Genomic DNA, 43624 nt, shown 5'->3' on the forward strand with positions numbered 1-43624 from the left:
ACCAAACAACATTCACCCACAAAATCTAAGCTTTTGAAATGAGACCACTATACTTCCATCAAGATGTTTCCAAGCCGGTTAAGCCCGCTGCCGTCCCCGCCGTCGCCCCAGTAGAAGTCCTTGCCGGTATGTTCGACCAATGTGGCGTCGCCGGTGGCAAGGAGTTCCGCCGCGATGTCCGGGTTCTGGCTAAACTTCGCCCATACGGCGTCATACATGATGGAGTCCTTCACCGATTCCCAGTCCGAACGTAGTGGTTTCTTCCGGTCGCGCCCGGCGCGCGCTGCCGCCGATGGCGACTGGCATAGCCGGATCTCACGTTGGATTTTGGGATCGTGGAATTTCATGGCCTGGAAGTAATGTTCCGAGGTAGCCCACCGTAATCCGTCGATGTAGAACTGGTATCTGGCGAAGTTTGAAAGGAAGCCGTAGGGGTCGTTATTGCTGTAAAAGTAGATCGTTGACATTAGTTATCCCAATTTCGTAGCGCGGTTAAAATGATTGGGTCGGGGGAATTGAGCTCGGCAAGCGAGTGGTAAAGCTGGTCCCCGACTTCGATGGCGTAGGTATCCGAGCAGGTGCGCAACACGGTGATGGTGTTGTGGGTGACTCGGTAGTCTTCATCACTGAAGGGTTCTAAGTATAGGTCACGATAGGTGCCGCGAAGGGTGATTTCGCCTGCCCAGAGGTAGGAATTTCCGGTAATCACGCCGGTGCCGGTTATTTCAGAAAAGGCGATGGTGCTGTTTCCGGCGATCGTGATGTCGCCGTTGATGGTGGATTGGGTGACGGTGGCGTCGTCGCAAAGCGTGACGTGCGGGCCAAGCCACGCGCCGTCGGCAAGGCGGGGTCGCCCGGCGCGGGTGTGCGTTCCGGGGACCCAGCCGCCGCGCGCGCCGGTGTCGCTGTGTTGGATTTGGTAGACAACGGTGCCGTCGGGAAGCGTGCGGGTGGTGTCGGTGAGCACGTAATGCTGCTTTTCGACGTCCCCAGGTTGCGGCCGATCATACGATGCCATGTAGAACTGCTCGCGGCTGCGAATGGTGGTGGTTCCGGTTACCAGGCAATAGCTGATGTCGGGCAGCCCTGTAATGGTGGCTTGATCGCGCACTGTGGTCGAGTAAATGTCGGCGAAACCGCCGACTGTGGCGTTGCCGTAGATCGTTGCGGATTCGACGGTGCACTGCTCATGCACGCGCGCGTGCCCCATGACGCCGGAGTAGCCGGTCACCCGAGCGTGACCGGCGATGGTTGCGTGCCCGCTGACCTGCGACTGGCCGTACACCCGGGCTTGTTCCGTCACGTGCGCATTGCCGAATACTTCGGCGGCACCATACACCCTCGCATTGTCTGTGACCTGCGCGGAACCGTAAACACGACAATTGCCATATACCCGGGCGGAACCTGTGATGCGGGCGTTTCCATACACTTCGGCGTCGTCAGCAATCCACGCATTATCTGCGATTCGTGGCTCGCCGGAATCGGTGTGAGTTGAGCTCACCCAGCCCCCGACATCCCCTTTGGAAACAAAGCGGGCGGGAATATCACGAGTGGCACGGATGCGAAACAACTGGACGCCGTGTGCGTTGGTTTTTGTTTCGTCAAACAGCTCAAAGTTCACGCTTTGTAATTTAATATAAACGCATGTACGAAATCTCCAGTTTAGAGCCGTTTTTCACCCCATTCCCCGAAGCCCGCGACGTGTTCGCCGGAAACGATGCAGACATCGCCCGCGCCGCAGAACACCTGTTGCCACTGCTGACCATTGATCTGGAAGCCTACGACCCAGAATTTGCCGGGCTGAAAGTCCACATGCTCAGCCCAATCGAACCTTACGAGGGACTGGTCGGGGAAAACTCCGAGGACTATCACAACTACTATTTGCGGGAAAACTGGTTTGGTTTCCGGCTCACTGAGGACAATAAATACGAATTCCTCGGCGACTGGCGCTACTTCGAAGCCGAAAACCCCGAGTCCGCGCTCATGACCGGCACTATGCGGGATGACTTCATTAAACACCGCGACGAACTACGGGAATCTTATGCAGCCCGGAAACAGTACTTTGAAAAGTACAACCAGCTCGTATGGGTTGACACAATCGCGGATATCGAAAAAGCACACGCGAAGCCCAACGTGCGTAAGTACCTTGAGTCTTGGAAGGAACCAGCAGGTTTTGCGAATTGGACATCGCTTGCCACCATACCGATGAACGAGGAACCCTACGTTGATGAAGATGGGTTCGAAGATACCGCCCACTATCCACTCTCTGAGTCGGGCAACCAGTTCTATCTGATAGCAGAAACCGCTGGCCACAACTATGCTGCCCACGGCGCAGACAGCATCCTGCTGTTCTTCGAACCGAAAGAACGCCTCGTGCTATTCACCTTCGATTGGTCGTAACTGCAGCACGGCGGTTTGGGCTTCGCGGAGAAGGTCGCGGTCGGATTCTGGCATGGATTCTAAAAATTCGGGCTGTGATAGTGCTGCCTGTCCGGTTATGGTCCGATACACCGCCGCCTGATCACCGGAGGAGAAAACAAGCGTGTGATAGTGGTGCGGTTGCCGTATATCAGCGTTGTCCAGGCGCCCGACTACCGTGATTGATGTAGCAATGACGGAATGCCCGGTGATGGTTCCAGCGCCATCGACCGCGCAGCTTTCGATCGTGGTGGTTCCGGCCACCACAACATTCCCCGATACCCGGGACGAGCCGGAGACTGTGGCGTCGTCAGTAATTCGCGCACTGCCGCTAATTCGCGCGGTTCCAGAGACTTCCGCGCAGCAATCCACGACGGCGGTGCCAGCAACTATCGCCGAATCCTGGACGGAGGCCATGTCATAGACTTCGGCTTCGTCCGCGATCCACGCTGTTGGCGCGATGCACTCAGGAAATGCCACGTTCCCGCACCAACCGCCTAATTCGCCCGCAGTTATCCCGTGTTCCGGGATGTCCCGGGCGGCACGAATGCGATACACCCATTCGCAATCCGCTGTGAGTTTCTTCGCGTTAGTTAATTCAACGTGGGAGGTCATGGCCGGTTCAACTTTCGGCGAGATGGAGAAAGAAAAATTCCTCCCCTATAGTGCCATACGCTGCGCAATCACGAACTATCATTGGGTGACGGTGTCGGCAGGTCTTAGTAAGAAGGATGGAAAACAGTGATTGACGTAGCTAATCTGGAACCATTTCTCACCCCTTTTCCTCAGCCAAGCGACGTGTTCGCCGGAACGAAAGACGAAATCGATCGCGCCGCGCGCCTCCTCTTGCCGCTGGTTTCCATTGATTTAGCGGCTTTCGACCCCACGTATTCCGGCACGATCCATGTTGTCTGCCCAGTCGAGCCTTATGAGTGCATCCTTGGGGAAGGCACCGATGAGTTTCATTCCCGCTACGCATGCGATGATTGGATCGGGTTTCAGCTTAACGACGACAACACGTACTCGTTCCTCGGCGATTGGCAGTATTTCCAGGCCGAACACCCCACCCATGCATTGAAAACAACGGAGGAATTCCGCCAGTTTTATGCCGATGCCCATGCCGCTTACCAGTTACGGAAGACATGTTTTGCTGAAACTGGGACTTTGAAATATGTGCGTGAAGAAAGCGACAGCCATGCCGAACCCCCTGCCAGTGGCGAGCCACAGTTTATCTCGCAGTGGGCAGGGCTACCGCCTAACGGGAATTGGGAAGGCAACGATACGTATCCGCTGATTGAGGTAGAGACTGATTCCGAGACGGGTGTTTCTTATTACCCGCTTACCGAGGATGGCCGCATGTTTCAGTTCATCGCTTCGGTGGATTCTTTCAGCTATGTAGATTTTTCGTGGCAGGAAATCCTCACGTTTTTCGATCCAAAAGATCGGATCGTTTTATTTACGTTTGAACGCTCCTAACTTTCACAATTGCTTCGGTTGAACGAACTATGATGGGGAATTACCGCCACATCGTTCGAAGAAAGGAGTTGCCACATGACGATCCGTGTTGCTGTAGCACCGCCTGTTCTCACGTGGGCCATTTCACGAACTGATAAATCTGTCGAAGAATTGAAGGCTATTTCTGAGTTTCGACGCATTGAGCAATGGCTGAGTGGTGGAGTTTCCCCTACTTTTAAACAGGCTGAAAAATTAGCTAGTGAAGCCAGTATTCCGTTTGGGTATCTCCTCCTTGAAGAACCCGTAGACGACATGCCGCAGATCCCCGATTTCCGTACTCTTCAGGGAAGACAAAGGCGGCAATTTAGCACTAATTTGGAAACTACGCTGAATGATTGCATACGTCGCTTAGCATGGTATGTGGAATTCGCCCAAGACAATTCCATCGAACCGCCAGAGTTCGTCGGAAGTTTCACGCTTACATCTGACCCTGTTGCTGCTGCATTGAAGTTTCGGGATTTGTTTTCTTGGCCACCAACTGAACCATTCAAAGGTCGCAAAGCTGTTGCCGTATTGGCCGATATTTTAGAGAACAATGGCATTATCGTGATGCGCAGCTCAGTAGTTCATAACCATAATCAGCGGAAACTAGACGTTGCGGAGTTTCGTGGTTTTTCCTTAATTCAGGATGGTTTTCCATTAATCTTCGTGAACACATCCGATGCAAATTCGGCTCAGCTTTTCAGCCTAGCGCATGAGCTCGGGCATATTCTGCTAGCAAAACCAGGCATATCCAACAACAACGATCACCATGACGTGGAACGTTGGTGTAATAAATTTGCTGCGGAATTACTTGTCCCGACTGAGGAGTTGGTTGCACAACTTGCCAAAACCTCCTCCGTGGAATTAGTGCTCTCCTGGGCTACTGATCGTTACAGGGTCAGTTCTGAAGTGATCCTTTGGCATTTGGTTGATGCAGGCAAGATCACCCGTAACCAGGCTCAACAATATCTTTCAGAACATGCACATTGGGAAAAAGAAGAACGTAAACCAAGTGGTGGAGATTTCTATAAAACGATTCGAACCCAACTTGGAAACCGGTTTGTGGATGCGTTAGGTGAAGCTTTTTCCGACGGTCGCATCACGCAGCGCGATGTTGGGCGTTTTATAGGAACTGAAAAAACACGCGCCCTGACGAGAATCTTCTCTGAAGATTAGCAGGTAACAGACGTGTATCTTGTAGACACCAACATCATCTTCAACGCGTTTAATTACTACCCGCGTTCGGTATTTCCAAGCTATTGGAACGCCTTGGAAGATTTTATTGTTCATGGAAAGTTGCTCTTCCATGAACGCACCAAACAAGAAATTGAAAAAAGATCCGACGATAAATCCGATTGGTTTGCGAAAGTAGTCCCATCAACCTCTATTGTCACGATCAATGAGACTGAAATTGCCAACTATGCGGAGCTGACCAAGTGGGCGAGATTTCAGCGGAGACCTGCATACACAACGGTGGCGGTGCAAGAATTTTTGAATGTTGCAGACTCATGGCTTGTTGCAAGTGCACGAGCCAGAAGTCTCATCATTGTGACAAATGAGACTTCGAAACCTAACGACGTTAATCGAATCAAAATTCCCGACGCAGCCAGTGCACTAGGAATTAACTCGATAACTGGTATCGAGCTCTTCCAGCGAGAAGGTATCCAATTTTAAACATTGCCTCACCCGCTATCCCAGCGGCAACGCATCTAACCGCCTACGTCAGCTCGTCGACAAGCTTGTTATCGAACATGCTTAACGCAGATGCGATCGCCATGTGCATGTCCAGGTACTGGTAGGTGCCGAGGCGGCCGCCGAAGTACACCTTGTTGGTGGCGGTTTCAGCGTCGGCAAGCTCGCGGTATTTCAGCAGCATTTCGCGGTCGGCGGGGGTGTTGATCGGATAGTACGGCTCGTCCCCTTCGTCGGCAAAGCGGGAATACTCCTTCATAATTACCGTCTTATCTTTGGGGTGGCGGTCCTCCCGCTCGGGATGGAAGTGGCGGAACTCGTGGATGCGGGTGTAGGGGAACTCGGCATCGTTGTAGTTCATCACCGGTGTGCCCTGGAAGTCGCCGGTGGGCAGCACCTCAGTTTCGAAGTCGAGGGTGCGCCAACCCAGTTTTCCTTCCGAATAGTTGAAGTAGCGGTCGAGCGGACCGGTGTACACGACGGGGGCGTCGGGGTTTGCGGCGCGGAGTTCGTCGCGGACCTCGAACCAGTCGGTATTAAGGCGTACTTCAATGTTGTCGTGTGCGGCCATGTTCTCCAACCAGGCGGCATAGCCGTCGACAGGCAAGCCCTCGTAGGTGTCGTTGAAGTAGCGGTTGTCGAAGTTGTAGCGCACGGGCAAACGGGTGATGTTGCCTGCGGGCAGTTCCTTGGGGTCCGTCTGCCACTGCTTAGCGGTGTAGTCGCGGATGAATGCCTCGTAGAGGGGGCGGCCGATGAGCGAGATTGCCTTTTCCTCCAGGTTGGTGGCATCTTCGGAATTGATTTCGGAGGCCTGCTCCGCGATCAGTGCGCGTGCCTCGTCGGGGCTGTAGTACTTGCCAAAGAACTGGCAGATCAGCCCCAGCCCCATGGGGAACTGGTAGGCGACGCCGTTATGCATGGCGAAGACGCGGTGCTGGTAGCCGGTGAAGTCAGTGAATTGATTGACGTAGTCCCATACCCGCTTATTAGAGGTATGGAATAGGTGGGCGCCGTACTTGTGAATCTCAATGCCGGTTTCGGGTTCCGCTTCCGAGTAGGCATTGCCACCAAGGTGGTTGCGGCGCTCAACGATGAGCACCTTTTTCCCTAGCTGGGAAGCAGCGCGCTCAGCAACGGTGAGGCCGAAAAGACCGGAGCCAACAACAATCAAGTCAAAGTCACTCATGCTTATCAAGGGTAATGCGCAACCACGAGCAACAGCAATCGCCACACCCGCATAAGTTTTGCTACTTGTGACGAACATCTAGTGGAGTTTTTTAGGGATTCGACACGCCGTTTTAAAAAATATTTTTAACAACAAATATGCAGCTAGGCCCCAGCTTTCACGTAAATCACATTAGTCACACGGCTACCAGATGCTTCATTTGCCCCAGTTGTGGTCTATTGTTATCTCAGATAACTAACCCTAAACTAGAACTTTAAAGTCAGGTTTTCCTTGGTTTAAGGTTCACAGTTCAAGGAACACGATTCACATTAAGGGAGATAAAAGTGAAGCAACGACGTCGCCTCATCGCTGCCCAAAACCGTCGCCCAGTCACCGCATCCATTCTTGCGGCAACACTGGTTGCGAGCGCAGCAGTAGGCATCGGCACATCATCAATCCTGCAAACCCAAAGTGACGGGATTGACCCCATCGACCCAACGATGACCACCGCCAGCCTTGCCGACGGCGAAAACATCGTCGTCGACGACCCCGCCATCGCAGCCCAAGGCGAAGGCGAAGCCGAAGCCGCACGGACCGTCAAGCAGTTCAATCGCGACGAAGAATTCTCACAGTTCGCTATCACCTGGGAAGGCGATAAAGACCTAGCAGCATTCGTTCGCGGCCAGCGCCCAGACGGCACCTGGAGCGAATGGTTCGACACGGAACCGCTTGACTACGGTTCTTCGGACCCGAATGCCCGCCAAGGCACCGACCTGATCTTCGTCGAACCCACCACCGCCGTGCAGGTATCCCTTTCCGGTGTTGACCTGGTAGAAGGCTCCGAAGCTAAAGAACTAGACGTGGTATTCATCGACGGCGGCGAATCCGACGTAGCCGCCAATGGGATCAACTTGACCAGCGATTCCGACGGCCTGCCTAAGGTTATTTCCCGGAAAGGCTGGGGTGCCGACGAGAGCATCCGTTGCTCCAACCCAAGCTTCAGCGATGGCACCGCAGGCATCACCATCCACCACACCGCCGGCTCCAATAACTACACCCGGGAGCAAGCACCAGGCATCATGCGCGGCATTTACAAGTACCACGCACAAAACCTCGGTTGGTGCGACATCGGATACCACGCCCTTGCAGATAAGTTCGGCAACCTTTACGAGGGTCGTTACGGCGGCCTAAATAAGGACATCATCGGTGCTCACGCTGGTGGTTTCAACGAAAACACCTGGGCGATTTCCATGATGGGCAACTATCAAACCGCACAGCCTTCCTCCGAGATGATTCAGGCTGTCGGCGAACTCGCTGGCTGGCGCGCCAAGGTAGCAGGCATTGACCCAACCGGTAAGGGTGCTCACTATTCTGAGGGAACCAAGTACACCCCGTACCCACAGGGAACTCGGGTTGAGCTTCCTAATATCTTCGCTCACCGCGATGTTGGCTTGACCGAATGCCCAGGCGACCACGCCTACGCACAGATGGGAACTATTCGCAATACCGCAAAGGCAAAGTACGATTCTCTTGGCGGAGTAGCTAATTCCAACCCAATTGTCACGCCAGATAGCCCTAATTCAGACTCCACCACGGACAACTCGGGCACTACCGACAATTCCGGAAACACTACCCCATCGCGGCAGAATTCTAACCGGGCTTCCAATGCCGCCACCAATGCGCTTGACCTACTCAAGCAGCTGCAAAATATCGGCAATGCAAACGATCCAAAGGCGAAGGCCACCGCGGCGGTGTCCCTGATCTCGGTCGTGATTGGCATTGCATCCGCATTGGGCATCCTGCCCGGCAGCCTCTCCAAGCTAGGTGATGTCAAGATCATCAACGGCTTGACGCTTTCCTCCATCCCTCCGATGGTGGATAAGGTCGCGGGCTTGTCCTCCGATTCCCCAATTTCGAAGCTGTGGAAGACGCTGTCCCCGATCCTGGGCTCGGCTCGCACCGGTGAAATTCAGTACACCAATGGTTACGGCCAGGACATCACCTACGCGCTGTTCGACAACGGCATCATCATCGGTTCCCCGGAAACCGGCCCCCAGGCGCTGTGGGGTGCGATCGGCGATACCTGGGCTGCACAGGGTCTTGATATGGGACCGCTCGGCCTGCCGCTTAACCAGGAATACCAGGACGGCGACCTGCTCCGCGTGGATTTTGAAGGCGGTTACATCACCTTCGATCCGGCAACCGGTGCCGTCGATGTAAAGACTAACGTCAACGCCGAGGAGGCGCTGGCGGAATAATAAAACTTCCCTGACCGGAAGACCTTGTTATCTCCCTAAAGAACACGAAACCCCGCAGTACTTCTCCCTTATACTGCGGGGTTTCGTTATGCGGTTTTCGCTTTTCGACGTCCCCATGCGTCAAACCAACACACGTTGGCAGTGTTGTTTCGCCTATCACGCACAACCGTGAGCATGCTGTTCCACAATTTTGACGCGCATTTCAGCAAGCTACCCCCACAACAAAAACATTTCGAACAAATGATCCATGTTAGAATTTCATGTTAGACACCTCGTATAGGATGACGGTAGTCATAAACATTGATCTAGGATAAAACCCACGACTCTCCACTCAACCTCAATCCCCGAAAGACATACCACCGTGAAAAACGGTTCTCCACCTCATCGTTTACATTCAATTGAAATCTGCGCAGGAGCTGGCGGACAGGCGCTCGGACTTGAGCGAGCGGGATTCGCACATGCCGCCGTCATCGAAATTGATAGGTGGGCTTCAGAGACTTTACGGTTAAACCGTTCGCATGACGGCCCCCACGGACCGTGGCCAATTTTCGAACTAGACATTCATGATTTCGACAGCACACCCTATCGAAATAAGATTGACTTGTTCGCTGGCGGAGTCCCCTGCCCGCCGTTTTCCATTGCTGGAAAGCAACTAGGTGCAGCTGATGAACGCGATTTATTCCCTCGTGCACTTGAGTTGATTCGAGAGATTAATCCACGAGCAGTGATGCTTGAAAACGTCAAAGGCCTCGCTCAGAAACGTTTTGATGCTTATCGGCAACAGATAATCGATGAACTCAGGTCGCTTGGCTACACGGTTTTTTGGAAACTGTTATTCGCATCTGATTTCGGTGTCCCCCAGCTACGGCCGCGTTTTATCCTTGTGGCATTAAAGAATGAGTATGCTGCATTTTTCCAATGGCCTGAAAAACAAATCGAACCACCAACGGTTGGAGAAGCATTGGAAGATTTAATGTCGGCAAACGGATGGCTAGGAGCGAAGCATTGGGCGACCCAAGCCAATTCCATCGCGCCTACCATTGTCGGCGGGTCAAAGAAGCATGGCGGCGCAGATGTTGGCCCCTCCAGAGCACGTGAGGCCTGGCGTAAGCTCGGAGTAAAAGGAAGCTCAATTGCTGAAGAGGCCCCCGGAAGAGATTTTCCCGTTGGGGATTCTGAAAACTTACCGCGATTGACAGTGCCCATGGGTGGTGTCATTCAGGGTTTTCCACCCGAATGGCAGTGGGCGGGCGGAAAAACCGCTCAATGGCGTCAAGTAGGTAATGCTTTTCCGCCACCAGTGGCGGAAGCCATTGGCCACGCAATCCATAACGCATTAACAAAAACGAGTATCACTATTCCTGATAACATCAATACCCAAATTCCAATATCAATCCCGGTATGAGGAAAATGTGACTTCTGGTTATCCACTCACACCCGACGACGTGAGTATCACCCTCGCGCAGCGTTTGAGAAATTTTGATCCCGCAGGTGAAAAGTGCCGCAACGCGATTCGAAAAGCTTTAGACCACATCTACGATGGTCAGCGTACTGGTCGTTTCAGTATTGATCAGGTTTCTAAAACGGAAGCAACCCACTTGGGAACCATGGTGGAGATTTACCTAAGGCGAGCACTTGACGGGTTTTTGGGCGACGGCGAAACAATGGATTTTTCCGTAGCCGGTATCGATGTGGATTGTAAGTTTTCCAAAAATCGTTTTGGGTGGATGATTCCAACCGAAACGGTGGGCAATTACGCCATGGTTATCCACGCGAATGATTATGAGTGCTACTGGCATCTCGGCTTCGTCTATGTAACCGAAGATATTTTGACCAAAGGTGGAAATCGCGACCGCAAACGCAGCATCGCTAAACAGGGACGCGACGCGATTGCGTGGTGCTGGCAGGAGTATACGCTTCCGGAGAATACCCTGCTCACCTTACCCACAGAAGCTGTCGCACGAATAACATCTCATAAGCATGGAACTCAACGCATCAACGAATTGTTCCGTGTTGCACAGCGACGAATACTCACCCGAAATGTCATCGCAACCGTTGCACAACAGGCTGACTACATGAAGCGAGTCCGCGCGAATGGTGGTGCGCGAACCACGTTGGCCCCCGAGGGCATAATCATCCTCGGGGGCGATTACCTGAACCAACAAAAGATTGCGCAAGCTCTCGGAATCAGCGTCCCAGAGAAAGGTGAAATGATTTCTGTACGGGTTAGCTCCAACTGTGACTCAAGCACTCACAACACAGTTTCGCTTGGTGCAAAACTATGGCGGGTGGCAACCGACACCGACCCCATTGAGCATGCCCCGACTATTCCCACCACCTAATTATTGCGGCATTACCAGCGCATAGAAGAAGCAACTAGCTCGATAGCGACTTTACTTTCACGGTCACCACACATTCGTCGGAGTTTGTGGTGACCGAGGCTGCGGATTGACGAAGAACCTTATGCACGGCTTGTTGAATATCGCTGACAATCTCGGTGACAGGGCGGGAATCATCAATGCCCACCTCGATGGTGACGGCCGAGGAATCGTCGTCAAGCAAAATCCCGTAGCGGCTACTGCCGTCGTCTTCACCGCTAACGCGCGCACCCCACACCCGCAGGGCGCTGGTAATTCCAGGTTCAATACCGCGAACGCCTGGAACGCTAGTGACTACCTTCACCAATTCGGAGGCTAATGCATTAGAAGTCGTCATCGTGAAGATCCTCAATGTGAATATCAACGTCAGGGGCGAAATTAAGGTTATCGCGGCACGCGTCACGCACGGTTTTCCGTACCCGCGCGGCGAGTTCAGCGTAGTTTTTCGCCGTCACGTGGACACTGATCCGGCAGCGAATCCGTGTTGGTTGACCATAGCCGCGGTGGTTTTCCGGCGCTTCGGAATACTCGAAAGATGAACATAACGCACTGACCAGCGGAACGGTTTCCACTGATCGCCGCACAAGTGTGCGTAGCGACAGTTCCGTCATTGTGTAGGGGCCATGCTCGGTGGGCGGCATGTGAACCTCGGCGCCGTGTCGGGCATTGGCGCGTACTGCTTCCATGACGGAGTCGAACACTCGACTGGAGGGACGTACCGATTCATCGTTGTCCGCGTCCATTAAATCCCATTCATCGTGCAGGGATTTGATCAATTGGAGGTACCGGCCGGTGGCTTCGTCGCTCATTTCCACTCCTCCATCCGTTGCATGATGAGTGTTCGGGCGCGGGCTATCCGGCCACGAGCCGTCGACTCGGTGATGTTTAGGGTTTGTGCGATCTCCTTATAGGACATGCTTTCAACCTCTCGGAGCGCCCAGCATGCGCGTAGCTCGGGGCTCACGGTGGATAGGACATCAGCGAGAGCCATGATTTGCGCATTGACTTCGCTGGTGCGGGCGGGATCAGCCTGGTTGCTACCGGCACTTCCGGCGTGCACACTGGTACCTTTCTGGCCAGCCAACTCTTCGAAATTTGTTGGGTCGTGCGGGTCTGTGCCGTGGCTGCTGTGGCGTCGAATAGTGCTGGTTGCTTGGTTCGTGCAGATTTTTAACAACCAGCCTCGAAACGCTGCGGGTTCGCGCAATAGGTGCAGCCGACGCCATGCTTGGATAAGAGTTTCCTGCACGACGTCTTCGGAATCCTGTCGATTGCCCAAAACCATGTATGACGTGCGGAAAAGCCGCCCTTGATAGCGCCCGATCAATTGCTCGAAGGCAGCCACGTCGCCGTCTTGCGCCTTGAGCACCAGGTGTGTGTCATTTTGTTGGCTCACGCTAACGCTTTCCGACGATGGTCAGTAACCCCCGCGACCGCTTCCGAAGCGGTTCCGCTATTAGGTTTGATAATCACATCAACCTGTTGCGGCGCGGCACCCAGCGAAGCGGTGATGTCGTCGGCAAGTCGACGTCGTAACGCAGCGACAGCCCACGAAACTTGAGCTTCCTGGCTAATCTTGGCGCTTGCCTGCAACCAGATGCTTTGCGACGATCCCGCCACCCACACCGAACAACCAGAAACGCCCGGCAGTTCCTCAGCACGCTCCGCCAAGGCCCGTGCCAACACGTTCGGATCGACCGTGGCCATGAGGGTGCCGTCGGTGTCGATCAACCGCAGTGGCGCGGTGCGTGCTTTACGTGGAATTTGGGAGATTAGCATCATAATGCCAACGATGAGCGCTATGAGTGACAACACAATAGCGGCAGGTAGAAGCCACGTACCGGTGCCGCTTAGCAGCGCACCAATCCGGGTGTGCGGATTTGGCAGAATTGGCTGCGCCGTCGGCCATGAAACACCCAGGTTAAGTAAGGTTGCTGCCAACCAGGTCGCCGCCGCGATGGTCAGTAATCCGACGATGGCGAGCACGACCCGGTTTTTGATACCAGAAATGGAACGCATAATCTGTATCCTCCTTTTCTTACGTGCGACTTCTTACGTGCGACGAAGCCGCACCCGGGGCCGAATGCCCGCGGCAGGTTTAAGCTGTAGTAACGCGTCTTCGGCGGCTGCCTGCACTGCGGAATGCAGTGGCTCAGTATTGCCAAGCACGCTGCCAACCCGCAGGTCGGCGCGGCGTCGACTAGCAGTTACTTTTACCGAATCCACGCCGTCTACTTGCTCCACCCGATGTTGGATCAGCGACGCAAGATCCCGGCGGGTCATCACGGTTTCGCCGGGTATTTCGTCGGCGAGCACCGCGACCCGGCGCGGCTGCCCGGGCCACAGGGCGAGGAGGAGTAGAAGAACACCGATGACGGCCAGGACGCACGCGGCGGTTACGACAGCGGCGGAGGCCAGGTGGGTTGACGCTATCGTCGTCATGGTTGCGTGCGCTTGATGCGGCCACTGACCGGTGACCACGTGCGTTCCGAGTAACCACAGCCCTACGCCGCCTAGCACTACCAGGGCTATTGCTAAGACGGTGGCTGGTATGGTTCGGGATGGTCGCCGAGTGAGGCTCCGGGGGTCGTTGTTCATCGCAGTGCTCCTCTTATTGTGCTGCTGGGATCGATCCAGGAAATCTCGATGTCAATGCGCCCTACTTCTAGCCCGGTGAGTTCTTCCACCCGAGCACGCATGCGGTCACGTAGTTCTTGAACGCTGGAATGGAGCGGCAGGGGGAAGACCATGCCAATGTCCATGCGCAGAACAGCGATGTGTCCGTAGAGGTCGCATTCGACGGTGGGGCGGGAGGAAAAGTCCCGGCGCGCACCGACTCCCATTACTCCACCTGCTGCGGAGCCGACGAAGCGCACCTCAGATGCGGCTTGCTCGGCGATGCGGGCGACTACCCGCGCCGGTATGGTTGTGGTTCCGCGTTGTGTTTCGGGTTGGTACAGTTTTTCTGCAGTTTCGTCACTAATGGTCACGGGCGTCATTGCCTCCAGCGGTCTAGGAGTTCGCGGGTGTCGAGTCGGCCCTCAAGGGCCAGACCCGCTGCCCCTCCGAAAAGGCCGCACAGTGCCACCAGGATGAAGTCCGTGAAGGATCCGAAGGCCAGAATGGTGCCGAGAAACAGTCCGATGAGGATAGTTAGGTGTGTGGTCTTCATGCATACTCCTTGGTTGCCGTGCAGGTTTTCAGGGTTACTTCAATTCGGTGGTGGAGTTGTCGGAATCCTCGTCTGGTAGGTGTACGTCGGTGACGTTGACGTTGACTTCGATTACCTCAAGGCCGGTGGTGCCTTCCACCTGTTCGATGATGTTGCGGCGAATGGCGTTGCCTACCTCGACGATGGAGACGCCGTATTCAACAACGACGGTGACGTCCACTGCTGCTTGGGTTTCGCCTTTTTCTACGCTGATGCCGCCTGCGACGTTGGTCTGGGCGTTCGGAATCCGGTCTGTCACGGCGTTGAAGGCGCGGCGTGCGGCGTTGCCCATGTCGTAGACACCGGGCACCTCGCGGGTAGCCATGCCTGCGATCTTTGCAACGACGTTTTCTTCGATGGTGGTTACGCCGTGCTCGGTCTGCAGTGGGCCACGGTTGGTGGTTTCGTTCTTTTCTTCGCGCTCTTTGTTGATCTCGCGCTGCTGACCGGTTTGTGGGATCGAGTTATTGGTCATTGTGTCTCCTTGAATACGAATTGATAGCCGACGACTGTCGTCGACTGGGACACTTATAAGACGCCGCGACTGGCGGAGTTGTCACGCCACATTTATGTGATTTGAATCACCATATAGAATAGCGGTTGTTACCCTAGACGGCCGCAGCAGACTCGCCGCGCGCGCCGCACCCCCACAACGAGAGAAATAAATCGCCATGATCGTCGTCATAAACGGCCCATCTAGCTGCGGAAAGACCTCCGCCGCCGCAGCTTTAACAAACATCGCCCCCGGTGCGTGGTTGCGATTTTCGGTCGATGATTTCATTAGCGCACTACCGCCCAAACTCATTGGCTCACCCGCCGGGCTAATAATTTCCGAAACTGGCACCGTCAGCACAGGCTCGACGTTTCATTTGCTTTTCGACGCCTGGCTCAGCGCCTTAGGACACCTCGCCCGCACCGGCGTTCATGTTGTCTACGACGATGTTCTCCTTGACCCCATCGCCAGCACCCGCACCCTTTCGCGCGCCTTTAGCGGTAGCGACATATTCTGGGTAGCGCTTGAATGCTCCCCCGATGAACTCGCACGACGCGAGGCCACCCGCAATAATCGCCCCACCGGAATGGCCGTCACCCAATTAAACTGCGTGGACGACCGCTACGCAGCGGACATCAGGATCGCCACCGATCGGCTGACACCGGAACAGATAGCCCAGGAAATCCTTGATTGCTTAACCGAATCAGGGCGCCAGCTCTCAAAATGATGGTGACACTGCTGCAATCGTCACCACCGGGAACGGGTGGGCGTCGAAAAGCAAAACTACGCGATAAAACCCCGACCTGTGTCGATTAGTCGGCGCTAAAAACCCGCTCCAACACACGCGCCACCCCGAAATCGTCGTTGGAGGTGGTCACCTCGTCGGCGACCTGTTTCAACGCGTCGATGGCGTTGCCCATCGCAACACCCGTTCCGGCCCACTGAATCATTTCAATGTCATTGGCCATATCCCCAAACGCAATAACATCTTCGGCGGAAACGCCCAGGATATTGCCCAAGTCCTTCAGGCCGGAAGCCTTTGTCACGTTCGGTGCGGACAGCTCCAATAGGCCCTCACCGATGGAAAACGTCACGTGTGCGATGGATTCTGGGACAACACTGCGGACAGCGGCATACATTTCTTTAGCCGAGGCAGTGTGGTTGCGCAGCAACATCTTGATTGCGGGTTGGGAAATAACGGTGTCCACATCGGCTTCGCCGTGTTCCTCAGATTCCCATGCGTGCACAAATCCCTCCGCGACGACAAATAGCTCGTCGCAGCGATCGAAGGCGGACTGCCCGGCGCGTTCCACCGCCACCCCGACGGGCAGGACATCGTCGACGCGAGCGACAATTTCTGCCATGACATGCGGGCTTAGGGTTCGGGTGCGCAATACCCGATCCGCCTCAGAATCATAAAGCACTGCACCATTGGCGCAGACGCATATCGGGCGCAACGGTAGTTGTTCCAGGACGGGAAACAGCCAGCGCGGCGGTCGGCCCGTCGCTAAGGTGAAGTGGGTGCCAGCGGACGTGGCCCGGAGCACGACATCCCGAAGCCTGGGCGTGACACGTTCGCTGGAGGTAATAAACGTTCCATCGACGTCGCTTGCAATTAGCTTCGGAATCATTGTTCTATCTCACTTTTTCTTTTTGGCTTTCGCCGCTTTACGCGCGGCGCGTTGGCGTTTTTCTTCCGCATCCCGCTCGTCAGCTTCGGCGAGGGTGGGCGCCCCACCACCTAAGGATTTCGGCCGCCAGTATTCCCCACCGGGAAACGGCCCGTATTCTTCTTCGTATTCGGTGCGCAGCTGGTTCAACATCGACGCCATGGTTTCCCTAAGCGTCTCGGTGTCTTTTTCCATGTCCCCGCTAAGCTCAATGGGCGCACCGGCGCGAACCCATACCGGGATATGGTTGCGCCCCAACCGGCGCGGGTGATCTTTGGTCCAGACTCGTTGTGAGCCCCACAACACCAGCGGAATAAGCGGGACATTCGCGGCACTAGCGATGCGAACCGCGCCGGTTTTGAACTCTTTCAACTCAAAACTGCGTGAAATGGTGGCTTCGGGGAAAATACCCACCAAGTTGCCATCAGCCAGGCTATCCACTGCGGCGTCCAACGACGACGCCCCAGCCGAACGATCCACCGGAATATGCTTCATCTTCCGCATGAGGGCACCGACAACCGGGACTTCAAAGATTTCCTTCTTCGCCATAAACCGCACCAGACGGCGCCCGTGCAGATTCGCCACCGCCCCGCTGAAAATGAAGTCGTAGTAACCAGTGTGATTAGCAGCAAGCAAAGCCGGGCCGGTCCGTGGAATGTTCTCCGAACCGGAAATTGACAGTTTGACCCCTTGGAACCGCAGCATGGCGATCACGAGCCGAATGATGATGGAGTTATAGACCGTTTCCCGGGATTCGGATGGGTGGGCGGGAACTTTGGTAAAACCAGGGCGAACCCAAAATATCGGTCCGAATTTTCGCCAACCGGCGCGTGCCATGGTGCGGTTTCCTTACTTACGTGTTTAAGGGGTTACTTGATCGGCTCTAAAACGTCTTTACCCACGAACGGCCGTAGCGCCTCCGGAACAACGACAGAACCGTCGGCCTGCTGATTGTTCTCCAGAATCGCAACCAACCACCGGGTAGTAGCCAGGGTGCCGTTCAATGTGGCAGCAACCTGCGCCTTGCCATTATCGTCGCGGTAGCGAGTACGCAACCGGCGGGCTTGGAAGGTGGTGCAGTTGGATGTGGAGGTAAGCTCCCGGTACGTCTGTTGGGTGGGGATCCACGCCTCGGTGTCGAACTTCCGCGCCGCCGAGGAGCCCAAGTCGCCGCCAGCAACATCGATGATGCGATACGGCACTTCGACCGCCTTGAGCATGTCACGTTCCATGTCCAATAACGCCTGGTGCTGGGCTGCTGCGTCTTCCGGCTTGCAGTAAACAAACATCTCAAGTTTGTCGAATTGATGTACCCGCAAAATTCCTCGGGTGTCTTTGCCGTACGATCCCGCTTCTCGACGGAAACACGACGACCAACCGGCATACTTCACCGGCCCTTGCGAAAGGTCAATAATCTCATCTTGGTGATAGCCAGCCAAGGCCACCTCGGAGGTGCCCACCAAATACAGATCATCACGCTCAAGGTAGTAAATCTCATCCGAATGCGCGCCTAAGAAACCGGTGCCGCTCATCACCTCGGGCCGCACTAATACCGGAGGAATCATGAGCGTAAAACCAGCCGCCTTGGCTTTCTGCGCAGCCAAGGTCAACATACCAAGCTGCAGGAAGGCCCCGTCGCCGGTGAGGTAGTAGAACCGGGCGCCACCCACCTTGGCTCCGCGATCCATATCAATGAGCCCCAGCGAAAGCCCAAGATCGAGGTGATCCTTAGGCTCGAAATCGAAGCTAGGTGGCTGACCCACATGTTCTAAGACCACGAAGTCATCTTCGCCGCCAGCAGGAGCGCCCTCCACCACGTTGTCCAGCTGCATCTGCAGGTCATTAACGGCAGCTTCCGCCGCCTTTCGCGCCTCTTCCGCCGCCTTTACTTTGGCCTTAAGCTCGTTGGAACCTTGCAATAACGCTGGCCGTTCCTCAGGTGTTGCTTGACCTATCTTTTTCCCAAACGCATTCTGCTCGCTCTTCAATTCGTCCGCCGTCTTAATGGCGACCCGGCGGGCCTCATCTGCAGCAATGAGCTCATCCACTAAATCTGGGTTAGCGCCGCGAGTGAGTTGGGATTGGCGGACAACGTCGGCATTTTCGCGTAGGAATTTCAGGTCAATCATGCCTATCAGCCTACCGGTAATGTCGGGGTATTACAGAACCCCTAACCCAAAATCCGGTACTGGTTATTACCACTAGGGGTAGAATGATATACATGGCCGACACTCTTATGGAGCTGCCCGCCAGGACCCTGACTGACGGAACAGACACTCCGAAGCACCAACAACTCAGGGAGATCCTTGAAGATTACTGTACCCACCAGTTAAAACCCGGCGACATGTTGCCCGGTGAACGGGTACTGGAAGAAACCTATGGCGTTTCCCGCATCACGGTGCGACGCGCCATCGGCGATCTGGTTGCCAGCGGAAAACTGAGACGCGCCCGCGGCAAAGGAACTTTCGTGGCACATTCCCCCTTGGTCGCCCGAGTCCACCTGGCTAGTTTCTCCGACGAAATGTCCGCACAGAACATTGAATCCACCTCTAAGATTCTGCAATCAGCCTGGTCCGCCGCCCCAGAAGACATCCGAGCCTTCTTCAATTCCCCGCCTAACCAACCCCATACCCATTTACGGCGCCTCCGACTGGGCGATAAAAAACCATTCTGCATTGACGACGGTTGGTACAATTCCGCCCTTGCCCCAGACTTATTGGAAAACGACGTGTATAAATCCGTCTACGCCATTTTGGAACACCATTACGGAATCGCCATCACCGATGCGGAGCAGATAGTCAGCGCAGTCGCGGCAACAATCGAAGAAGCTGAACTGCTAGAAGTAGACAAAGGAACCCCATTACTCAAGGTGGTGCGGCTTTCCCGGGCAAATCACCGACCGGTGGAGTGGTGCACATCGGTCTACCGGACGGACCGTTATGCTTTGCGCACGCTGATTACTAAGGCATGATGGAATAACTATGGATAAGAAATGGCGTTCCGCAGAAGCTTTGAGAATCGCACTCGTAGCAGCCCTTGCTACAGTAGCAGCGATCGGCGGGTACAAACTCGTATCCTCCTCCACCCCGCAACCCGTCGCCCCGGTGCAGTCTGAGGCGTCGCAAAGCGACGATGCCACAAACTCCATTTCGTTCACCTCAGCCGACGTCGGGTCCTGCCTCACCTGGAAACTCGACGGCGGCGCGATTGCCTCCTTCGAACAAACCGACTGCGCTGGCCCGCACCGCTTTGAGGTGGCCTCCCGCGAAGACCTCGCCGTATACCCATCCTCCGAGTTTGGTGCCACCGCCAAACTGCCGAATCAAACACGGCAAGCACAGCTGCGTGAAGAATTGTGCCTGGATGTCACCATGGAATACTTAGGTGGCTCCTTCGACCCGCTCGGCCGGTACTCTGTTGCATCCATCCTGCCGCCGCAGGAGTCCTGGGACGCTGGCGACCGCACCTTGCTCTGCGGCGTTCAGGCAACCGACTCCTCCGGCACCGTCATCACCACAACCGGCAAAGCCGCCCAGCAGGATCAATCCCGCGTTTTTGCCGTCGGCTCCTGTGTCGCTGTGGACAGCGCCAGCGCCACCAAAGCAGTCGACTGTTCCGAACCGCATCAATTGGAAACCACCGCGATCGTCGATCTCAAGACGGTATTCCCGGATGGAACCCCTAGCATCGAAGATCAGGATTCCCACTTACGTAAAGCCTGCACCCAAGCCGCTCGGGAATACCTCGGCGGTGAGGAACAACTCTACCGTTCCACCCTGCAGCCGCTCTGGACCTCGCTGCCCGCAAATTCCTGGAACCGCGGTTCCCACAGCGTCAACTGCTCACTAATGTTTGCCGACGGCGATAACCTCGGTACCCTTGTCGGCTCAGCAAAGGAAACCTTCACCATTAACGGCAATCCTCCAGAAAACCGTCCGGAGCGTTCCCCCATCGTCAACCCCGAAGCATTGGACAAAGTAGAACACTAAACCCCACCCGCCACCAGGAGATGTGCAGTGATTGACATTAGCGACGAGCGGTTCGAAGAACTCGTGGATCAGGCATTAGCCAGCATCCCCGACGACATCATGCAGCACATCTTAAACGTGGTCTTCCTTATTGAGGACTTTAACCCCGATAACCCGTGGACGCTTGGCCTGTACCACGGGGTGGCGTTGCCGAAACGCACCTTCGACCACACCGGCTATCTTCCCGACACCATCACCATTTACCGGCAGGCGCTAAAAAATTTCTGCCACACGGAAGAACAACTAGTGGAACAAACCCGCATCACCGTTATGCACGAAGTCGGCCACTATTTCGGTCTAGATGAAGACGATCTGGATCGACTCGGCTACGCCTAGTAGAAAACGTGATTACTGCGCCCCCTTTCACGCGCCAGGCTCTAACGTGGTGATTCAGCTGTCCATGCATTTCGTAATGGCTTCTCACACGTTCAAAATTTCAAGGCACAAGTTCCGTAATTCGATCGTGCGAGACGAGTTATTGGTGCCAAAGCGCTTTCCAACATCGCAAGTTTTTCAACGCGACTTCAACCTCTATCAGATTTGATGATCGGCGTTTGGAACTAATCCGATACCACGAATGCACTAGTAAAAACCTTTCCGCACATGATTTGTTCATTTCATGACAATTCTGTCGCCTCGGAAGCCGGTAGGTATAGCTGACACTACCCACTGATGCGCAACTAGATTTGTATCATCTTTCTTTTAGCTAAACTTTGTTTGTATCGCCTATAATGATACAAACAAAGTAAATTAGGTGATACAAATGAAGAATATTGAAGTTTTAGAGGCGCTGGAGCTAGCCGCTTCCGAGCAATGGGGGATTATCACTACCGCGCAAGCCCAACGGGAAGGCGTTAGTCGACTTCAGCTGGGGCGCCTGGCCGACAAAGGCGTTGTCATGCGAGTACGTCAAGGAGTGTACCTTTTGCCATCAGCCCAACATGGGCCTTTCACGGACATCCGCGTTGCTTGGGTTGCACTAGGCGGAGATCTGTTCCCTGATGAACGATGGGAATTAGAAGAAAAGCTTGTCGTTTCGCATGAATCTGCTGCGCTTATCCATCGGATTGGGGACTTGATTCCAGCGAAGTTAACGTTTACTTCAACGACAAGGAAACAAACGTCTCGAGACGACATTTATATCTATGTTAATCGTGGAGTCTCCTGGGCAGACGTTGTCAATGTTGATGGCTTACCAGTGACATCAGTAGAACGTACAGTAGCCGATTTGGCAACAAAGAAAATCGAGTTTGGTTACTTAGCCACGATCGTTGTAGAAGCGTTGCAAAAAGAGGGAGTTCGATCGAAAACTCTTTCTACCAAACTTGACGGTGTAGCAGGGGCCTATGGTTTTACTTCTGGTCAGGAACTGGTGCTTGAATGCCAGAAGCAAGCGGAAACGGAAGGGCACCGTCACGAGATTGAGTCCGATCTTCCCCCAGCTATTAGGCAGATCCTGGAGGAATATGCTGTACAGCACTCTTCCCTTATAAGAAGAATCAAGGAAGAACTATATCGACAACTGACAGATAGCGGCTTACCATCCGCAACACTTGCTGAACTCGCCAAGAAGGACGTGCCTGTGAATACGCCACCGCGAAGTTTTTAAGGTTATGCGGCAACTGCCCCACCTTACCGACGTAGCCGCAGCGTTTAACAAGTTTAGGTGGGCTTGGGCTTCACTTGTCGACGTTTTAACGTCACCACTCGCACGCCGCTGAACAGTCACTCTGTTGCATTCATTCTCACTAAGCGAATGGTGACAACGAATAAGCAGGGCTTACGGTGGCAAATCACTCCGTCCGATGGGAAACCCAAATCGTTAGTGTAAACCAGTTATGAGCGCTGGGCCTGAACTAATAGAGCGCTGCCTCATCTAAACCCCGTGTGTTGAATGATTCATTGCCCAAGCCGCAGCGCCCATCGACCCACATGTACTTGCTGGCAGACCGTGAAAACTTCTAGATTCTTATCCGCTGCGATCAGGCTTATTCTTCCGTATCAGACGACCTCGTCCGCCCAGTGTAAACACCGCCAGCTGCCGAAGTCGCCGGTTGGTTCGATAACGGCAAGGGAACCATTGGCGATGTACCGGTCATTGATAACGGAGCGGTCGCATGTGGTTCCGTGCAGCCCGATCAGGCGAATCGCAGCACCGTGCGATACGACAAAAAGGTCTTTGCCTGCCGCCTGTTCGTAGGCCTTATGGAGGGAAGGAACATAGCGGTCCAGGAGTTGCCGTGGGGTTTCGCCACCGGGAAGTCCCACATCAAGGTGTCCAGCCTTCCACCCGGTTAGCGCCTGATTGTAGTGCTGGTGGGCTTCCTCGGAATTGTGGCCTTCGTAATCGCCGCAATAGATTTCGTGTAATCCAGGTAGGACTGCGGTGGGTACGGCGGAAACGCCAACCCCAAGTTCCCCACTGGTTTGTGCACCGTAGCCCAGCATCGCCAGGTGCAGGCTTTGTTGGGCGCGTAGCGCAATGGAGCTGACGGCAAGCCCCAGTTCCGGGGCGATTTCGCGCAGCCGTTGCCCAGCCGCGAGTGCTTGCGAGCGGCCCATTTCGGTGAGTTCCGCTCCAGGGGGTCGGGTATCGAGATAGCGGCGTGCATTGGAAAGCGTTCGGCCGTGCCGCATGAGAATGATTTTTCCGCCCACTTATTCTGCCTCGCTTTCCTGCCCTAATGCTGCGGCTTTCACCCACGCGTCGGCTTCCGCTAATCGTTTCCGGTGTTGATTGAGTTCCAATTCGCGGTCGTTTGCTTGCGCCACTGGCCAGGAGCCTAAAAACCTAATGGAATCGCAATGAGTGTATAACGCGCGCAGCGCTTCGGCCACAAGGGGGTCGGCGATATGCCCGTTGAGGTCAACGTGGAAGCGGTAGGTACCTAACCCGGTTTCGATGGGTCGGGATTCAATCCGGGATAGGTCCACGCCCCGCACCGCGAACTCGGTGAGGGCGGCGACGAGGGAACCGGGTTCGTTGCGCAGCGTAAATACCACTGCGGTGCGGTCAACCCCGGTGGGCTTAGGTGGCAGGCCGCTGGAGCCGACCACGACAAAGCGAGTGCGGGCACCGGCGACATCCGCGATGTTTTCGGCGACGATGTCAAGGCCGAATAAGTCCGCCGAGCGGGTGGGCGCTGCGGCGAGGTCGGCGCCGCCGTCGGCGACGAGTTGCGCGGCGGCCGCGTTGGAGGAGGCCGGGATGAATTCGTGTTCCCCGATGGTTTCCGCCAGCCACGTTTTCACTTGTTGATAGGCAACCGGGTGGGTTGCCACGCGGTGGATCTGCGATAGCTCGGTGCCGGGTTTCAGCATCATCGCAAAGGCGATGGGAAGGTCCAGTTCGGCATAAATATGGACGCCGCTGCCGGCAGCAATGGCGTCGAAAGTGGGGGTGACGGGGCCGTCGACGGAGTTTTCGATGGCGACACAGGCGAAATCCGCGGCACCATCCCGCACGGCATCAATTGCTTCGCGCGGATTGGTTGCCGGAAGTGGCGTGATGTCGGTGGTGCGAAATACCCCGGTTTCGGCGAATTTCCACAGGGCGGCTTCGGTGAATGTTCCTGCGGGGCCGAGGTAGGAAACAGTGGCGCTCATGGCATTACAGCTTATCGGGTATTTGTTAGTGTGCGACAGTTACCGGGTACTCTTGCACCATGGCAGAATCCGTAGAGTCCTTTGCGCAATTATGCGCGGCGGTAGAAAAACTGCGCCCGGAAGAGCATGGTTTTGCGTTTTTTGATCCTTCCGCCACTCCCCCCCATTCGGGAAGACTCAGTGGTTGGATTATCCCGGCGAAGGATTTAGCGGACGTCGCAGGTATGCCCACCACCATGGGTTCGGTGCATCGGAAATATATCGCCGAAGATACGGATGAATTTGTCAATGCTTTTCGACGCCAGGGGGCGCTCGTACCCGGCAAATCTTTAAGCCCGGAGATGGGGTTAACCGCCTATACCGAGCCGGTTGGGTTACCCCACCCCGATAACCCGACACTGCCGGGGCATACGCCCGGCGGCTCCTCCGGCGGGGCGGCCGTCATGGTCGCGCGCGGGCTGGTGCGGGCCGCGCATGCCTCGGATGGCGGCGGTTCCATCCGGGTCCCGGCTGCGTGCACTGGCTTAGTAGGCTTCAAGCCCACGCATTCGGTGGGTTTTGCCAATCCGGTCGCCCAAGGTTTTATCACCGCAACCGTGGCCGACGCCGCGTTTGTGCATGATATCCCCCTGGTTTCCGATCTGCGCCCCTTGCGGGTCGGGGTGTTATTCGAACCGGTTCATGCGGAAGCTGACCTCGCCGACCACTTAGGTGCCGCCGTGGATGCGGCCGCAGCGAGGTTAAGCGCGGCAGGGCATACGGTCATTCCGGTCAGGCGTCCCTATGGTGACGCGCCGTTCGCGGCGTTTAAAGACATCCTGGCGTTGCGGTCAACGAAGATTACTGGCGAGGCCTCCCCTATCGTGTCGTGGCTTCGAGACCTGGGGTTGGGAATCGGACCTCGCCGCCGCGACGCGGCCGTGGCGGAATTCATGTCTGTGCGGTCCCAGTTGCTTCGGGCCTGGGATATTGATGTCCTGCTCAGCCCGATGCTGACTTTCGATCCGCCGCCGATTGGGTATTTTTCGGCCATGAAGCCGGAAGATGATTTCTATGCCCAAACGCAATGGACGCCGTGGGGCACGATGTTTAATATGTCTGGCTTAGCTGCTGTTTCACTTCCGTTCCAGCGGATTCGCACCCCGATTCATGTGGGGGCGTTGCGGGCGTCGCAAAGCGAATTATTAAGCCTCGCAGCATCGTTGGTGCCGGACCCACACCGCCGCGTGGAGGAATAGCCTATGCAGGAAAGCCGGAAGAAACTACTACAGGAGATAGCGATCGTCCTTGTTATCACCTTCGGGATATCAGGACTACGCTCGGCGCTGCGATTGATCAATTCGCTGGCTCAACCTGAGCCATTGAATGAGCAGACAGCCACGATCACCGACCACCAGTCGACGGTCATGTGGATCGACTTGGCCTTGCAATTATGCAGCGCAGCGGTGCTATTCGGCTGGGGCTTTTTGGCGTTGTTTTTGCTGGGGCGCAGACTTAACTCCGATGTGGAACGCTGGCCGACGAATATCGCACACGGCGTGGGGCTAGCCGCCCTCATCGGGGTGCCGGGCCTGGCGTTGTATGTGGCGGCGGTGCACTTTGGCTGGAGCAAACAAGTAGTCCCCTCCGCGCTGGATAACGTCTGGTGGGAAGCGCCAGTCTTGATTATCTGGTCGGCGGCGAACGCCTTTGCCGAAGAAATCATCGTGGTGCTGTGGTTTCTAAGCAGGTTGAAGCAACTGAATGTTTCCCCACTGTGGGCACTTAGTTTATCGGCATTGCTCCGGGGCAGTTACCACCTGTACCAGGGAATTTCCGCCGGTTTCGGCAATATTATTATGGGGTTGATCTTCGGGGCTTATTTCTATAAAACCGCACGAATATGGCCACTGATCGTCGCGCATTTTCTCATCGACATCGTTGCGTTTGTGGGCTATGCCCTGCTGCGCGGTCATTTAGGCTTTTTAGGCTTGTAAGTTTTAGGCTGCGCACCGCTAACCCACCGTCGTTTTCTACTAGTCTTAACCCTATGACTTCGCAGGGTTCCCGCAATGATGACTACCTCCGCAATGCGCAGGGGGAAATAATCAAGGATCGATTTGGCCGCCCCGTCCTCCGGCGCGGCACCCCGACCACGCAGTCGTCGGCAAGCAACCCGACTCATGGAAACGCCCCGGTGCGCAGGCCACGCCGCGACGGCAGCGGCGCGACACGGCCGCAACAACAACCGCCCGCGCCGAGGCAGCAGCCTGCCACCCGCTACGAGGAATTTCCGGCCCAGCAGCAGCGGCAACACCAACCGCAGCAGCAACCGCCCAAACCTAAGCAGTACTTCCCGCCCGCGCAGCAGACTCAGGCCGCCCCCAGCAATTACCACCAACAATCGGCTCCGGCGCGCCCCGCACAACCGGCCCACATTCCGGCCAGCCCGGCGCGCCGCCGCCGTCGGTTCCGGCCTCGCGGTTGTGTGGCTGGGTTTACCTGGCTCATCGCCATCGTCTTAGTTCTAGGTATCGCCGGTACGTTGTGGCTTGATTCCCGGTTAAACCGTACCGACGCTGAACCGGTGCAGCACGTCGCCAATACCGCTGGCACGAACTGGCTTTTGGTTGGCTCGGATTCTCGCACCGGGCTGAGCGAAGAAGATGTGCAGCGGCTTGGCACCGGTGGCGATATCGGTTCCATGCGCACCGACACGATTATGTTGTTGCATATTCCGCGTAGCGGGAAAGCCACCCTCATTTCGTTGCCGCGCGATTCCTATGTCAACATTCCGGGCTATGGGATGAATAAGATCAATGCGGCGTTTACCTTCGGCGGCGCTCCGCTTTTGAGCCAAACGGTGGAGGAAGCCACCGGGCTGCGGATCGACCACTACGCCGAGATCGGCATGGGCGGTCTTGCCAATGTTGTCGATGCAGTCGGTGGTATTGAGGTGTGCCCGGAGTACCCCATCGAGGACCCGCTGGCTAATTTGTACATCGGTGCCGGCTGTCAGACGATTGACGGTCCGACCGCGTTGGGTTACGTGCGTACCCGCGCCACCCCGATGGGGGATTTGGATCGGGTACAGCGACAGCGGGAGTTCTTCACTGCGTTGGTGAAGAAGACGTCGTCGACAGGTACCCTGGCTAATCCGCTGCGGATCATGCCGACGATCAATACCGTCACCGGTAGTTTTACCGTTGGGGAATCCGACCATGTGTGGAATCTCGCGCGGGTCGGGCTTGCCATGCGCGGCGGCCTTGCAACCGAGACTGTTCCGGTTGCTGGTTTCGGCGATTACGATGTCGGCAGCGTCGTGTTGTGGGACGAGGCGGCTGCCGCCCAACTGTTCTCCTCCCTGCAATAGTCTTTGCTTTTCGACGCCCTCGGGTAGTCCGCCCCGCCGGGGTTACTCCGATTACATCGGTGTTCCGGGCGGGGTTTTATGCTGTATGGCGATAATTAACATCTTGCTTATCATCGACTTGGGGAGACCAACCTTGGACTCTATATATGCCGTTATAAGGTAAAAGTGAGTTATGGAAATACAGTGACCTGAGCCAGTGTTGATGTGATCAACTTCCATGAGATTTTCACCATTCCATTTCTAACGCTATGAAATCACCAACGTAAAGCGTAGAATGGCTGACACTTAATATTTGCTTTCATAATTCGTCAGCAAAAGGAGGGAAACATGGCAACTGTGTACAACGTGGGTCAGCTGATTACTGAGCTGGTTCCTAGCATTGACAAAATGCGACTTTATAAGTTGTGCTTTTTCTCTCAAGGCTGGCATCTAGCTTGGACCGGAATGCCTTTGTTCAATGAAGAGCTGCAGGCATGGACCATGGGGCCTGTACCAAAGTCCTTGCGTGATCGTTCGGACAGAATTGCTGACGGATGGATCGTTTCATTCATCCCGAATGGGGATTCAACTACACTTTCGTCGTATGAACGCAGCGTTGTTGAAAATGTAGTTGCTTTCTATAACGCGTATTCTTCAGAAGAGCTTTCAGAAATTAGTCATGGTCGTGCATGGCTTGAGGCTCGGCGAGGGCTTCCGCACGATGCAAAGTCTGAACAGCCACTCAGCATCACCACGATTCGTGAAGAATTCACCGATCGTATCCGTTCAGGTGAACCTGCCCCTACAGCTCCGGCAGAAATATTCAATAATACCGACTTCAATTTTGAAGACATGCTTGAGACTGCAATCGAAATTGAAAAGGAATGGCATCGCACATTTGAACTACTTGCCAAGCGATAGCGTTGTCTCCAAAAAAATCTTCACAGCAGACTGACGAGGAACGTGTTGCAGCTTTCCTCGTCAGTCTCGCGTGTGAGCTTAATAAAAGATGCGGTAAACGAAAAACTAGTGAAGGGGTTCCAGAAGCATACTCCGGATACTCAGTAGAAAAAGATCTTTTGGAATCTGCCGTTTACGCTCCTTTTCAAGTATTTAGCAATCACCGACCTAGATATGCATCACCCTATGACCGCGCAGCCGCATTGATAGTTCACATCGCCAAAGGACACCCTTTCGGCGATGGCAATAAAAGAACAGCGCTACACCTTGGCTTGTCCTATTTACGGTACTTGTCGATACATATAACTGAACCAGATGGCGAAGCTGGATCGAGATTCGTTGAAGAAAATCGTCATCAGTTCGCAACCATATGAGCTGTTGATCCGGCAGGCTAGCCAGATCCTTCAAGACTGGACTGAACCTGATGCCACCGCTAAGTTGCATCGCAGTAAGCCTAATGAATAGGTGCACTCTCTGATATCAGTCACCTTATCCCCCAAGTAGAAAATATGGCAATACTTCTATATAACTTACAGCGACCAGGCGGCAAGTGCTGCGAAGGTAACGCCTGCGATAAGTCCTGCGAGATAATAGCTGGCCACATCGGGCGAGATGGAGAAACCGAAACCCGAATCCATCACCACGAAGTTGGTCACGGTGCGCGGTTTGGATCGAGCAGTTGCTATCCACCCGACGGAAATGGCCGCGCAGATGATGGCGGGTAGTAACCCGTGCGGTTGCCACAGCGTAAGTAGTATTCCGACCGCGAGTAGTGTGTGAATCGCGATGAACAAGCGCCGCACCCGGTGGGCAGCTGCGGTGGTCAGCGTGCCAAATGTGGCAGCCCGCGCTATTCCGGCACCGACGATTCCCCAGCCGAGAAGGAAACCAAAGCAGGAAAGCTGCGGCATACCGGCCGCGAGGGCGATTGTGTAAAGCAGAATATCAAGGGCGATAAGTGGCAGGTAGAAGCGGCGGTAGAGGCGTCGAAAAGCAAGCAAAAGATAGTTCGCGGTGGGTGCTTGCTTACGCCACCACTGTGGGGTTTGAGTAATGACGGTCGCCGCGATGGCGTTAGAAACCAGTTCAGAATCCTGGATATTGATCCCGCCGAGACCAATGTCGCGGGTGCGTCCGGCCGTTAGCAGTTCGGCCAGCGTCCAATTGCGCATGCCGAACAGGATGCGGCTTACTGCGGCGATGGTCGCCAATTGCCACCAAAAGTCGAGTGCGGTACCGATTGCCGCCGCACCGACCGTAACCACCAAGAGCTGAAGAAGTGCATAGTGGTCGATGCCAGACATGGTGCGGGTGAGCTTCGCGTGGTACACCCAACGGTGCCGCGAAAGCGCCCGCAGCGGCAAGAGTTGTTCCGCCAGAACATTGCTCAGAAGAACCGCGGCGATTGCGGCAGCCACCGCCACCGCCTTGGAAACCCGGGTGGTTACCTGCGGCAATTCGGGGAGGAGTGCGGTTCCGACGCTGATGATAAGCCCGGCGCAGATAGCGAAAACCACGGCGATATACACAATGTCGCCGGTGCGCGCGAGGTAGGTTTTCATTAGAGCAGCACCCGCTCGTCGCAGGCCCACAACATATCCTCGCTGTGGGTTGCGATGATAATGGTCACCCCGGTGTCCGCTATGGCGCGTAGTTCCTCGGCAAGAAAAGCCTGCCAGGCTGCGTCGAGATGTCGTTCGGGCTCATCCATAATGAGCACAGTCGCCGGTAGATAAAGCTGGGTTGCCAGGTAGGCGCGCTGCCGCTGGCCGCTGGAGAGATAGCTCGGCGGCAATGCCGCTAATTCGTCGAGCTGCCAGGGTTCCAGTTGCTCGGTGAGGTCGATCTTTGCCTTACGTTCAATCAGAGCGATGTGTTCCCCAAGACTGAGATCGGGCAGAAAAATGGGATCGTCGATGTGGTTAATCCGCCCGGAATTGGTGACATCACCAGGCGAAACACCGTTGAGGCTGACGGTGCCGTCGAAAGGCTCAAGGTGCCCAGCCAGCGTAAGAAGCAAGGTGGTTTTACCGGCGCCATTCACGCCGGTAATGGCGTACATTTTCCCAGGCTCGAAGGTGCGCTCAAGCGTGGTCAGCGGGATCGTCCGCCCAATCGTGGCGTTGATATGTAATCCGTTTTGCTTTTCGACGCCCATCGCTCACCCGAGTCTTAAAAATCAGCCCTGCTCTTTCCGCTCCACCCAGAAATCGGCATTCTTAATGCCCAACTCCTCCGGGTTGAAGTGTGGATCGAGACCAGCTTTCTTTTGCTTCCGGTAATCCCACAGCGCTTTATGCGCCGGAACCTGTAAGAACAATATTGCGATGATATTAAGCCAAGCGGTTAGTCCCACGCCGATATCACCCAACGCCCACGCAGTACCAGGAGTGGTGACCGCGCCCACCACCACTGAGATCACGACCAGCACCCGCAAACCCCAAATGATTCCACGGCGCGCCGACCGGTTCGGAATCCACCGGTTGAAATAAGCAACATTAGTTTCCGCCATGTAGTAGTAGGCAAGCACAGTGGTGAAGGCAAACAACGCCACCGCCAACGCCACAAAGCTAGGACCCAGACCCGCGGCGAACGTATTGAGGCCTTCCTGCACGAAACCAGGACCAACCGGGACATCCGGGTTAATGGAACCTGCGTACACGACAGCACCGTCTTCGCTTTCACCCTGGAACACCCGGTACATGTCGGTGGAGATAATAATGAAAGCCGTCGCCGAGCACACAAACAACGTGTCAATATACACCGCAAACGCCTGCACAAACCCCTGCTTAGCCGGGTGAGAAACCTCAGCAGCCGCCGCCGATTGCGGCCCAGTGCCCTGCCCTGCCTCATTAGAGTAAATACCACGCTTCACACCCCACATGATGGCCACACCAAGCATGCCGGAAAACGCCGCCTCCTTATCAAAAGCGGAACGGAAAATCAGGCTGAACACGTCGTCAATCCGGTCGTAATTGATGATCATCACAACGATAGATGCAATGATGTACAGCACTGCCATGAACGGAACAATCAGAGCCGCGAAACTAGCAATGCGCTTAATTCCGCCAATGATGATGACCGCAAGAGTCACACCCAAAACCGCAGCGGTGATATAGAAATCCACACCCCAAGCGTTCTTCATTGCGGCAGCCACACCGTTCGCCTGGATTCCGGGCAAGAAATAAGAGGTGGCCAAAATCATGGAAACCGCAAAGACAATGGCATACACCAGCATGAACGGCGCCGCAGCGGTGTGCTTGAATGCCTTTTCAATGTAATAAGCAGGCCCACCCCGGTACTCGCCGGTGTCTTTATCCTTTTCCTTGTAAATCTGCGCCAGCGTACATTCCACAAATGACGTCGCCGAACCCAAAAGCGCAACCATCCACATCCAGAAAACCGCGCCGGGCCCACCGAACGCAATAGCGGTGGCCACGCCAGCAATATTGCCCACGCCGACCCGACCCGCCAGCGAGATCATCAGCGATTGAAAGGAAGAAACGCCAGACTCCGATTTCTTACCGCCCACAATTTGGCTGACCATATCGGGTATGCACCGAATCTGGAGAAATCCCGTGGCGAGGGTGAAAAACACCCCGACCGCCAAGCACAAGAACACCAAGGCTGGCGACCAAATGATCCCATTTAATGTTTCAATTACAGTTTCCATAGCATCCACCCAACCGCCATCATTATGTGACTAGAGTCACCGAGCAAGAGTATGGGAACTATTGTGCAATAAAATTCGCCGCAATGTGCTCATTTCGTTCAAAAACACGCCCATCAACGAAAGCATATTTCCCCGCGCACCCTTTGTTCACGGCCAATAGTCACCCCAGCACGTGTGATGCGTTTGGCGGGTGTGTGCGGTAAAAGCAAAGGTAAAACCCCGATCACCACCCGTAAAGGCACGCAAACAGACACCCGACCAGACTTGGTTAACCGTGACTTTACAGCCAGTCGTCCCAACCATTTGTGGGTTGCTGACATTACCTATGTACGGACCAGTAAGGGGTTTGTGTACGCAGCTTTTGTCACCGATGTATTCTCCCGTAAGATTGTCGGCTGGGCGCTATCAGATTCACTACGAACTCATGCATTGCCCCTTCAAGCTCTTAGTCAGGCGATCGCTTCAGCTAAAGAAACTACTGGGCTGATTCACCATGCTGACCACGGCGCACAGTACGTAAGCATTGTGTACAATGAACGGCTTAAAGAGTGCGGAATTGCTGCATCAACCGGCACGGTAGGAGATTCTTACGATAATGCTCTGGCGGAAAATGTCAACGGCTCCTTATAAAAATGAACTCATCAATCCCCGCAGATGGGTCGATGCTGTAGAAGTCGAAATCGCCACGTTTCAATGGGTTACTTGGTGGAATGAAACCAGACTCCACGAAAACCTAGGCTACCGCACACCAGCCGAGGTCGAAACGGAATAGTAGAACACCAACCACCAACAAGAAATAATAGGAAACAAAGCAAACACCTAGGAACAAAACCCACGGCAGTTCAGTTTCGCAAGCTACAGGTTACCGCTACATCCATGAAGCACTGAAGGTTGTTTCCTTAAAAAGCCCTACCCTTCTAGACGCATTACAGCATGCCGAGGGCAACAATAATCTCTTCGTCTGTCTGGACGGAACACTCATCCGGACAGATCGTGTAGCAGTAAAGAACCCGAAAAGTCGTCATGACCTGTGGTATTCCGGCAAACACAAAGCGTTTGGCGGAAACGTACAAGTACTGACTGACGATAGCGGGTACCCACTGTGGGTATCACCGGTATCGCCTGGATCAACTCACGACATCACCGCAGAACGCGAGCATGTCCTTCATGCGATAAACAACGTTGATATTCGCGTTCTTGCCGACAAAGGCTACATCGGTGCAGGTCAAAACGTATATACACCGATCAAAGGGAAAAATCTAACAGATGAAGAATACGAGTACAACCGTCGCCTTAATAGTCTCGGGGCACCAGCAGAACGAGCAAACGCCATATTCAAACAACTCAAAGCTCTACGGCGTGTTACCTCATACCCTTAGAGCATTACAGCTATCGCAAGAACCGCTTTAACCGTCCTACACCTCAACCACAAAAAACTCTGGTGAGAAAACCTCAATATCTACCAACCAACGGCAACCCCACCCCACCTTTTACCCCCGCTTATTGTATTTCGAGTCCATGATGCGTGGGAAATTTAATTTATGTAAGACTCGCAATAATACGAATATACTGCACTTTTGAAGCTTCTAGGCTTCACCTATGTTGCATCTTATCTAAGTGCTGCTCAATGAATTTGTAAAAACCTATTGTCGAGATGGATTGCCTTTGCTAGCCTGAGCGTAATTCAACTTGCCTAGAAAATGGGAAGAACCTGGAGTAAAGTTTCAGTTTTTCCGTTAGCAATATGCTGAAATATAAATGGAATTCAACTTAGGTTGTGCAATGAAATGTAAGGCAAAGTTGAATGTTTGAAATATGAATTAAACGCAGACCGATGGAGATTTGAAATGGCTTTGGCACCACTCGTTTTCTCGCCACAAAAACAGTCATGGAGTTCTGTTAAGTTCTTCTTCAAGGCGCTCTTTTCCGTGCTATCGGCATTTTCTTTGGTTTTTGGCAGCGTTAATCTAGCGCAAGCAGAGGATCGACAAACTTCTATTGAAGATCGAGTGCAATCTGTAAAACTGGCTAATGTGAATGTATCTGACGATGATATCTTAAAGGGGATACTGTTTGGAATTGGCCCCGTTGCGAAACACATAGGATTCCAAGTTCAGATGCCGAAGAATCTCACCTTTGGACAGTATGAAACCGCTGTTAATAAAACTATCAACGATCTTCCAAGTATTTACAGACATGAGCTTCGTTCAGTGCTCATGCAGTTAAGGAGCGGTGATCCAGTTGAAGTTGAACAAGGGATGTCTGACTTATCAAATATTGTTGTCGACTATGCTGCAAAGAAAGCACCCAGTTATAGCATGAAAAGAGTAAGACCTGCTTGCGGAGTTGCGGTCGTCTGTGTTGCATATGCAGCAGCTGCTGTTCATAACACCGTAGTCGTGACAGGTTTAGTGGCAGTTGTGGTAGGTGGAGCGCTCTGGGCGGGTGCCTGGCGGTGGGTTGGGCGACGAAGCCATATTCAGGCTGCTTCACGGGAGGCTTTAGTTGTGGATGTAATGGAAGCCGTTCGTGATGAAAAACGAGAGATCTGACTGTGCTGAAGCTAGGGCTACAGGAGCTTTGCCCATAGCAACCTTTATTCTTGTTTATTGTTTTATTAGTATCCAGATGTGGGCATGGCTCCCTTCGGTTGAATTGTACAGTCAAAATGCAAAGGTAAATGTGGATCGGATTCGCACCTTTACTGTACAAGGGTGGGCTTTTTTTACTAAATCACCTCGAGATGACCGAATTTTAATCTATTCTTTCGACGAGAGAGAAAACAAATGGAAATCGGCAATGCGGGGGCCAAACCTTAAGCCAGAATACGCTTTTGGCCTTGATAGGAGTTCGCGCATTTCAGAGTTTGACTCGGATTTAATAATGAACGCTGTTTCGGAGGAAAACTGGATTGAGTGTGACAATGTCTCAGCTTATGCAGGATGTTTTCAAGGTGTTACTCCATTTAACCTCCCGAACCCTACCCAAAACAATAACTTATGTGGCGAGATATCCATCACAAAAGCTCCACCAGTTCCATGGTCTTACCGAGGTTTGCGTGAAGGCATGCCTGGTAAAGTTCTTTATCTTGATTTGTCTTGTCCTGATTAACTGAATCAAGGAAGCAATGCAGCAAAGTATGAGTTTCAGAAAATTGTGGGATCGTCTTATTGTCGTCGGTTCAACGATGAAGCAATTTACCCCTCATAATCGCCTTTCCGCGATTGCAAGGTCTCTTCTTGGGGCGGGAACATTACTAACTTTTACGTTTACTCCCCGAGAAGTTCTTTTCTTTGCTTCCGATAGCTACCCAAGTGGAGTTATTTGTGATGGGTTAGCTGCGAGATACGGGCTTTATTGTGCTTGGCAGGATAATTTGACAATTAGCTATATACTGACCTTTTTCATTTTAGCTGCGGTAATTTTTGGGATTCTTCCTGGGATAATATCCTGGGCGCACTTTTGGGTTGTTTGGAGCTTCGCTACTCAGTCTCCGCTAATTGATGGGGGTGATCAAATTGCGCAGGCTCTTGCGTTGATATTTTTGGTATTTCATTTTGGTGATTTCAGGTTAACGCATTGGGAGAACCGCTACCCGAGCGCGAAATCTCTCACTTATTTTTTCCCGTTTTGGTGGGCGGCGGTGATTTTATTCATTGCTCAAGGTTTTGTGGTCTATTTTCATGCATCTATTGGTAAAATTTTTGTCCCGGAATGGGCAAATGGAACGGGTATTTGGTATTGGCTTACGGATCCCACTTTTGCACCTCCGGAACATATTTCAACGGTTTTATTATTGGTTTTCGGTACGACGTATTTAGGGCAATTAGTTACATATTCTATTCTCATTATTGAATTTTGCTTGGCCATTGGCTTTTTATTCAAACCAATGGTGCGTAAAATCCTATTCAGTATGGGGATAATGCTTCATGTTGGATTTGCATTAACTTTTGGTCTTTGGTCCTTTTTATTCTCAATGTCGTCTCTATTGATACTCCATCTTTTGCTTTTTGACAGAGTTTTTAAAGTGAAGAATTACATGGTTTCAAATATTAAGATTTAAGTCAAATGAGGGGAGCCGCAGTGTTCTATTTTGTTTCGGCATCATTGGTCATAAGCAGTATTCTAATTGCAGTCCTCGGAAATGAATCTCGGAAAGGTTTAAAAAGGAACTGGTGGGCTGGGTTACGCACTTCCGTTACTTTGTCGAGCGATGAAGCTTTTCGTTTGGCAAACCAAAAGGTTTGGAAACTCTATATTGTAATTGCGCTAATCTTATTTATTGAAGGTGCGGGTGTTGCGATTCTAGCGTATTCTGATGCAACTGATGAGGTGATTGCGATCTTTATACTAACTAGCAGCTTCATCGTGTTAACCTTAGCAGGCATTCAATATATAGTTGGTTCTCGTGCAGCTAAGTCAGTCTCGGATACGTAGGAAGATCAAATACTGAATTTTCGTTGGTTGGCAGGCTGTTTATTTTTGAGGACAATAATTGTCAGACTACTTGTGAATGAGTTCAAGGATGGATTCACAAGTAGTCTGGTATCTATCAAACAATGAAATATCAGCATGGAACGTCGGGAAGAAAAGCGAATCAATAGCCATGTTTATCCTCCGGGGTTAATTTTGACGCAAGTGAAATACATAAAAGCCCACCCGTACCTGCCTTTTTGCCAGATTCGGGTGGGCTAACACCGGGATTGATTGCCCCTAGCGAATGGTCACCTGGCGCGACTGAATGTTCTGCAATTGCCGCCGTTCTTCCGGCGTGAGCTGAGCGTCGTTGTCCAATTCCGCGACGATCTTTTTATCCAATGCCAGCAATTCATCCTGATAGGTGGTGTGTGACCGGGTTGGGTCGAGGTCCCACACCGGTACCGCAACCCCGTGGGTGCGGAAAACACCGGCGAATTTGGTTTCTTCGCCTAGTTTCAATTCGCCTTTCGCCGCAATCCGGGCCAAAGCGCGCAGCACTTTGTCTTCGTCTTCCGGCCGGACCCACCGGATGTAGGCCTTTTCGCCAGCGTCGATCCACCAGACGGCGCCGTGAACGTCGGCATCAATGCGGTGGGATGGCATTACGTTGTCGTTGGCGACTTTGATTGCCTGCGCATGTTCCGGGCTGAGTTCCGTGCCTTCCGGCAGCCACCAGTTGAAATCGTTGAACTGGTTGATGTCGAGCGCCTGGGAAACGTCGAAAAGCTCGACGAGGGCTGGTTCGGTGCCGTCGGCCGCAACGCTAACGAGCTGCTGCCCCGGCGCGGCGTCTTGTAACCACTGCAGCGCGAAAGCTAGGTCGCGGTGCGGGTTGTGCGAACGGGAGCCGATTTGCAGCGCGACGAAAGCATCGCCGCCTTCGGATCCTTCCCGCACGATGGCGGCGGTTCCGCCCGGCAGCACCGTGCATAGGTATACGTCGCGGTCGACGCCTGTGACGTCGATTTTCGCCGTCGCCGAAGGGACAAACTCCTGCAAAGCGATCAAGTCTGCTTCGGATTTCACGTCGCGGAATGGGCGCGGGTCACGTTCGGTGGCAGCGCGTTCGGCGGCGCGGGCTGCGAGTTTCGCTTGACGACGGCTCATCCCCGCTGGGAGTTGTTCTTTTTCTTTCCGTTTCTTCTTAGCCATGAGTTACAACTTACCTGACGGTTTCGCCGCTCACCCAGCCCGACCCAGAACCTCTACCGCAAGATCTGGATAATCTGTCGCCATCACCCCAACGTCGTGGCTATCTGCCCACAGCATGTCGTCGGGTTCATTCACTGTCCACATGTAGGGTGCGTATACTTGCGCATCGCGGTCCAGAATCCAGGTGTCGAGCTTCGCCCGCTTGAGGGAAATACCGAAATTATTCGGGTGGGAAAAATGTAGGTCAGCCGGGTTGACCTTTGCTTCCCATTCCCGCCGCAGGTAAAAGGTTTCGATGGCGGGAACCAGGGCATTTATTCGGCGAACCGCCGCGTGGGAGAACGAAATAAAATGAACCCGATCGCTGCACGCGAGACCATGGTATTTCAGGCACAACGCGACCTGTTCTTCCAGCATGCGCCCCATGCGGGTGGGGTGTTTGGCCTCGATGTAAATGTGTTTGTCGTCGGTGGCGAACACCATCTCAAGTAGTTCATCCAACGTCAGAATCCGTTGGAATGCAGCCGCGCCCACTGCGTATTCGTCGCCAATATTCAGCCGTTTGAGCTGCGCCAAGGTGGAGGTGGATACCACCGCGCGCACCCCCGCTACCCGCAGCATTGTCCGATCATGAGTGCAGACAACGTGGCCGTCTTTTGTCAGCCGCACATCGCATTCCACCCCATGTATCGGCAGTTGAAGGGCCTTTTCGTAGGCGATGGGCGACATCTCCGGGTAGCGCCCGCTGAAACCTCGATGGGCGACGATGTGCATTAAGCCTCTCCCCTTTTTGTGACGTCCTGCGGCAATTGGTTTTAAGCCCTTGACTTACGAGGATACGCTCAAACCCAATCGCCAGGCGTTCCGTGGGTTTTATTGATCCCAGTCCTTCAAGCCCTTCGGGTGCCGGGAGGTATCTAACTCAAACATCGCCTCGTTTCGCTTCTCTGCGACGCCCTTACCTAATTCGATAACCACCAGGTTATCGGATAGTTTGACCGTTTCCCCTCGGGTATCCACGTAGATCCCGGCCACTTTAGTCACCGATTCATCCGGCAGCGTCTCCTCCGCGCTGATGTTTCCGGCCTCTGAATAGGATGTCCTGAAGATCGGCGGCGGGGCGAAGTCAATTTTTGCGAAATTGGTCTTGCCGTTAGGTGCGGTTTGCACCCCTTCCGACGGGGTAAATTCCGACACGTTTACTGGCCATGTCGACTCCGTCCGGTCCTGGCAGGTAACGCCACGCCCCTGGGCGAAGTTGCACAAGATTGTGCTATCACCCATCGGTACTTCAGCGAGGATGTCGTGGTCGATTTCTTTCTCCGCGACCTTCTTTGTGGCATTGCCTTGCGGCAACAATAGGCCCCAGCCCGCTGGCGGGTTCTTGGTGAAATCTAATTCCAGCGAATGCTCCTCTGGTAAGGTCGCTGGGTCGCTCTTTACCGTCTCCCCCGCCAGGGTGTATGTCACTGTGTGTTTCTTGCCTTCCGAAACCCTTGGATAAGCAGGCTCTTCGTAGGTTACGGTGGCTTTGTCGCCTTCCACAGCTACTTCATCTATCTGGTATCCCAGGACGAAATTCATGTCGGTTATCAATTGATCGCCTCGGAAAAACAGCACGGTATCCATCGCGGATTCGCGCGCCAACCATGAGTCTTCCTCCATGCCGACCGTAGCGCCCCGCAACACAACCCAGCTGAGCGTCGCGCAGGGGTCGAATTGATTGTCCACGATGTCGAAAGAGAAATGCACCTTAGGTTGTGGCGTCGGAATTTTCTTCGCGGGTAGCCATAGCCCGAGGGCGGTTTCCGCCAAGTCCAGATCCGGGTCGGTGCAGGTTTCCTGGGTGGTTTCGCTTGTCGACGACTCCGCTACCTCCTTCATCGCCTGATCCGTTCGCTCCTCGCAGCCCACCAACAGGACACTTGACGCCGCCACCAGGGCAATTACCGATACACGTAGTCGGTTCACCAAACCACCATCCCCGATCAAAGCACAATTGCTAAATACATTTTCCAATTGAAAACTTTAATCAGCTGCTGGTCATTCCTCAGCCGTTTTCCGCAAAAACCTTTGCGCCCCACCCGATGGACTCCTAGCCGATGCCCTTGTTCATGCTATGTGGTCAGCCGATTTCTGATTACCCATTGGCCCGGCAGCCACTAGCCCGCGAGTTACTCGCTCTGCACTTGTTCAAGTCGGAGATTGTCTCAACGAGAAGCGTTTCCCCTAGTGTTTTACCGCGTTATTTGCGTTATTTCGGGAAATCTCCGACTTGATAAACGGACGCGCTAGCGCTCTGACCACCCCTAGGCCCTCTACAACCTTTAGCCCCTAGACAAGGTGCCACACACAAAAACCGGCACCGCGATCCTGTCGGTGGCAGTGCCACGGTGCCGGTTGCTGCAAGTTAAGGGATCCGCTTAGACGTTAGGCGGGGAAGAATTCCTCCTGGATTTCCCTGAGAGTTTTGGCGGAATGTTGGAAACGTTCCATCTCGTGATCGGAGATTTCCAATTCGACAACCCGGCGGATGCCGCGCCGGTTGATGATGGCAGGGGTGCCAATGTAGATGTTTTCCTCACCATATTCGCCGTTAAGCAGCGCCGATACTGGTAACGCTACGTCTTGGTTGTGCAAGACGGCGCGGGTGATGCGGGCCAAGCCCATACCGATGCCGTAGGATGTCGAGCCTTTGGCGTCGATAATGGTGTACGCCGCGTCGCGGGTTTCCTCAAAAACCCGCTCAAGTTCGGATTCCAACCCGGGGTTCTTTTCCAATTGTTTCCGCATGGATACACCAGCGATGGTTGCCGAGGACAGAACCGGAAGTTCCGTGTCACCGTGTTCGCCGATGATGTATGCGTGGACGGAGGTGGGGGCCACTTCGTAGCGTTCGCCCAGCATGTAGCGGAATCGTGCGGAGTCCAGGACGGTTCCGGAGCCGATTACGCGGTGCCAGTCCAGGCCGGAGTAGCGCCACACAGCGTAGCTGAGAATGTCCACTGGGTTGGAGGCGACCAAGAAGATTCCGTCGAATCCGTTGGCCATGACCTCATCGACGATGGATTTCATGATCTTCATGTTTTTATCCACCAATTGCAGCCGGGTTTCGCCAGGTTTTTGTGCAGCGCCGGCGCAGATGACGACCATCGCGGCGTCTTCGCAGTCGGCGTAGGTTCCCTTTGTCACCCGAGTGCGCGATGAGGCCCACACAACGCCGTGGTTGAGGTCCATGACGTTGCCTTCAAGCTTCTTTTCATCGATATCAATAATGGCCAGATGGTCGCAGGTTCCTTGGTTGACCAGTGCGTATGCATAGGCTACGCCCACGTCGCCCGCGCCGATGAGTACGACTTTATTGCCCACAATCTGTTTCATATCCCAGCACACCTTCCGGAGTTTTTTGCTTTTCGACGGTTGTTTTTCACGACAGCCACTACCGCCAAGTATGCCCGATTTTTTCTGAATATGCCCGATTGAAAATGGATCTGTGGGCAAAATCGCACACTTTTATCCGAATGTGAAGGAGTAGAGCTGCAAGCCTTCAGATGGAGTGACCGTGATCAATTCCGATTCATTCTTGTCTTTACGGATGATGTCGACGGAACCGTCTTCGGTGATATCGAATTCTTGGGTTTCGCCCGATTCCCGCTTCACGGTGATCTTGCCCGTGCCGCTGAGAACCAACTGCACCCACTTGGCCTGGTAATTCAGTTCGATGTGTGCGTCTTCGGACTTAGGGGTGATGGAGGTTTCCTCAACGTTCCACTTGCCAGCCAGGGAGTAGAAGCCGAGCTCCGGGGTTTCACCGGTACCGAAGTCGTGTTCACCAAGCCGCTCGCCACGGACAGCATTCCACTGGTACTTAGAACGCTCAGCGCCGAGGTAGGTTTCTGGGGAGCGAGGCTCACGAGCTTCCGCTTCTACTCCCTTTTCAATTGGATCCGGCAGGGTGATGCTTGGGTCGCGGTCTTGGAGCAGCTGGCGGATAACCATTTCGGTTTCAGCGTAATCACCTTCACCCTCGTGGATTTGGCGCAGCTTACCGGTGTGGTCAGCCAAGTACCGTGCTGGCCAGTAACGGTTATTGAAGTTCTTCCAGGTAACAAAGTCATTGTCCTGTACTACTGGATAGTTGATTTTTTGTGTTACGACGGCATCCTTGACGTTAGCCAGCTCGCGCTCGAAAGCGTATTCCGGAGCGTGAACGCCGATGACTTCAAAGCCGTAATCCTTGTAGTGATCGTAGAGCTTGGTGATGTGCTCATTCGCGCGCTGGCAGTTAATGCAGGCATATGCCCAGAAATCCACAAGCGAAACTTTGCCGGAGGTGTGTGGATCGACTGGCTTGTCGGTGTTAATCCACTCGCCCAATCCTTCAAACTTAGGCAGGTCGCCGCAATCGTGTGCCTCGGAAACGCCTAGTGTCCGGCACGCTTCCAGGCTACCGCCAGCAGTAGAGCCACCTGCTTGGATTTTTTCACCGAGTGCCTGCTGTGCCGCACCTGTCCAGTCCGGTAATGCCCGCTGAATAGCAGCCGGAGCATCATACGCAAGCGCCACCGCCAAGGCGATAACGACCGCACCCGCACCGCGTCGAAAAGCATTGCCGTGCTTCTGAAACCAGTCCACGCGCTGCCCAATCTGGTTTCCACCGAGCGCAAAGCCCAATAGCGGGATAGCAGCACCGACGGCAAAGGACATGGTCAAAGCGATAATCGTCGCATCAATCTCACCGGTTGCAGCGGCAACGGTGATAGCAGCCAACACTGGGCCAGCACATGGCACGTACACCGCGCCGAGGGCAAGACCCACGGCAAAGCCACCCCGGCCCTGTACCTTCGACTGCAAGAAATTTGCTTTAGGTAACCGATCAAACGGTGCTTGGAGTATCCGCCCGATCGCTGGGACGATCATGCCCAGACCCACGAGAACCAGAAGCCCGATACCAACCCACCGAACTGTATCTTGCGGCAATCCCAGCGCATTAAGCACCACTGAGCCGATCAGGGTGATGATGGCGAAGCTGAGCGCCAAGCCAGCCACCACTAGATAAGGGCGTCGTTTATCACCAGCACTGACAGCCAAAATGAGCGGCAGCACCGGAATAATACATGGCGACAAACTTGTTAAAATACCGCCAATCAAACCTATGAGGATCATTGAAAACATAGCGTTCCTTTCATGAAGCATCCCGCTTATCAAGCGGCTCATAAAGGGTTACGGCGCTGACGCAAAAACGGATTGGAAAAATTTTCTCCCGCCCACATAAACCGGCTTTACCTGCGGAAACAAAAAGTTTTCAAAATTTTTTCTAAAAATCCAATCCAGTTTGCCACCCCACTCCGAAACAGTTTGTGAGTGCCACCGAATGGCACATCATAGATAGGTTTTCCAGACCGACATCTTTAATAGACAGACAGTTTCTGATTCCCTACAAGGAGTACTCTCATGATCAATCGTAAGTTCATCGCCTCGATCTTCGCCCTCGGTGTCGCAGCAACCGGCCTGGTCGCTTGCAACGATTCCGGTTCCTCCGCCCCGGCTTCCGAGTCCGCCATGATGCAAAGCGACAAGATGGAAAAGGACGCCATGGACAATGACGCC

General features: G+C 54.1%; 50 protein-coding genes. 25 read left to right on the forward strand and 25 right to left on the reverse strand.

Annotation, left to right across the window (positions count from 1 at the left end; genetic code table 11):
* Positions 1 to 47: 47 nt before the first annotated feature.
* Together Q4D85_RS11480 and Q4D85_RS11485 are read right to left on the reverse strand one after the other, a co-directional pair.
* Positions 48 to 467 (reverse strand): NADAR family protein, encoded by a 420-nt coding sequence (locus tag Q4D85_RS11480; RefSeq protein ID WP_303200560.1) that lies wholly within the window; start codon positions 465 to 467, stop codon positions 48 to 50.
* Complete coding sequence (locus Q4D85_RS11485; protein ID WP_303200563.1) at positions 467 to 1621, reverse strand: hypothetical protein; 1155 nt, start codon at positions 1619 to 1621, stop codon at positions 467 to 469. Before Q4D85_RS11485 ends, Q4D85_RS11480 begins: the two co-directional genes overlap by 1 nt.
* A 23-nt stretch (positions 1622 to 1644) precedes the next feature.
* Here Q4D85_RS11485 and Q4D85_RS11490 point away from each other — a divergent pair, with 23 nt between their 5' ends.
* A complete protein-coding gene (locus Q4D85_RS11490; RefSeq protein WP_303200566.1) occupies positions 1645 to 2400 on the forward strand; it encodes a hypothetical protein in 756 nt (251 codons plus the stop codon).
* Here Q4D85_RS11490 and Q4D85_RS11495 read toward each other — a convergent pair.
* Positions 2377 to 3033, reverse strand: coding sequence for a hypothetical protein (locus Q4D85_RS11495; protein ID WP_303200568.1), 657 nt, complete (start codon positions 3031 to 3033; stop codon positions 2377 to 2379). The two genes, Q4D85_RS11490 and Q4D85_RS11495, sit on opposite strands and share 24 nt — an antisense overlap.
* 126 nt (positions 3034 to 3159) lie before the next feature.
* Between Q4D85_RS11495 and Q4D85_RS11500 the strand changes: the two genes are divergently transcribed.
* The 3 genes from Q4D85_RS11500 (at position 3160) to Q4D85_RS11510 (ending at position 5589) form a co-directional block, all read left to right on the forward strand.
* Positions 3160 to 3894 (forward strand): hypothetical protein, encoded by a 735-nt coding sequence (locus tag Q4D85_RS11500; RefSeq protein WP_303200569.1) that lies wholly within the window; start codon positions 3160 to 3162, stop codon positions 3892 to 3894.
* A 75-nt stretch (positions 3895 to 3969) separates the two neighbouring features.
* Complete coding sequence (locus Q4D85_RS11505) at positions 3970 to 5091, forward strand: ImmA/IrrE family metallo-endopeptidase (RefSeq protein WP_303200570.1); 1122 nt, start codon at positions 3970 to 3972, stop codon at positions 5089 to 5091.
* A 12-nt stretch (positions 5092 to 5103) separates the two neighbouring features.
* Positions 5104 to 5589: a DUF4411 family protein gene (locus Q4D85_RS11510; RefSeq protein WP_303200572.1), complete on the forward strand. Its 486-nt coding sequence runs from the start codon at positions 5104 to 5106 to the stop codon at positions 5587 to 5589.
* Positions 5590 to 5632: 43 nt separating this feature from the next.
* On the opposite strand, the gene glf is transcribed toward Q4D85_RS11510, so the two are convergent.
* Complete coding sequence (glf, locus tag Q4D85_RS11515; RefSeq protein ID WP_303200575.1) at positions 5633 to 6796, reverse strand: UDP-galactopyranose mutase; 1164 nt, start codon at positions 6794 to 6796, stop codon at positions 5633 to 5635.
* A gap of 323 nt (positions 6797 to 7119) precedes the next feature.
* On the opposite strand from glf, the gene Q4D85_RS11520 reads away from it, so the two are divergent.
* The 3 genes from Q4D85_RS11520 (at position 7120) to Q4D85_RS11530 (ending at position 11375) form a co-directional block, all read left to right on the forward strand.
* Positions 7120 to 9033 carry an N-acetylmuramoyl-L-alanine amidase gene (locus Q4D85_RS11520; RefSeq protein ID WP_303200577.1) on the forward strand — a complete coding sequence of 638 codons (1914 nt, stop codon included), beginning with the start codon at positions 7120 to 7122 and terminating at the stop codon, positions 9031 to 9033.
* A 361-nt stretch (positions 9034 to 9394) separates the two neighbouring features.
* Positions 9395 to 10438 carry a DNA cytosine methyltransferase gene (locus Q4D85_RS11525; RefSeq protein ID WP_303200579.1) on the forward strand — a complete coding sequence of 348 codons (1044 nt, stop codon included), beginning with the start codon at positions 9395 to 9397 and terminating at the stop codon, positions 10436 to 10438.
* 7 nt (positions 10439 to 10445) lie between these two features.
* Positions 10446 to 11375 (forward strand): NaeI family type II restriction endonuclease, encoded by a 930-nt coding sequence (locus Q4D85_RS11530; RefSeq protein WP_303200581.1) that lies wholly within the window; start codon positions 10446 to 10448, stop codon positions 11373 to 11375.
* A gap of 34 nt (positions 11376 to 11409) precedes the next feature.
* Here the strand turns inward: Q4D85_RS11530 and Q4D85_RS11535 are convergent, their stop codons facing one another.
* Genes Q4D85_RS11535 through Q4D85_RS11570 form a run of 8 tightly spaced genes read right to left on the reverse strand, consistent with a single transcriptional unit; the run spans position 11410 to position 15097 of the window.
* Positions 11410 to 11748, reverse strand: a complete 339-nt coding sequence (locus Q4D85_RS11535; protein ID WP_303200583.1) for a transcriptional regulator — start codon at positions 11746 to 11748, stop codon at positions 11410 to 11412.
* Positions 11735 to 12220: an Asp23/Gls24 family envelope stress response protein gene (locus tag Q4D85_RS11540; protein WP_303200585.1), complete on the reverse strand. Its 486-nt coding sequence runs from the start codon at positions 12218 to 12220 to the stop codon at positions 11735 to 11737. The genes Q4D85_RS11535 and Q4D85_RS11540 overlap by 14 nt, the downstream gene beginning before the upstream one ends.
* Positions 12217 to 12807 (reverse strand): RNA polymerase sigma factor, encoded by a 591-nt coding sequence (locus Q4D85_RS11545; protein WP_303200587.1) that lies wholly within the window; start codon positions 12805 to 12807, stop codon positions 12217 to 12219. Before Q4D85_RS11545 ends, Q4D85_RS11540 begins: the two co-directional genes overlap by 4 nt.
* Positions 12804 to 13430, reverse strand: a complete 627-nt coding sequence (locus Q4D85_RS11550) for a hypothetical protein (RefSeq protein WP_303200589.1) — start codon at positions 13428 to 13430, stop codon at positions 12804 to 12806. Before Q4D85_RS11550 ends, Q4D85_RS11545 begins: the two co-directional genes overlap by 4 nt.
* Positions 13431 to 13463: 33 nt before the next feature.
* Positions 13464 to 14009, reverse strand: coding sequence for a DUF6286 domain-containing protein (locus tag Q4D85_RS11555; RefSeq protein WP_303200590.1), 546 nt, complete (start codon positions 14007 to 14009; stop codon positions 13464 to 13466).
* Positions 14006 to 14401, reverse strand: a complete 396-nt coding sequence (locus Q4D85_RS11560; protein WP_303200591.1) for an Asp23/Gls24 family envelope stress response protein — start codon at positions 14399 to 14401, stop codon at positions 14006 to 14008. Before Q4D85_RS11560 ends, Q4D85_RS11555 begins: the two co-directional genes overlap by 4 nt.
* A gap of 5 nt (positions 14402 to 14406) precedes the next feature.
* Positions 14407 to 14583 carry a hypothetical protein gene (locus tag Q4D85_RS11565; protein WP_303200592.1) on the reverse strand — a complete coding sequence of 59 codons (177 nt, stop codon included), beginning with the start codon at positions 14581 to 14583 and terminating at the stop codon, positions 14407 to 14409.
* A 34-nt stretch (positions 14584 to 14617) separates the two neighbouring features.
* Entirely contained in the window at positions 14618 to 15097 is a 480-nt protein-coding gene (locus tag Q4D85_RS11570) for an Asp23/Gls24 family envelope stress response protein (protein WP_303200594.1), read from the reverse strand.
* A gap of 196 nt (positions 15098 to 15293) precedes the next feature.
* Between Q4D85_RS11570 and Q4D85_RS11575 the strand changes: the two genes are divergently transcribed.
* Positions 15294 to 15842: a hypothetical protein gene (locus Q4D85_RS11575; protein WP_303200595.1), complete on the forward strand. Its 549-nt coding sequence runs from the start codon at positions 15294 to 15296 to the stop codon at positions 15840 to 15842.
* Positions 15843 to 15927: 85 nt separating this feature from the next.
* On the opposite strand, the gene Q4D85_RS11580 is transcribed toward Q4D85_RS11575, so the two are convergent.
* From Q4D85_RS11580 to serS, 3 genes are read right to left on the reverse strand one after another with little or no spacing between them, the layout of a single operon-like run.
* The gene (locus Q4D85_RS11580) at positions 15928 to 16746 is read right to left on the reverse strand and encodes an HAD family hydrolase (RefSeq protein WP_303200597.1); all 819 of its coding nucleotides are present in this window, start codon (positions 16744 to 16746) and stop codon (positions 15928 to 15930) included.
* A gap of 9 nt (positions 16747 to 16755) precedes the next feature.
* Positions 16756 to 17622, reverse strand: coding sequence for a 1-acyl-sn-glycerol-3-phosphate acyltransferase (locus Q4D85_RS11585; protein WP_303200599.1), 867 nt, complete (start codon positions 17620 to 17622; stop codon positions 16756 to 16758).
* A 32-nt stretch (positions 17623 to 17654) separates the two neighbouring features.
* On the reverse strand, positions 17655 to 18914 hold the full coding sequence (gene serS, locus Q4D85_RS11590) for a serine--tRNA ligase (RefSeq protein ID WP_303200601.1): 1260 nt from the start codon (positions 18912 to 18914) through the stop codon (positions 17655 to 17657).
* 92 nt (positions 18915 to 19006) lie between these two features.
* On the opposite strand from serS, the gene Q4D85_RS11595 reads away from it, so the two are divergent.
* The 4 genes from Q4D85_RS11595 to Q4D85_RS11610 all read left to right on the forward strand — a co-directional run bounded on the left by Q4D85_RS11595 (position 19007) and on the right by Q4D85_RS11610 (position 22422).
* Complete coding sequence (locus tag Q4D85_RS11595; RefSeq protein ID WP_303200603.1) at positions 19007 to 19756, forward strand: GntR family transcriptional regulator; 750 nt, start codon at positions 19007 to 19009, stop codon at positions 19754 to 19756.
* A gap of 10 nt (positions 19757 to 19766) precedes the next feature.
* A complete protein-coding gene (locus Q4D85_RS11600) occupies positions 19767 to 20774 on the forward strand; it encodes a septum formation family protein (protein ID WP_303200605.1) in 1008 nt (335 codons plus the stop codon).
* 27 nt (positions 20775 to 20801) lie between these two features.
* Positions 20802 to 21149 carry a metallopeptidase family protein gene (locus tag Q4D85_RS11605; protein ID WP_303200606.1) on the forward strand — a complete coding sequence of 116 codons (348 nt, stop codon included), beginning with the start codon at positions 20802 to 20804 and terminating at the stop codon, positions 21147 to 21149.
* 427 nt (positions 21150 to 21576) lie between these two features.
* Positions 21577 to 22422, forward strand: a complete 846-nt coding sequence (locus tag Q4D85_RS11610) for a type IV toxin-antitoxin system AbiEi family antitoxin domain-containing protein (protein WP_303200607.1) — start codon at positions 21577 to 21579, stop codon at positions 22420 to 22422.
* 392 nt (positions 22423 to 22814) lie between these two features.
* On the opposite strand, the gene Q4D85_RS11615 is transcribed toward Q4D85_RS11610, so the two are convergent.
* On the reverse strand, positions 22815 to 23471 hold the full coding sequence (locus Q4D85_RS11615; protein WP_303200608.1) for a histidine phosphatase family protein: 657 nt from the start codon (positions 23469 to 23471) through the stop codon (positions 22815 to 22817).
* Entirely contained in the window at positions 23472 to 24419 is a 948-nt protein-coding gene (pheA, locus tag Q4D85_RS11620; protein ID WP_303200609.1) for a prephenate dehydratase, read from the reverse strand.
* Positions 24420 to 24478: 59 nt separating this feature from the next.
* On the opposite strand from pheA, the gene Q4D85_RS11625 reads away from it, so the two are divergent.
* The 6 genes from Q4D85_RS11625 (at position 24479) to Q4D85_RS11650 (ending at position 29175) form a co-directional block, all read left to right on the forward strand.
* Positions 24479 to 25657 (forward strand): amidase, encoded by a 1179-nt coding sequence (locus Q4D85_RS11625; protein WP_303200611.1) that lies wholly within the window; start codon positions 24479 to 24481, stop codon positions 25655 to 25657.
* 3 nt (positions 25658 to 25660) lie between these two features.
* Complete coding sequence (locus Q4D85_RS11630; RefSeq protein WP_303200613.1) at positions 25661 to 26395, forward strand: CPBP family intramembrane glutamic endopeptidase; 735 nt, start codon at positions 25661 to 25663, stop codon at positions 26393 to 26395.
* A 53-nt stretch (positions 26396 to 26448) separates the two neighbouring features.
* Positions 26449 to 27771 (forward strand): LCP family protein, encoded by a 1323-nt coding sequence (locus Q4D85_RS11635; protein WP_303200614.1) that lies wholly within the window; start codon positions 26449 to 26451, stop codon positions 27769 to 27771.
* Between the two features lie 327 nt (positions 27772 to 28098).
* Entirely contained in the window at positions 28099 to 28671 is a 573-nt protein-coding gene (locus tag Q4D85_RS11640; RefSeq protein WP_047263066.1) for a Panacea domain-containing protein, read from the forward strand.
* Positions 28672 to 28673: 2 nt separating this feature from the next.
* Complete coding sequence (locus Q4D85_RS11645) at positions 28674 to 29084, forward strand: Fic family protein (protein WP_303200616.1); 411 nt, start codon at positions 28674 to 28676, stop codon at positions 29082 to 29084.
* Positions 29026 to 29175, forward strand: coding sequence for a hypothetical protein (locus Q4D85_RS11650; RefSeq protein WP_303200633.1), 150 nt, complete (start codon positions 29026 to 29028; stop codon positions 29173 to 29175). The genes Q4D85_RS11645 and Q4D85_RS11650 overlap by 59 nt, the downstream gene beginning before the upstream one ends.
* A gap of 65 nt (positions 29176 to 29240) precedes the next feature.
* Here Q4D85_RS11650 and Q4D85_RS11655 read toward each other — a convergent pair whose 3' ends face one another.
* The 3 genes from Q4D85_RS11655 to Q4D85_RS11665 are packed head-to-tail and all read right to left on the reverse strand — an operon-like array spanning position 29241 to position 32383.
* Entirely contained in the window at positions 29241 to 30272 is a 1032-nt protein-coding gene (locus Q4D85_RS11655) for a hypothetical protein (RefSeq protein ID WP_303200617.1), read from the reverse strand.
* Positions 30272 to 30868, reverse strand: coding sequence for an ATP-binding cassette domain-containing protein (locus tag Q4D85_RS11660; RefSeq protein WP_303200618.1), 597 nt, complete (start codon positions 30866 to 30868; stop codon positions 30272 to 30274). Before Q4D85_RS11660 ends, Q4D85_RS11655 begins: the two co-directional genes overlap by 1 nt.
* Before the next feature lie 21 nt (positions 30869 to 30889).
* Positions 30890 to 32383, reverse strand: coding sequence for a sodium:alanine symporter family protein (locus Q4D85_RS11665; RefSeq protein WP_303200619.1), 1494 nt, complete (start codon positions 32381 to 32383; stop codon positions 30890 to 30892).
* A 177-nt stretch (positions 32384 to 32560) separates the two neighbouring features.
* On the opposite strand from Q4D85_RS11665, the gene Q4D85_RS11670 reads away from it, so the two are divergent.
* The 7 genes from Q4D85_RS11670 to Q4D85_RS11690 all read left to right on the forward strand — a co-directional run bounded on the left by Q4D85_RS11670 (position 32561) and on the right by Q4D85_RS11690 (position 36820).
* Entirely contained in the window at positions 32561 to 33013 is a 453-nt protein-coding gene (locus tag Q4D85_RS11670; protein ID WP_303200631.1) for a DDE-type integrase/transposase/recombinase, read from the forward strand.
* The gene (locus Q4D85_RS14535; protein WP_368502295.1) at positions 32994 to 33155 is read left to right on the forward strand and encodes an integrase core domain-containing protein; all 162 of its coding nucleotides are present in this window, start codon (positions 32994 to 32996) and stop codon (positions 33153 to 33155) included. Before Q4D85_RS11670 ends, Q4D85_RS14535 begins: the two co-directional genes overlap by 20 nt.
* Before the next feature lie 208 nt (positions 33156 to 33363).
* Positions 33364 to 33762: a transposase family protein gene (locus tag Q4D85_RS14540; protein WP_368502296.1), complete on the forward strand. Its 399-nt coding sequence runs from the start codon at positions 33364 to 33366 to the stop codon at positions 33760 to 33762.
* Between the two features lie 468 nt (positions 33763 to 34230).
* Positions 34231 to 34935 carry a hypothetical protein gene (locus tag Q4D85_RS11675; protein WP_303200620.1) on the forward strand — a complete coding sequence of 235 codons (705 nt, stop codon included), beginning with the start codon at positions 34231 to 34233 and terminating at the stop codon, positions 34933 to 34935.
* The gene (locus Q4D85_RS11680; RefSeq protein ID WP_303200632.1) at positions 34916 to 35494 is read left to right on the forward strand and encodes an SdpA family antimicrobial peptide system protein; all 579 of its coding nucleotides are present in this window, start codon (positions 34916 to 34918) and stop codon (positions 35492 to 35494) included. Before Q4D85_RS11675 ends, Q4D85_RS11680 begins: the two co-directional genes overlap by 20 nt.
* A gap of 16 nt (positions 35495 to 35510) precedes the next feature.
* The gene (locus Q4D85_RS11685; protein WP_303200621.1) at positions 35511 to 36446 is read left to right on the forward strand and encodes a hypothetical protein; all 936 of its coding nucleotides are present in this window, start codon (positions 35511 to 35513) and stop codon (positions 36444 to 36446) included.
* Positions 36447 to 36451: 5 nt separating this feature from the next.
* Positions 36452 to 36820 (forward strand): SdpI family protein, encoded by a 369-nt coding sequence (locus Q4D85_RS11690; protein ID WP_303200622.1) that lies wholly within the window; start codon positions 36452 to 36454, stop codon positions 36818 to 36820.
* Between the two features lie 276 nt (positions 36821 to 37096).
* On the opposite strand, the gene Q4D85_RS11695 is transcribed toward Q4D85_RS11690, so the two are convergent.
* The 5 genes from Q4D85_RS11695 to Q4D85_RS11715 form a co-directional block, all read right to left on the reverse strand.
* Positions 37097 to 38014 carry a DUF5926 family protein gene (locus Q4D85_RS11695; RefSeq protein WP_303200623.1) on the reverse strand — a complete coding sequence of 306 codons (918 nt, stop codon included), beginning with the start codon at positions 38012 to 38014 and terminating at the stop codon, positions 37097 to 37099.
* Positions 38015 to 38044: 30 nt separating this feature from the next.
* Entirely contained in the window at positions 38045 to 38788 is a 744-nt protein-coding gene (locus Q4D85_RS11700) for a glycerophosphodiester phosphodiesterase family protein (RefSeq protein WP_303200625.1), read from the reverse strand.
* 99 nt (positions 38789 to 38887) lie between these two features.
* A complete protein-coding gene (locus tag Q4D85_RS11705; RefSeq protein ID WP_303200627.1) occupies positions 38888 to 39985 on the reverse strand; it encodes an LppP/LprE family lipoprotein in 1098 nt (365 codons plus the stop codon).
* A gap of 459 nt (positions 39986 to 40444) precedes the next feature.
* Positions 40445 to 41395: an L-lactate dehydrogenase gene (locus Q4D85_RS11710; RefSeq protein WP_303200629.1), complete on the reverse strand. Its 951-nt coding sequence runs from the start codon at positions 41393 to 41395 to the stop codon at positions 40445 to 40447.
* Between the two features lie 132 nt (positions 41396 to 41527).
* A complete protein-coding gene (locus Q4D85_RS11715; RefSeq protein ID WP_303200630.1) occupies positions 41528 to 43189 on the reverse strand; it encodes a cytochrome c biogenesis protein CcdA in 1662 nt (553 codons plus the stop codon).
* Between the last annotated feature and the right edge of the window lie 435 nt (positions 43190 to 43624).

Source organism: Corynebacterium sp., from assembly GCF_030532965.1.
Classification (GTDB): Bacteria; Actinomycetota; Actinomycetes; order Mycobacteriales; family Mycobacteriaceae; genus Corynebacterium.

Excerpts from the sequence above, each read along its gene's own strand:
- Q4D85_RS11480 (WP_303200560.1), bottom strand. The coding sequence starts at position 467 with ATGTCAACGATCTACTTTTACAGCAATAACGACCCCTACGGCTTCCTT.
- Q4D85_RS11490 (WP_303200566.1), top strand. The coding sequence starts at position 1,645 with ATGTACGAAATCTCCAGTTTAGAGCCGTTTTTCACCCCATTCCCCGAA.
- Q4D85_RS11495 (WP_303200568.1), bottom strand. The coding sequence starts at position 3,033 with ATGACCTCCCACGTTGAATTAACTAACGCGAAGAAACTCACAGCGGAT.
- Q4D85_RS11505 (WP_303200570.1), top strand. The coding sequence starts at position 3,970 with ATGACGATCCGTGTTGCTGTAGCACCGCCTGTTCTCACGTGGGCCATT.
- glf (WP_303200575.1), bottom strand. The coding sequence starts at position 6,796 with ATGAGTGACTTTGACTTGATTGTTGTTGGCTCCGGTCTTTTCGGCCTC.
- Q4D85_RS11535 (WP_303200583.1), bottom strand. The coding sequence starts at position 11,748 with ATGACGACTTCTAATGCATTAGCCTCCGAATTGGTGAAGGTAGTCACT.
- Q4D85_RS11540 (WP_303200585.1), bottom strand. The coding sequence starts at position 12,220 with ATGAGCGACGAAGCCACCGGCCGGTACCTCCAATTGATCAAATCCCTG.
- Q4D85_RS11550 (WP_303200589.1), bottom strand. The coding sequence starts at position 13,430 with ATGCGTTCCATTTCTGGTATCAAAAACCGGGTCGTGCTCGCCATCGTC.
- Q4D85_RS11555 (WP_303200590.1), bottom strand. The coding sequence starts at position 14,009 with ATGAACAACGACCCCCGGAGCCTCACTCGGCGACCATCCCGAACCATA.
- Q4D85_RS11565 (WP_303200592.1), bottom strand. The coding sequence starts at position 14,583 with ATGAAGACCACACACCTAACTATCCTCATCGGACTGTTTCTCGGCACC.
- Q4D85_RS11570 (WP_303200594.1), bottom strand. The coding sequence starts at position 15,097 with ATGACCAATAACTCGATCCCACAAACCGGTCAGCAGCGCGAGATCAAC.
- Q4D85_RS11575 (WP_303200595.1), top strand. The coding sequence starts at position 15,294 with ATGATCGTCGTCATAAACGGCCCATCTAGCTGCGGAAAGACCTCCGCC.
- Q4D85_RS11580 (WP_303200597.1), bottom strand. The coding sequence starts at position 16,746 with ATGATTCCGAAGCTAATTGCAAGCGACGTCGATGGAACGTTTATTACC.
- Q4D85_RS11585 (WP_303200599.1), bottom strand. The coding sequence starts at position 17,622 with ATGGCACGCGCCGGTTGGCGAAAATTCGGACCGATATTTTGGGTTCGC.
- serS (WP_303200601.1), bottom strand. The coding sequence starts at position 18,914 with ATGATTGACCTGAAATTCCTACGCGAAAATGCCGACGTTGTCCGCCAA.
- Q4D85_RS11595 (WP_303200603.1), top strand. The coding sequence starts at position 19,007 with ATGGCCGACACTCTTATGGAGCTGCCCGCCAGGACCCTGACTGACGGA.
- Q4D85_RS11600 (WP_303200605.1), top strand. The coding sequence starts at position 19,767 with ATGGATAAGAAATGGCGTTCCGCAGAAGCTTTGAGAATCGCACTCGTA.
- Q4D85_RS11610 (WP_303200607.1), top strand. The coding sequence starts at position 21,577 with ATGAAGAATATTGAAGTTTTAGAGGCGCTGGAGCTAGCCGCTTCCGAG.
- pheA (WP_303200609.1), bottom strand. The coding sequence starts at position 24,419 with ATGAGCGCCACTGTTTCCTACCTCGGCCCCGCAGGAACATTCACCGAA.
- Q4D85_RS11625 (WP_303200611.1), top strand. The coding sequence starts at position 24,479 with ATGGCAGAATCCGTAGAGTCCTTTGCGCAATTATGCGCGGCGGTAGAA.
- Q4D85_RS11630 (WP_303200613.1), top strand. The coding sequence starts at position 25,661 with ATGCAGGAAAGCCGGAAGAAACTACTACAGGAGATAGCGATCGTCCTT.
- Q4D85_RS11635 (WP_303200614.1), top strand. The coding sequence starts at position 26,449 with ATGACTTCGCAGGGTTCCCGCAATGATGACTACCTCCGCAATGCGCAG.
- Q4D85_RS11640 (WP_047263066.1), top strand. The coding sequence starts at position 28,099 with ATGGCAACTGTGTACAACGTGGGTCAGCTGATTACTGAGCTGGTTCCT.
- Q4D85_RS11650 (WP_303200633.1), top strand. The coding sequence starts at position 29,026 with ATGGCGAAGCTGGATCGAGATTCGTTGAAGAAAATCGTCATCAGTTCG.
- Q4D85_RS11655 (WP_303200617.1), bottom strand. The coding sequence starts at position 30,272 with ATGAAAACCTACCTCGCGCGCACCGGCGACATTGTGTATATCGCCGTG.
- Q4D85_RS11660 (WP_303200618.1), bottom strand. The coding sequence starts at position 30,868 with ATGGGCGTCGAAAAGCAAAACGGATTACATATCAACGCCACGATTGGG.
- Q4D85_RS11665 (WP_303200619.1), bottom strand. The coding sequence starts at position 32,383 with ATGGAAACTGTAATTGAAACATTAAATGGGATCATTTGGTCGCCAGCC.
- Q4D85_RS11670 (WP_303200631.1), top strand. The coding sequence starts at position 32,561 with ATGCGTTTGGCGGGTGTGTGCGGTAAAAGCAAAGGTAAAACCCCGATC.
- Q4D85_RS14535 (WP_368502295.1), top strand. The coding sequence starts at position 32,994 with ATGTCAACGGCTCCTTATAAAAATGAACTCATCAATCCCCGCAGATGG.
- Q4D85_RS11675 (WP_303200620.1), top strand. The coding sequence starts at position 34,231 with ATGGCTTTGGCACCACTCGTTTTCTCGCCACAAAAACAGTCATGGAGT.
- Q4D85_RS11680 (WP_303200632.1), top strand. The coding sequence starts at position 34,916 with ATGAAAAACGAGAGATCTGACTGTGCTGAAGCTAGGGCTACAGGAGCT.
- Q4D85_RS11685 (WP_303200621.1), top strand. The coding sequence starts at position 35,511 with ATGCAGCAAAGTATGAGTTTCAGAAAATTGTGGGATCGTCTTATTGTC.
- Q4D85_RS11690 (WP_303200622.1), top strand. The coding sequence starts at position 36,452 with ATGAGGGGAGCCGCAGTGTTCTATTTTGTTTCGGCATCATTGGTCATA.
- Q4D85_RS11695 (WP_303200623.1), bottom strand. The coding sequence starts at position 38,014 with ATGGCTAAGAAGAAACGGAAAGAAAAAGAACAACTCCCAGCGGGGATG.
- Q4D85_RS11700 (WP_303200625.1), bottom strand. The coding sequence starts at position 38,788 with ATGCACATCGTCGCCCATCGAGGTTTCAGCGGGCGCTACCCGGAGATG.
- Q4D85_RS11710 (WP_303200629.1), bottom strand. The coding sequence starts at position 41,395 with ATGAAACAGATTGTGGGCAATAAAGTCGTACTCATCGGCGCGGGCGAC.
- Q4D85_RS11715 (WP_303200630.1), bottom strand. The coding sequence starts at position 43,189 with ATGTTTTCAATGATCCTCATAGGTTTGATTGGCGGTATTTTAACAAGT.